46 protein-coding genes, 1 pseudogene and 1 riboswitch are annotated in these 47836 nt (G+C 56.7%); of the genes and pseudogenes, 23 read left to right on the forward strand and 24 right to left on the reverse strand.

Going from position 1 to position 47836, the window contains the following annotated elements; translation table 11 throughout:
• Positions 1-188: 188 nt before the first annotated feature.
• The 8 genes from AC1QQ2_RS10730 to AC1QQ2_RS10765 all read right to left on the reverse strand — a co-directional run bounded on the left by AC1QQ2_RS10730 (position 189) and on the right by AC1QQ2_RS10765 (position 7357).
• The gene (locus AC1QQ2_RS10730; RefSeq protein ID WP_067552149.1) at positions 189-539 is read right to left on the reverse strand and encodes a hypothetical protein; all 351 of its coding nucleotides are present in this window, start codon (positions 537-539) and stop codon (positions 189-191) included.
• Between the two features lie 100 nt (positions 540-639).
• Entirely contained in the window at positions 640-1407 is a 768-nt protein-coding gene (cobM, locus tag AC1QQ2_RS10735; RefSeq protein WP_438987444.1) for a precorrin-4 C(11)-methyltransferase, read from the reverse strand.
• Positions 1404-3209, reverse strand: a complete 1806-nt coding sequence (gene cobJ / locus AC1QQ2_RS10740) for a precorrin-3B C(17)-methyltransferase (protein ID WP_479713134.1) — start codon at positions 3207-3209, stop codon at positions 1404-1406. Before cobJ ends, cobM begins: the two co-directional genes overlap by 4 nt.
• Positions 3200-3901, reverse strand: coding sequence for a precorrin-2 C(20)-methyltransferase (gene cobI, locus AC1QQ2_RS10745; protein WP_479713135.1), 702 nt, complete (start codon positions 3899-3901; stop codon positions 3200-3202). Before cobI ends, cobJ begins: the two co-directional genes overlap by 10 nt.
• Positions 3898-5094: a precorrin-6y C5,15-methyltransferase (decarboxylating) subunit CbiE gene (gene cbiE, locus AC1QQ2_RS10750; RefSeq protein WP_479713136.1), complete on the reverse strand. Its 1197-nt coding sequence runs from the start codon at positions 5092-5094 to the stop codon at positions 3898-3900. The genes cobI and cbiE overlap by 4 nt, the downstream gene beginning before the upstream one ends.
• On the reverse strand, positions 5091-5729 hold the full coding sequence (locus tag AC1QQ2_RS10755; protein ID WP_479713137.1) for a precorrin-8X methylmutase: 639 nt from the start codon (positions 5727-5729) through the stop codon (positions 5091-5093). Before AC1QQ2_RS10755 ends, cbiE begins: the two co-directional genes overlap by 4 nt.
• 69 nt (positions 5730-5798) lie before the next feature.
• Complete coding sequence (locus AC1QQ2_RS10760) at positions 5799-7121, reverse strand: sirohydrochlorin chelatase (RefSeq protein WP_479713138.1); 1323 nt, start codon at positions 7119-7121, stop codon at positions 5799-5801.
• Positions 7118-7357 carry a DUF6732 family protein gene (locus AC1QQ2_RS10765; protein ID WP_479713139.1) on the reverse strand — a complete coding sequence of 80 codons (240 nt, stop codon included), beginning with the start codon at positions 7355-7357 and terminating at the stop codon, positions 7118-7120. Before AC1QQ2_RS10765 ends, AC1QQ2_RS10760 begins: the two co-directional genes overlap by 4 nt.
• Positions 7358-7647: 290 nt before the next feature.
• Between AC1QQ2_RS10765 and AC1QQ2_RS10770 the strand changes: the two genes are divergently transcribed.
• The 6 genes from AC1QQ2_RS10770 to AC1QQ2_RS10795 all read left to right on the forward strand — a co-directional run bounded on the left by AC1QQ2_RS10770 (position 7648) and on the right by AC1QQ2_RS10795 (position 13043).
• On the forward strand, positions 7648-8622 hold the full coding sequence (locus AC1QQ2_RS10770; protein WP_479713140.1) for a glutathione S-transferase family protein: 975 nt from the start codon (positions 7648-7650) through the stop codon (positions 8620-8622).
• A gap of 104 nt (positions 8623-8726) precedes the next feature.
• Positions 8727-9098, forward strand: a complete 372-nt coding sequence (locus tag AC1QQ2_RS10775; RefSeq protein WP_479713141.1) for a DUF1636 family protein — start codon at positions 8727-8729, stop codon at positions 9096-9098.
• The gene (locus AC1QQ2_RS10780) at positions 9098-10036 is read left to right on the forward strand and encodes a threonine-phosphate decarboxylase (protein WP_479713142.1); all 939 of its coding nucleotides are present in this window, start codon (positions 9098-9100) and stop codon (positions 10034-10036) included. Before AC1QQ2_RS10775 ends, AC1QQ2_RS10780 begins: the two co-directional genes overlap by 1 nt.
• Positions 10033-10932 (forward strand): adenosylcobinamide-phosphate synthase CbiB, encoded by a 900-nt coding sequence (gene cbiB, locus AC1QQ2_RS10785; RefSeq protein WP_479713143.1) that lies wholly within the window; start codon positions 10033-10035, stop codon positions 10930-10932. The genes AC1QQ2_RS10780 and cbiB overlap by 4 nt, the downstream gene beginning before the upstream one ends.
• Positions 10933-10985: 53 nt before the next feature.
• Positions 10986-12149, forward strand: a complete 1164-nt coding sequence (locus AC1QQ2_RS10790; protein ID WP_479713144.1) for a lytic murein transglycosylase — start codon at positions 10986-10988, stop codon at positions 12147-12149.
• Between the two features lie 3 nt (positions 12150-12152).
• Entirely contained in the window at positions 12153-13043 is an 891-nt protein-coding gene (locus tag AC1QQ2_RS10795; RefSeq protein WP_479713145.1) for a glycosyltransferase family 2 protein, read from the forward strand.
• Here the strand turns inward: AC1QQ2_RS10795 and smc are convergent.
• Complete coding sequence (smc, locus tag AC1QQ2_RS10800) at positions 13030-16485, reverse strand: chromosome segregation protein SMC (RefSeq protein WP_479713146.1); 3456 nt, start codon at positions 16483-16485, stop codon at positions 13030-13032. The two genes, AC1QQ2_RS10795 and smc, sit on opposite strands and share 14 nt — an antisense overlap.
• Before the next feature lie 201 nt (positions 16486-16686).
• A riboswitch (cobalamin riboswitch) is annotated at positions 16687-16904 on the forward strand.
• Positions 16905-16937: 33 nt separating this feature from the next.
• Between smc and AC1QQ2_RS10805 the strand changes: the two genes are divergently transcribed.
• A complete protein-coding gene (locus AC1QQ2_RS10805) occupies positions 16938-17105 on the forward strand; it encodes a CbtB domain-containing protein (RefSeq protein WP_067552109.1) in 168 nt (55 codons plus the stop codon).
• 18 nt (positions 17106-17123) lie between these two features.
• Complete coding sequence (locus AC1QQ2_RS10810; RefSeq protein ID WP_105234038.1) at positions 17124-17798, forward strand: CbtA family protein; 675 nt, start codon at positions 17124-17126, stop codon at positions 17796-17798.
• On the opposite strand, the gene AC1QQ2_RS10815 is transcribed toward AC1QQ2_RS10810, so the two are convergent.
• Complete coding sequence (locus AC1QQ2_RS10815) at positions 17795-18163, reverse strand: DUF1636 family protein (RefSeq protein ID WP_479713147.1); 369 nt, start codon at positions 18161-18163, stop codon at positions 17795-17797. The genes AC1QQ2_RS10810 and AC1QQ2_RS10815 overlap by 4 nt on opposite strands.
• A gap of 13 nt (positions 18164-18176) precedes the next feature.
• Here AC1QQ2_RS10815 and cobW point away from each other — a divergent pair, with 13 nt between their 5' ends.
• Together cobW and AC1QQ2_RS10825 are read left to right on the forward strand one after the other, a co-directional pair.
• Positions 18177-19253, forward strand: a complete 1077-nt coding sequence (cobW, locus tag AC1QQ2_RS10820) for a cobalamin biosynthesis protein CobW (protein WP_479713148.1) — start codon at positions 18177-18179, stop codon at positions 19251-19253.
• On the forward strand, positions 19250-19699 hold the full coding sequence (locus AC1QQ2_RS10825) for a GNAT family N-acetyltransferase (protein WP_479713149.1): 450 nt from the start codon (positions 19250-19252) through the stop codon (positions 19697-19699). The genes cobW and AC1QQ2_RS10825 overlap by 4 nt, the downstream gene beginning before the upstream one ends.
• A 2-nt stretch (positions 19700-19701) precedes the next feature.
• Here AC1QQ2_RS10825 and AC1QQ2_RS10830 read toward each other — a convergent pair whose 3' ends face one another.
• Positions 19702-19866, reverse strand: a complete 165-nt coding sequence (locus tag AC1QQ2_RS10830; RefSeq protein WP_479713150.1) for a hypothetical protein — start codon at positions 19864-19866, stop codon at positions 19702-19704.
• Between the two features lie 48 nt (positions 19867-19914).
• Between AC1QQ2_RS10830 and cobN the strand changes: the two genes are divergently transcribed.
• The 3 genes from cobN (at position 19915) to cobO (ending at position 25854) form a co-directional block, all read left to right on the forward strand.
• Complete coding sequence (gene cobN, locus AC1QQ2_RS10835; protein WP_479713151.1) at positions 19915-23607, forward strand: cobaltochelatase subunit CobN; 3693 nt, start codon at positions 19915-19917, stop codon at positions 23605-23607.
• A 309-nt stretch (positions 23608-23916) separates the two neighbouring features.
• Entirely contained in the window at positions 23917-25128 is a 1212-nt protein-coding gene (locus tag AC1QQ2_RS10840) for a TsoY family (seleno)protein (RefSeq protein ID WP_479713152.1), read from the forward strand.
• Between the two features lie 117 nt (positions 25129-25245).
• Entirely contained in the window at positions 25246-25854 is a 609-nt protein-coding gene (gene cobO, locus AC1QQ2_RS10845; RefSeq protein WP_479713153.1) for a cob(I)yrinic acid a,c-diamide adenosyltransferase, read from the forward strand.
• A gap of 51 nt (positions 25855-25905) precedes the next feature.
• Here cobO and AC1QQ2_RS10850 read toward each other — a convergent pair whose 3' ends face one another.
• Together AC1QQ2_RS10850 and AC1QQ2_RS10855 are read right to left on the reverse strand one after the other, a co-directional pair.
• Positions 25906-27051 carry an alpha-hydroxy acid oxidase gene (locus tag AC1QQ2_RS10850; protein WP_105234033.1) on the reverse strand — a complete coding sequence of 382 codons (1146 nt, stop codon included), beginning with the start codon at positions 27049-27051 and terminating at the stop codon, positions 25906-25908.
• Between the two features lie 108 nt (positions 27052-27159).
• Positions 27160-28200, reverse strand: coding sequence for an NAD(P)/FAD-dependent oxidoreductase (locus tag AC1QQ2_RS10855; protein WP_479713154.1), 1041 nt, complete (start codon positions 28198-28200; stop codon positions 27160-27162).
• 47 nt (positions 28201-28247) lie between these two features.
• Here AC1QQ2_RS10855 and mnmC2 point away from each other — a divergent pair, with 47 nt between their 5' ends.
• Complete coding sequence (gene mnmC2 / locus AC1QQ2_RS10860) at positions 28248-28916, forward strand: tRNA (5-methylaminomethyl-2-thiouridine)(34)-methyltransferase MnmC2 (RefSeq protein ID WP_479713155.1); 669 nt, start codon at positions 28248-28250, stop codon at positions 28914-28916.
• Positions 28913-29800, forward strand: a complete 888-nt coding sequence (locus AC1QQ2_RS10865; RefSeq protein WP_479713156.1) for a DMT family transporter — start codon at positions 28913-28915, stop codon at positions 29798-29800. Before mnmC2 ends, AC1QQ2_RS10865 begins: the two co-directional genes overlap by 4 nt.
• On the opposite strand, the gene AC1QQ2_RS10870 is transcribed toward AC1QQ2_RS10865, so the two are convergent.
• Positions 29784-31838 (reverse strand): lytic transglycosylase domain-containing protein, encoded by a 2055-nt coding sequence (locus tag AC1QQ2_RS10870; RefSeq protein WP_479713157.1) that lies wholly within the window; start codon positions 31836-31838, stop codon positions 29784-29786. The genes AC1QQ2_RS10865 and AC1QQ2_RS10870 overlap by 17 nt on opposite strands.
• A 142-nt stretch (positions 31839-31980) precedes the next feature.
• Here AC1QQ2_RS10870 and dapA point away from each other — a divergent pair, with 142 nt between their 5' ends.
• Both dapA and AC1QQ2_RS10880 read left to right on the forward strand, forming a co-directional pair.
• Positions 31981-32853 carry a 4-hydroxy-tetrahydrodipicolinate synthase gene (gene dapA, locus AC1QQ2_RS10875; protein WP_479713158.1) on the forward strand — a complete coding sequence of 291 codons (873 nt, stop codon included), beginning with the start codon at positions 31981-31983 and terminating at the stop codon, positions 32851-32853.
• Positions 32850-33728: a DMT family transporter gene (locus AC1QQ2_RS10880; RefSeq protein WP_479713159.1), complete on the forward strand. Its 879-nt coding sequence runs from the start codon at positions 32850-32852 to the stop codon at positions 33726-33728. Before dapA ends, AC1QQ2_RS10880 begins: the two co-directional genes overlap by 4 nt.
• Before the next feature lie 2 nt (positions 33729-33730).
• On the opposite strand, the gene AC1QQ2_RS10885 is transcribed toward AC1QQ2_RS10880, so the two are convergent.
• Complete coding sequence (locus tag AC1QQ2_RS10885; RefSeq protein WP_105234028.1) at positions 33731-34177, reverse strand: ion channel; 447 nt, start codon at positions 34175-34177, stop codon at positions 33731-33733.
• 108 nt (positions 34178-34285) lie between these two features.
• Here AC1QQ2_RS10885 and smpB point away from each other — a divergent pair, with 108 nt between their 5' ends.
• The 3 genes from smpB (at position 34286) to AC1QQ2_RS10900 (ending at position 36936) form a co-directional block, all read left to right on the forward strand.
• A complete protein-coding gene (gene smpB, locus AC1QQ2_RS10890) occupies positions 34286-34762 on the forward strand; it encodes an SsrA-binding protein SmpB (RefSeq protein WP_479713160.1) in 477 nt (158 codons plus the stop codon).
• Positions 34763-34885: 123 nt separating this feature from the next.
• Positions 34886-35752 carry a 3-mercaptopyruvate sulfurtransferase gene (sseA, locus tag AC1QQ2_RS10895; RefSeq protein WP_479713161.1) on the forward strand — a complete coding sequence of 289 codons (867 nt, stop codon included), beginning with the start codon at positions 34886-34888 and terminating at the stop codon, positions 35750-35752.
• Positions 35752-36936 carry an amino acid aminotransferase gene (locus AC1QQ2_RS10900; protein ID WP_479713162.1) on the forward strand — a complete coding sequence of 395 codons (1185 nt, stop codon included), beginning with the start codon at positions 35752-35754 and terminating at the stop codon, positions 36934-36936. The genes sseA and AC1QQ2_RS10900 overlap by 1 nt, the downstream gene beginning before the upstream one ends.
• Positions 36937-37063: 127 nt before the next feature.
• Here the strand turns inward: AC1QQ2_RS10900 and AC1QQ2_RS10905 are convergent, their stop codons facing one another.
• Positions 37064-38398 (reverse strand): ammonium transporter, encoded by a 1335-nt coding sequence (locus tag AC1QQ2_RS10905; protein ID WP_105234024.1) that lies wholly within the window; start codon positions 38396-38398, stop codon positions 37064-37066.
• Positions 38399-38423: 25 nt separating this feature from the next.
• Entirely contained in the window at positions 38424-38762 is a 339-nt protein-coding gene (locus tag AC1QQ2_RS10910) for a P-II family nitrogen regulator (protein ID WP_067552058.1), read from the reverse strand.
• A 260-nt stretch (positions 38763-39022) separates the two neighbouring features.
• On the opposite strand from AC1QQ2_RS10910, the gene AC1QQ2_RS10915 reads away from it, so the two are divergent.
• Entirely contained in the window at positions 39023-41158 is a 2136-nt protein-coding gene (locus tag AC1QQ2_RS10915; protein ID WP_479713163.1) for a transglycosylase domain-containing protein, read from the forward strand.
• A 3-nt stretch (positions 41159-41161) separates the two neighbouring features.
• On the opposite strand, the gene AC1QQ2_RS10920 is transcribed toward AC1QQ2_RS10915, so the two are convergent.
• The 5 genes from AC1QQ2_RS10920 to AC1QQ2_RS10940 form a co-directional block, all read right to left on the reverse strand.
• Positions 41162-41485 (reverse strand): DUF3775 domain-containing protein, encoded by a 324-nt coding sequence (locus AC1QQ2_RS10920; RefSeq protein ID WP_479713164.1) that lies wholly within the window; start codon positions 41483-41485, stop codon positions 41162-41164.
• A gap of 73 nt (positions 41486-41558) precedes the next feature.
• The gene (locus tag AC1QQ2_RS10925; protein WP_479713165.1) at positions 41559-42287 is read right to left on the reverse strand and encodes an SDR family NAD(P)-dependent oxidoreductase; all 729 of its coding nucleotides are present in this window, start codon (positions 42285-42287) and stop codon (positions 41559-41561) included.
• A 2-nt stretch (positions 42288-42289) separates the two neighbouring features.
• Complete coding sequence (locus tag AC1QQ2_RS10930; protein ID WP_479713166.1) at positions 42290-42832, reverse strand: DUF3833 family protein; 543 nt, start codon at positions 42830-42832, stop codon at positions 42290-42292.
• Between the two features lie 10 nt (positions 42833-42842).
• Positions 42843-43601: a DUF1365 domain-containing protein gene (locus AC1QQ2_RS10935; protein ID WP_479713167.1), complete on the reverse strand. Its 759-nt coding sequence runs from the start codon at positions 43599-43601 to the stop codon at positions 42843-42845.
• The gene (locus AC1QQ2_RS10940) at positions 43598-44899 is read right to left on the reverse strand and encodes an NAD(P)/FAD-dependent oxidoreductase (protein ID WP_479713168.1); all 1302 of its coding nucleotides are present in this window, start codon (positions 44897-44899) and stop codon (positions 43598-43600) included. Before AC1QQ2_RS10940 ends, AC1QQ2_RS10935 begins: the two co-directional genes overlap by 4 nt.
• Before the next feature lie 103 nt (positions 44900-45002).
• On the opposite strand from AC1QQ2_RS10940, the gene AC1QQ2_RS10945 reads away from it, so the two are divergent.
• Both AC1QQ2_RS10945 and AC1QQ2_RS10950 read left to right on the forward strand, forming a co-directional pair.
• Positions 45003-45656: a sigma-70 family RNA polymerase sigma factor gene (locus AC1QQ2_RS10945; RefSeq protein ID WP_105234017.1), complete on the forward strand. Its 654-nt coding sequence runs from the start codon at positions 45003-45005 to the stop codon at positions 45654-45656.
• A gap of 3 nt (positions 45657-45659) precedes the next feature.
• A complete protein-coding gene (locus AC1QQ2_RS10950; RefSeq protein ID WP_438987917.1) occupies positions 45660-46301 on the forward strand; it encodes a ChrR family anti-sigma-E factor in 642 nt (213 codons plus the stop codon).
• Here AC1QQ2_RS10950 and AC1QQ2_RS10955 read toward each other — a convergent pair.
• Positions 46291-47445 (reverse strand): DNA recombination protein RmuC, encoded by a 1155-nt coding sequence (locus AC1QQ2_RS10955; protein WP_479713169.1) that lies wholly within the window; start codon positions 47443-47445, stop codon positions 46291-46293. The two genes, AC1QQ2_RS10950 and AC1QQ2_RS10955, sit on opposite strands and share 11 nt — an antisense overlap.
• A gap of 80 nt (positions 47446-47525) precedes the next feature.
• A pseudogene (locus tag AC1QQ2_RS10960) lies at positions 47526-47836 on the reverse strand (acetyl-CoA C-acyltransferase); the annotation flags it as partial.

Here is a 47836-nt window from a genome sequence, read left to right on the forward strand (position 1 = left end):
CAAAATCGCACCGAACCATGGACCAAGCTTTGGCATAGGCGGTGAAAACTTCCTACGCTTCAACCTAGCGACACCGCGGTCGCGAATTCAAGACGCCGTCGAGCGGCTCAAAACAGCGTTCTCAGATCTGCAGTAACGATTCGGAAAGCTGGGGTAAGGGCACCTCGCCCCAGCTCTGCACCTCCAGTTTAGCTGCTGGTGAGATATCCAGCGGGCAGCTCACGAGCGCGTACGAAATCGGCAGCGGGGCCGTCCGCGGCAGCCTGATGCCATTTAAAGTCGAACACACGTTCGCCTTCTTCTTCACGCGACGTGACCACTAGGGCTTGGTACATATACTTGGGGCCGTCATAGATCTTGACGTGACCACGCAACTTTGGCGCGTCTTTAGCATCCATAGCAAAGCCAGTGTCCCACATGCGAAGGATACGATAGACGTCATCACCGTCATGAACACAGAGGCGCGATGACCGCAACAATGCGGCGCGGCGAGCATCTTCAAGACCTTGGCGAACGGCTTCGGGTAGAAATTCGGACATGGGCGTCTCCTCCAGACATGCATAGGATGATGAGCTTAATAAAAAGCAAATCAACCTATCCATTTGTGCCTGTTGCAAAATTTCCACAGGAAACGTCGCGTTACGCCTTCGCTTTGGGCCGTAGAACGTGCGGACGCGCCGCGTCATAAAGGGCCGAGTCAGGGAACCCATGCCCCCCACCAAGGGCAGGTCCAGCAAGGATCAGAGCCGTCCGCGTGATCTTGGCATCGCGCACTTTGGCATGGATGTCAGAGATCGTTCCACGGATGATCATCTGGTCTGGCCAACCAACGCGATACACAACCGCAACGGGACAATCGGCGCCGTAATAGGGCGCGAGCTGGCGTTCGATTTCACGAAGCGCACGAATGCCAAGGTGGATCGCAAGCGTCGCACCCGTCTTTGCAAAGTTCTCCAGCGTTTCGCCCGCAGGCATCGACGTCGACTTCATCGACATGCGCGTGAGAACGATCGACTGCGCAAGCTCAGGGATCGTCAGTTCTTGGCCAAGTGCAGCAGCAGCGGCGGCATAGGCAGGCACACCGGGCACGATCTGATAGTCGATATTGTCAGCCTTCAGACGACGGATCTGTTCAGCAATCGCCCCGTAAAGAGACGGATCACCAGAGTGGACGCGCGCGACATTCTCTCCACGCTGATGAGCGGCCAGAATCTCTGCGTGCGTTTCATCCAGCGTCATCGGCGCGGTATCCATGACACGCGCACCTTCAGGCGCACAGGCGACGACTTGCTCAGGGACCAGCGAACCCGCATAAAGACATACTGGGCATTCGCCAATCAAACGCTGCGCTTTGATCGTGAGCAGTTCTGGATCGCCCGGTCCAGCACCAATGAAAAATACGGTCATTTGGAATTCCTTTCACCGCTCAGGTCGCCATCAATTTTGCGAGCATACCCACGGGGCGTGAACATACGTGGGCCTTCGCCCAGTTGAGCCAGACGGCTATTCGACGAACCAACCAGAACAACGGTCAGCATATCGACTTCATCCACCTCAATGTCGGCAAGACGGCGATAGCGAACATATTCTTCTGGACGGCCAAGCGAGGACGCCAGCATCACAGGCGTATCCGCAGGGCGGTGCTGCAGCAGGATATCACGTGCTTCAGCCAACAATGTGCGGCGTGTTTTCGAAACGGGGTTGTAGAACGCGATGACAAAGTCGCCCTCGGCAGCTGCGTGGAGACGGCGAATAATATCATCACGCGGTGTCAGAAGGTCAGACAGCGAAATTGTGCAGAAGTCATGACCCAGCGGCGCACCAGCCCGAGCTGCCGCACCCTGAAGCGCAGAAACACCCGGCGAACAGACGACATCAACACGACGTGCAGCATCAGACACGCCGAGAGCTTCTGGCGAACGGTCCAGCAATTCGAACGTCAGCGCACCCATCGCATAGATGCCCGCATCGCCCGAACAAACCAAAGCAACGTTGCGCCCTTCGCCAGCGCGTTCTAGCGCATAACGGCAACGATCCTCTTCACCGCCGAGCGGGAAATCGCTGCGAATTTTTCCATGTGCGAGCGGGCCGAGAAGATCAATATACAATCCATAACCAACAAGTTCATCGGCCTCTGCGACTAATTTGGATACTTCTGGCGTCCGCCATGTCGCCTGACCAGGCCCAATGCCAACGACCGATAGACGACCACGGGAACGACCCTTCATTTCGGTGATCGGCGCATCTGCGCGTGCAATCGCACAAGTCGTATTTGCGGTCTTTGTTTTTTCAACAACCAGCTTACCATCAGATGCCGCCAGAGCTGCACCTTCGGACACGCCGTGGCAGCCGACTTCGGCGAATACGACATCAGACGGGTTCGCGATCTTCTGTGCTTCGAGCTCTTCCGCTGTGAACAAACGCAACGGCACTCCAAGACGTTTGGCCACTGTGTTCATCGCAGGCTCATCACCTTTGAGGTCAATGGTCGCGACGCAGGCCACCGCACCCTGTGCGATACCTGCGTTTTGCAGGGTCGTCGTCACAAGAGACCAAAGTTCTTCAGCATCGGCATTGCGCGCGCACCCGACCCCGACGACATAGGTCTGAGGATGGTAAACCAGCGTTTTCGCGTTTCCTTCCACAGGTGCCTCAGACACGACGAGATTGACCGCACCCCCATTGGCTTCGAGGTCGAAAATGTTCTCGCCAGTCAGCGAAATCCCTTCGCCTGCCAGAATAGCCGCCATCGCGTCTTTGGCGTCCAGCGGGTTGGCCAGACGATAGCCAGCGGGCGGCGCGTCAAGCGCAACACCGATCGCAACGTCACCTGCGGTGGTAACGGCAGCTTTGGCCTCCAGAACAGTCGCAATCTCTTGCGCCAGACGGTTCGCGCCACGATGACCACCCAACAACGGAATCACGACAGAACCGTCATCGCTAACTGAAAGGACGGGGGGTTCGCTGCGCTTATCCGACAGGAGCGGAGCAACAGCACGGATCAAAATACCAGAGGCACAGACACCAATGATCGGAACACCCGCAGCGAACAAATCACGTGCATGATCCAACGCATTTCCGAAATACGCATCCGCTTGGTCGACACGGCCTTCGCGACCATGGACGGCCAAACCCAAGGCAGCGGCCACTTTATGCGCCACGGCCTCACCAGAGCGCGAAAGCGCCATCACAACAGGTTTTACAGCCACGGGTCGGCTCCCTTTGTCAGAAGTATCATTGAGAAGTAAGGCGCATTTTCCGGCGCATCGCGGAGCGGAAGGACGACTTGATTTTGTAAGGTCGCGCGTTCAATGTAGGTGGCATGTTCGACCAGCCCCAAATCACTAATTACCGCACGAATTTTGGCCAAGTGACGGCCAACTTTCATAATCGCCACACTTTCTGCGCCAGCAATTCGCGAACGAAGTTCATCTTCGGGTAGCGGACCAGGCAGCACGGTTAGGCGTTCATTGCGGGCAACCAAGGGCCGACCGGCGACAGAGGCACATGCAGTGATCGACGTCACACCGGGAACGACTTCGCATTTAAATCTGTCGGACAAGCGAGCGTAGAGATACATGAAAGAGCCGTAGAAAAACGGATCGCCTTCACAGAGAACGACAACGTCCTGCCCAGCCTCCAACGCCTCCGCAATCTGCGCGGCGCCTACGTCGTAGGCCGCTTGCGCAGGGCCCCGTTCGGTCGTCATAGGGACTTCCATGACGATTTCTTTTGCATCCGCTGAAATCAAACCAGCAGCGATCGAGCGCGCGAAGCTCTCGCCACCAACAAGCGCAGGATAGGCGACAACCTTTGCCCCTTCGATCAAGCGGGAGGCGCGCAAGGTTATCAAGTCGGGCGCGCCCGGCCCGAGGCCAACACCGTAGAGAGTTCCGGTCATGATTTAACGATACTCCATTGGGTCACGGTCATTGCCGGTCGCCAGCCCGTTAGGCGGCCGACTGGCTCTGCTCGTTCAACCGAGAGGCGGATCAATTGCCCGCCAAATTTCGAATGTAGGTCGCGCAATACGGCTTCGGTTTCGAGGGTGACGGCGTTTGCAACGAAACGACCGTAGTTGGACAATGCGTCCCACGCGATCTGAAACGTCGTTTCCGTCAAGCCACCGCCGACAAAAACCGCGTCTGGTGTCGGCAATCCAGCCAAACATTCAGGCGCGCGGCCCTCAATTAGGGTCATTCGCGGTGCACCCAACGCCAATGCATTCTGGGTCGCGAGGGCGATGCGATCCGCCCGAGGTTCAACCCCAAATGCCACAGCATCCCGCGCGCCACGCATCCATTCGATCGCCACCGACCCGCTTCCGCAGCCGACGTCCCAAAGGACCGCACCGCGCATCGGCATGAGTTTGGCCAAGGTGATTGCCCGGACTTCTTGTTTCGTCATTGTTCCGTCAGAGGCGAACGCATCATCAGGCAGCCCCATCAGCGGCAACACTTGCGCGCCCTCGCCCGCAATGCACTCAACAGCCATACTGTTGAAGTCAGGCACAACATGATTCCATTCAGAGGCAATCCCGTCAAATCGCGTTTCCCGATCACCGCCCAGCGCACCGAACACCGTGATCCGAGACGGACCATAGCCACGCGCTGTCAAAATTTCCGCAACTTCCGAAGGCGTTTGCGCACCCGTCGTTAACAGCAGCAAACGTCCATTCGGGCGAATGAACGGGATCATCTGTTGAACAGGTCGCCCGTGGACGGTCAGCGTTTCGAGGTCGGCAAGGCTCCACCCCATCCGAACGGCGAGCCATTGAAATGCGGAAAGCTGAGGGTGAAAAACCACCTCTTCCGCTTCGAAAGACTTCGCAATTTTTGGCCCCACCGAATACCAAAGCGGATCACCCGTCGCCAAAACAACGACCTTCTTACCGCGATGTGTGCGAATAGTGTCGATCAACGCGTCAAACGGAGACGGCCACGCTATCCGCTCTGCCTTGAGGTTAGGGGTCAGCCCATGATGACGTTCACCGCCAATCACGACGTCAGCCTGCTCCACAGTCGCACGGGTGACAGGCGTTAGACCATCCATCCCGTCTTCACCGATCCCAACAATGTTGAGCCAAGCGGTCATGTCCGTTCCTCGGGCAAACCTGCGGCGAGGGCGTTGACCGCAGCGGATGCCATCGCAGATCCGCCTTTGCGGCCCTTAAGGGCAACAAAATCAATGCCACGAGAATTAGCAGCGAGTTCTGCTTTTGACTCAGCAGCGCCAATGAAGCCAACGGGGAAGCCTAGGATGACAGCAGGTTTTGGAAAACCCTCATCGATCAGTTCAAGAAGATGAAAAAGCGCAGTCGGCGCATTGCCGACGGCGACCACGGCGCCCTCGATATGAGGTTCCCAGAGGCGAACCGCAGCGGCACTGCGGGTGTTCCGAATCTCTTGGGCCAATTCAGGAGTCCGGGGATCGTTAAGCGTCACGATCACGTCGTTCTGTGCGGGCAGATAGCGACGGATGATCCCAGCGCCAACCATCTCGCAATCACACAGGATCGGCTTGCCCGACTGAAGCGCCGCATGACCCACGGAATACACAGACGGAGTAAACGCAAGACGATCTGCGATTTCGACCATGCCACAGGAATGGATCAACCGCGTCACCAACGGCTGCATGTCCTGCGGAAATCGGTCGAGGCGCGCCTCTTTGCGCACAGTGGCAAAGCTCTGCGCGTAAATCGCGGATGGGTCTTTTTCGTATGGGCGCATATGTCGGTTCCCTGTCAGGGCAGCGGCCGCCCCGACGCCTAGATCAGAGGGGTGGGGCGGGTGTGATAGTCAGGGCTTCTTTGATTTCAGCGCGCTCTTTGGACCCAAGGGGTGATCGGCGTGCGGATAAGGAGCATGGTGATGGTCGTGCCCGTGATCATGCCCATGATGGTGGTGATCGTGGTCATGATGGTGATGATGCCCATCATCGTGATGGTGGTGGTGCCCATGGTGATGATCGTGATCATGGTGGTGATGATGATCATGGTGATGGTGGTGATGACCGTGGTCGTGATGGGTGTGTCCTTGCAGACGGCACAGGCCTGTACAGAAGGTATCGCACAGCGAACAGTCCGCAACGTTGGAACCCAGTGCGCTCGCCCCTTGGCCCTCGACGTGGTGATGATGGCTTTCTTGCACGGCACCCACTTCGGCCTCAAAGCCGATCACTTCGGTGCGGTATTTGCACAATACGCAGGTCGGAGGAGGAACTTCGCCGTAGGCAGGATGACCGCTCGCCTCGAGTGCCGCGCGACGTTCTTCTGGGGAAATCTGGCTCGCCTCACCGTCCTCAACCGCGAGCACCTGCGCGCGGAACGGGCAGATACCACAGTTCGGAACAGGAACGCTGCCTGTCTGCTCTTTGATACGCTCCGCAAAGGTTTCGAGAACCTTTGGGTGATCATTCAGATAGCCTGCTTTGACGAACTGGATGTCGGTGTGTTCAGCCGCAACCTGATCGGTAAAGCCGTAAATGCGGTCGATCAGAATGCCCGTGAACAAGAAGTACGGGAACACGACAACGCGCTTGTAGCCTAGCTTTGCGACGTGCTGCAGGGCTGGTTCGACCAGCGGGAATGTGACGCCAGAATACCCGACCTCACACCAACCAAATCCCATACCTTCCCAAAGCATTCGTGCGATCTTGGACACGTTGCTGTTCGCATCGGGGTCAGATGCACCGCGCCCAATCACGACCAAGCAGGTTTCGTGCATCGGCACATCACCAAGGTCCGCGTTGGCAGCGTCAACGGCAGTCTGAATGCGATCTGCCGCCGCCGCGATCATCTTGGGATCGACGCCCAATTCACGACCATATTTCACGTCGATACCGTGCTTGGCCGCGTAGGTGTTCAGCACGGTGGGAATGTCGTTCTTAGAGTGCATCGCCGCAAAGAGCATACCCGGAACAGCGAGAATACGTTCGCAGCCAGCGTTCCGAAGATTATCGAGACCATCGCGGATCACAGGGTTCGCAAATTCGAGGTAGCCGTAATCAACCATCCAGTCCGACGGCAGATAGGCGGGCAATTTCTCGGCCAGCACTTTGAACTCATCAACTGCCGACTGGCTCCGCGAACCGTGGCCGCAGATCATCACACCCGTTTTCATGCTGGCACCTCATCGCCTTCGATTTCTTCTTCGGCTTCTTCGTCAGCCTCTTGAGACGCTTTTTCAGCGTCGTCTTTGCGAGCTTTCAAAGCCTCGCGAAGCCCCAAAAGGATCGCCAGACCTAGTGCAGCACCCGCCACCCAATGATCATGCCCAGCCAACTCACCCAAATGGCCAACATGGGCCGAGGCGGCATTTGCCGTCAGCAAAAGGATAAGAGTAAGCGCGCTGCGCATGGCGTGACCTCCGTTCAGATAAAGACCAGAGGACCGCGAAAGTGCGGGGATCGGACGACGTGAGCTTTGGTCCCAATTCAGGTCAACCGCCGCACCACCAACCGCTCTGGCCTAGTTTAGGCTTCGTCTCGGGACTTCCTACAGGGGTAGGGCAAAGTGGGCAAACGGTTAAACGTCGCAGGGTAGATCGAAAACGACCTGTGCAGTAACGCAAAGGACATGTTCGAACAGTTCGATTGCCTGCGTAGGCCATTTGCCTATCTCTTAGTCGAAACACGAAAGGGCATAGGATGGGTTTTCTCGACAACGGCACATGGCGCGACGAATGGTACGATACCGAATCGACGGGCGGTAAATTCGTGCGCACGACGGCTGCCTTTCGAAACTGGATTACGGCTGATGGATCGGCTGGACCAACTGGCGAAGGTGGGTTCAAAGCCGAAAGCGGTCGCTATCACCTCTACGTGTCCTTCGCCTGTCCTTGGGCGCACCGCACGCTCGTGTTCCGTGCTATTAAGGGCCTGACCGACCACATCAGCGTCTCTGTCGTGCACCCTCACATGCTGAGCGATGGCTGGACATTTGAAACCGATTTTAACGGAGCAACAGGCGATACCCTCTTTGGCTTGCCGTTTCTGCGCGACATCTACACCCGCACAGACCCGACGATCTCTGGTCGGGTAACGGTGCCAATCCTCTGGGACAAAGAACGTCAGACGATTGTTTCTAACGAAAGTTCAGAGATCATCCGGATGCTCAATTCCGCATTCAATGACATCACTGGAAACACGGACGACTACTGGCCCGAAAGCCTTCGCGACCAGATCGAGGCGTTGAACGAACGCATTTACGACACGGTGAACAACGGCGTCTACAAATCAGGCTTTGCCACCAGCCAATCCGCGTATGAAGAAGCCGTAGGCCCTTTGTTCGACAGCCTCGATTGGCTCGAAGGCATCCTATCGAACAACCGTTATTTGACAGGCGACACCCTGACCGAAGCCGATTGGCGCCTCTGGACGACGCTCGTTCGGTTCGACGTTGTCTATCATGGCCACTTCAAATGTAATCGTCGTAAACTGATCGAGTATCCGAACCTCTGGGCCTACACCCGCGAGCTCTACCAGATCGAAGGCGTGGCAGAGACGACCCATTTCGACCACATCAGCCACCACTATCACTACAGCCACGACACGATTAACCCGCACCGCATTGTCCCCGTCGGGCCCGATCTGGACTGGAACGCACCACATGGACGCGGATAGTGGCATCTTGGTCATGTCCTGACCTGTGCAGACGAAGTTGACGTCCTACTCTTGTTTCGCGACGCCCAATCGGGTTCAAAAGGCGCGAAGCAAGAGGATGATCAATGACCAGCTGGATTACCATATGTGCAGGGTGCAAGCGCGCTGATTGGGGCGAGCGCAGCACGGACAAAACAGACGGTGAAGCCTTTGCTGAACTGATCGAAGCCGCTGCGCAACCTGCTCGCATCAGCACCCGCCGCGTAACCTGCACAATGGGATGTGAACGTGCCTGCAACGTGATCGTTCAAGGCGCAGGGAAGATCAGCTACTCCCTCGGCATGTTTGACGCGACACCGGCCGATGCTCAGGCAATCGTCGACTACGCCGTCATGCATTCAGAAAGCGAAACGGGCCAAGTTCCTTTCCGCCAGTGGCCTATCGGCGTCAAAGGACACTTTGTCTCCCGCCACATTCCATTGCCGGAGCAGAACTGATGGCCCGCGATCACGGTGGTGGCGTCGATGCCGCTGTCGCAAAATGGGGCGGTCATCGCTCTGACTGGGTTGATCTGTCGACAGGGATAAACCCCATCCCCTACCCCGTACGTGATATTTCGGCGGTTGCGTGGAATACTCTTCCTGACAGCGGTGCTATGGATCGGCTCATATCTGGCGCACGTGAGTTTTGGAACGTGCCCGATGGTGCCGAGATCCTACCCGCCAATGGTGCCTCTGCGCTCATCACTCGGATGCCCAGTCTTTCTGATCACGACAACACCTACATTCCAACGCCCACTTACAACGAACATGCGGCCGCATTTGAGGCAGCAGGTAAACTTGGTCATTGCGATATGACAACCGCGGCCAGCCACGTTTATGTTCACCCGAACAATCCCGATGGCAAACTTTGGTCAAGCGACGTTTTCGGTGACCGCTCTCTGACCGTCATTGACGAAAGCTTTTGTGACGTTTGGCCCGAACAATCCCATATCGCCCGCGCCGCAGACGAGGGAATTGTCATTCTCAAGAGCTTTGGCAAATTCTGGGGCCTCGCGGGACTACGCTTGGGGTTCATGATCGCTGCCCCGTCGTTCATCGATCGAATGAAAGCGCTACAAGAACCGTGGTCCGTGAATGGCCCCGCTCTCGAGATTGGTGCGAGAGCTTTGCGAGACACCGCATGGGCCGCAGATACACGAAATAGATTGGACAAAGACGCGCAACGTCTGGACGATCTGATGCTACGCAAAGGAGCAAAGCTGGTCGGCGGAACGCCACTCTTTAGACTCTACAATGTCGATGATGCCGCACATTGGCAAAATCGTTTGGCCCAAAACCATGTCTGGTCACGCATTTTCCCCTATTCGAAAACGTGGATCCGTCTTGGTCTTCCTGCGCCCGACCAATGGGATCAACTAGAGGCCGCGCTATGAGCGTTCTGTTGGCCATGGTGTTGGACGCGATTTTCGGAGAGCCAAAGTGGCTCTGGTCGCGCTTTCCGCATCCTGCGGTTCTGATGGGGAAATGCGTCAGTTTCATCGACACGTCGTTCAACAAAGGCACGCATCGCAAAGACAAAGGCATCGCGTCCTTCGCCATTCTCGTCGTGATGTTCGCACTATTGGGCATGGGCCTTCAGGATTTACCTGGCTTCTGGGCCGAAGCGATCATCGGCGCAATGCTCCTCGCGCAAAAGTCGTTAGTGGAACACGTTGCTGACGTAGCCAAAGCACTTCGTACCTCAGTTGAGGCAGGCCGTGCCTCTGTTGCCATGATCGTGGGGCGTGACACCGCCGAACTCGACGAACCCGCAGTCGCTCGCGCAGCAATCGAAAGCGCTGCCGAAAATTTTAGCGACGGCGTGCTGGCTCCGTTGTTCTGGTTTGCGGTGGGCGGGCTGCCCGGCCTTTTGATCTACAAGATCACGAACACCGCAGACAGCATGATCGGATACCGAACCCCGCGCCATGAACAGTTCGGATGGGCTGCAGCGCGGTTCGATGACCTCCTGAACCTCATTCCAGCCCGTCTGACGGCAATCCTGTTCGTCGCACTCAAACCGAACCTATGGCAATTCTCACCGATCCGTAAGGATGCGGGATTGCACCGTAGCCCGAACGCTGGATGGCCAGAGGCAGCCCTTTCTCGTGTCCTCGGGATCGCCCTTTCAGGTCCACGCGCATACCACGGCGAAATGCGCGATTATCCGTGGGTCAATGCAGACGGACGGAAAGACGCCACCGCCGAAGACGTGGACCGTGCCGTGCGTGAACTCTGGCGGGCGTGGGGCATCGCATTTGTCGTGATTTTGGGCATCACTTTTATCTAAGGTTGCATGCGCCGATCCGACTGATACCCTCTCGCCAAACTGTCGGAGGTCCCATGCGTTTTGTTTTGCCTTTCATCGCCGCCCTTTGCGCAACTTCGGCACAGGCCACGACTTGCGGCGGTTCTTTTGCGAATTTCGTCGAGGGTCTCAAACAAGAAGCCGTTGCGAGCGGACATGATCGCGGAACGGTCGATCAGTTCTTTGCGAACGCAACCCAAGACGATGCCGTTCTTCGGGCTGACCGTCGGCAAGGTGTTTTCCAGAAGGACTTTATCGACTTCTCGCGCAGTCTCATTTCCCAAAATCGGGTCAACAACGGCGCGATCTATTCAGACCGCTTCGATTCCGTTTTCGACCGCATAGAACGCGAATATGGCATCAATCGCGGGGTTCTCTTGGCGTTTTGGGCGTTTGAAACCGATTTCGGTCAGGTCCAAGGCGATTTTAACACTCTCAATGCGCTTGTGACTCTTTCTCACGACTGTCGCCGACCAGAACTGTTCCGTCCGCAAATCTTTGCAGCTCTCACCCTTTTTGAACGCGGAGATTTTAGCCCGACGAACACCAGAGGCGCTTGGGCTGGTGAAATCGGGCAGGTGCAGATGCTACCCAAAGACATTCTTGAAAACGGTCGCGATGGCGATGGGGACGGTCACGTAGACCTCAAAGGATCTTCGCCTGATGCACTAATGTCTGGTGCTGCGATGCTGTCGTCGCTCGGCTGGCGCGCCAATGAACCATGGCTACAAGAAGTCACCGTTCCCGCGGACCTAGATTGGTCGCTCACGGGCCTGAATCACGAAATGTCAGGACGCGACTGGGCGAATTTGGGCGTTCAAGCTCGCAGCGGGTCCATCGCCAATTTGCCTGCTTCGATCCTCTTACCAATGGGCCGTAAAGGTCCAGCCTTCCTCGCCTATCCGAATTTCCATGTCTATTTCGAATGGAACAAATCGATGGTCTACGTGACCACCGCAGCTTATTTTGCAACCCGCCTAGAAGGGGCTCCAGCCTATAACGCAGGAAACCCCGACCCTGCGCTGAGCGGCGAAGAAATCATGACCCTGCAGCGTCGACTGGAAGCCCGCGGCTACGATGTAGGCGGTGTCGATGGGATCATCGGTGAAATGACCCGCGAAGCCGTTCAGACAGAGCAAGAACGGCTCGGTTTGCCAGCTGACGCTTGGCCAACGCGCGATCTGTTGAACCGCCTCTAATCGATGGCTAACTGGGGAATATGCACTACGATAAAGGCCCCACTGGGCGAGGTGGAGGCCTTTATCGCCTATCACTTGTCCATCGGGGTTGCGCATATTTGGCTCCACTTCGATGATCCAGACGACCCAGCCGCCACTGCGTTTGAGGGTCATCCACAGCTGACAATTATCCGATGCGACGAGGCGTATTGGATTAACCTCCTCGGTTCGCGCCCTGACGCGCACCAGCCCCGCCAAGCCGCGAATATGAAGCGGGTCTACGACGCCGCGCCATTGGAATGGCTCGCGCATATCGACGTGGACGAGTTTATCTATACCGACGAATTGATTGGCTCTGTGCTGGGTACAGCATCCGATTGCATGGTCCGCATGCGCCCATGGGAGGCCGTCCATTCCCCTAAAGGGCTTCCTGTTTTCGATGCGAACCTGTTCCGCGCACCGCTCAAAGGCAAAGATCTGCGCCAACGCTGGCGGCAGTCGTTTCGGCAGTTTGCCCCCGCCCTCCGCAAGGGCGCGTTGAGCCATGTCGCTGGAAAGTCATTCTTCCGAACAGGGCGCGATGATCTTGAACCGAGAATTCATGGGGCTTGGGTGAATGGCGAGCAATTGCGCGGCATCCCATTTAACGATGATATCAAACTACTACATTTCCATGCCCAAAATCGCGCTGATTGGATTGCGCGCCTCCCCTATCGGCTCGAATACGGTGGGTATCGCGGCAATCAGGAAATGAAGAGTCACCTTGACGGCGCTAGTGTCGAAGAAATCGCCGCATTCTACGATCAGGTGATGACGATAAAGCCGTGGCTCGCCCTGAAATTGGCCGAGGAAAACTTGCTCATTGAGGCAAACTTAGACCTGCCAGCCAAGGTCGCTGCCTTTAGGCAACCATAGCTTCAGCCTTTTTCAGATCGACACTGACTAACTGGCTAACCCCTTGTTCCTGCATTGTAACGCCGAACAAACGGTCCATCCGCGCCATCGTCACCGCGTGGTGCGTGATGATCAAGAAACGCGTGTTCGTCTGGCGTGTCATTTCATCCAAGAGGTCACAGAACCGCGTCACGTTGGCATCGTCCAATGGCGCGTCAACTTCGTCGAGAACACAGATCGGCGCGGGGTTCGCGAGGAACACCGCAAAGATCAGCGCCATCGCGGTCAAGGTTTGCTCACCACCCGACAACAGGGAAAGCGTCGACAGCTTTTTACCGGGTGGCTGGCACATGATCTCTAGACCAGCTTCGAGCGGGTCATCAGACTCAACTAGAACCAGCTTTGCCTCGCCACCACCAAACAGGTGGGTGAACAGCATGCCGAAGTTCTCATTCACCTGCTCGAAGGCAGTCAAAAGGCGTTCGCGACCCTCGCGGTTCAGACCAAAGATCCCCTGCCGCAGGGCTTTGATCGCTTCTTCCAAATCCACTTTGTCGCCAGTGAGTTTGTCGTATTCCGTTTGAACCTCAACCGCGTCTTCTTCGGCCCTAAGGTTAACAGCGCCCAGCGCGTCGCGCTGACGTTTATAACTATTCACCTGAACTTCGATTTCTTCGGCAGGTGGCATCTTATCTGGATCAACGTCCAGCGCATCGAGGAGCTTATCAGGCGTCGTTTCCTGCGCTTCCATGATCCGTTCGGCCGCGTAAGCTACAGTTTCGCGAGCGGCCTCGTTTCGGGCCTCAGCGCGGGCGCGGGCCTCGCGCGCCTCAGATGCCAGACGTTCACAATCCCGTTCAGCCATTTGCGCGTCACGAAGTGCGGTCTCAGCCTCTGCTAGATTGTCTGCAGCCCCTTTTCGGCGCTCCTCTGCTTCTTCGATTGCGTGGGCGAGTTCATCGCGCTTGGCAGCAATTTCCTCTGGCGCCTCATTGGCCTCATAGAGCGCCTCTTCGCTCTCCGCCTTGCGCTCTTCCAATTCGGACGTCCGTTTCGTCGCCGTATCCAAACGGTGGCGCCATCCACTGATCTCTTTGGTGATTTCCTGAGATCGCTTTAGACGCGCTTCACCTTCACGCCGCACTTCATCAAACGCCGCGCGTTTGGTCATCATCATCATGCGGGCGGCTTCGACGGTCATCTTGACGTCCTCAACCGCTGCTCTCGCATCCGCCAAATCTGGCAAAGCCCGAGCGGTCGCCTCGGCCTCTGACAGCGCCTTGCGCGAAGCCATCGCTTCTTCTTCATGGCGACGCAGAGCAAGGCCAGAACTTTCCCGTTTCCCCTCGGACAGGTTGCGCTCCGCTTCAGCACGCGACAGGGCACGAGCGGCATCCGCAACCTGTTGATCTGCGGCACGACGCGCGGTGCGCGCCATTTGGTCCGCTTGCGTCAGCTTCTCGAGCCGCATTGTCACGTCTTCGTGGGCGACACGCGCGGCATCTGCACGCTCAGTCGCAACCTCCAAATCCGCACGCAACTCATTCAATCGGTTGATCTGCTGCAGACGCAATGCCGCCGCCGAAGGGGCATCTTCGGCCCCAGCGCGGAACCCATCCCAACGCCAAAGATCGCCTTCAACGCTGACCAGTCGTTGCCCAGGCTGCAGATCGACTTGGAGCCGCGCACCATCTGCCGCATCGACCAGACCGACCTGCCCCATGCGGCGGACCAGAACGTCAGGGACATCAACGTAGGACGTCAAAGGCTCCACACCTGACGGTAAAGATTGCGGCGTCGCGTATGCAGGCAAAGCCGCCCAGCCAGATTTAGCATCAGCACCAACCGAAGGCGCGCGCAGGTCGTCCGCCAATGCTGCACCCAGCGCCTTTTCATAGCCCGACTTCACCGCTAACAGATCGAGGATCTGACCACCCTCTTTCGCGTCACGTTCGACCAATTTCGACAATGCCGCCACTTCGGCACGCAGCGCATTAGCCTCACCCTCAGCCGCCGACCGCAAGGCCCGTGCATCAACCTCATGCGATTGACCATCTGCACGGGCAGCTTCGGCCTCAATCAGCGTTTCTTCGGCATGTTCAGCCGTCGCGCGGGCAATCTCTTCGGCCTCTTGTGCCATTTCGAAATCAGCTTCGGCTTTTTCCAATGCAGCCTCAGCGTCAGCCATGGCCGTGCGGGCACGAGTTGCGTCTTCTTCTGCCTTTGCCAAAGTTTTGCGGCTGTCTTCAATCAAACGCTGCGCAGACTGGTGACGAGCCGCCAAACGGGCCACATCCTCTGTCTGCTCAGACATCATCGTTTCGCGATCCTGCAAGGTCGCCGCGGCATCACGCGCAGCGGCCTGCGCAGCCTCAAGGCGGCCTTCATGACCCTGCCCAGCTTTCGCGATTTCACGCTGCTCCCATTCGAGCCGTTCAATCGTTTCGCCCGCGTCCTTATTCAGGCCCGCCTCGCGTTCGATATCCCGCGCCAATTGATCGATGCGGTTTTTTAGCGTCTGTATTGTTTCAAGCGCCCGCGCCTCTTGATCCTTTAGCGCATCGCGCTGAACCTGAAGGCGTTGCAACACCGCTGATGCGATGGCTTCTTCTTCGCGTAGGGCTGGCAGCGCATCCTCTTTTTCTGTGCGCAATTTCCCTGCAGAACGCGCGTTCCCTTCGGCCTGAGACGCCTCAACGGTCCGCTCTCGCAAAACCTCCACCGCTTTCATGCGAGCTTCTTCGGCTTCCTTCCAGCGGCGATAGAGCAACATGCCTTCGGACTGACGTAGCTTCTCACCGATTTCACGGTAGCGCGCCGCCTGACGTGCCTGACGCGCCAATTGCTGTAACTGGTTCGACAATTGCTCAATCACATCATCAACGCGTTCGAGGTTCGCCTCTGCGGCCTTCAGCTTTAACTCGGCCTCGTGGCGACGTTGATAAAGCCCAGAAATGCCTGCCGCTTCTTCGAGGATACGACGGCGTGCCTTGGGTTTCGCGTTGATCAGTTCTGAAATCTGCCCTTGGCGAACCAAGGCAGGGGAATGAGCCCCCGTCGACGCGTCTGCAAAAAGCATCTGCACATCGCGAGCGCGAACGTCTTTGGTGCCGACCTTATAGGCAGAGCCGATATCGCGGGTAATCCGACGAACAATCTCTAGGTTATCCGCATCATTAAACGCCGCTGGCGCCAACCGCTCTGCGTTATCGATCACCAGCGACACTTCGGCAAAGTTTCGAGCGGGCCGCGTCGCAGCCCCCGCGAAAATCACGTCTTCCATCCCGCCGCCCCGCATGGCGGTCGGACGGTTTTCACCCATAACCCAACGCAAGGCCTCAAGCAGGTTAGATTTACCGCAACCGTTCGGCCCAACAACGCCTGTTAGACCGTCCGCAATGATAAGATCGGTCGGATCAACAAAGCTCTTAAAGCCATTGAGACGCAGCTTGGTAAACTTCACGCGGAAAACTCATATGATTCTGAACGTTTCGTAGTTTGGCGACCCTTGCCCTCTAGAGTCAACGAAACCACCCAGCATGTGGCGGATTTGGGCGAGTTATCCACAAAATATCGAAAGCTCACAGGCCTATACCACTTGAGATCGCGACGTTTGGACCATCCAACATGTCGCGAATCCGCCTTGACGAGGGGGCCTTCAAAATCGCACAAAGAGATGTTCGGTGCCTCACCACGTACGCAAAGCGTCAGAGGATAACCGGGAATGCGGTAAGGCCGGATCCCATCCGGAGGGCCAATTCCGCAGCCGCCCCCGCGACTGTATGCGGCGAGCGTGCCCCTAAAAACCACTGGGAAACCGGGAAGGTAGGGGAAACGCAGCGACCCGCGAGCCAGGAGACCGACCGAGCAAAGTTAGAAACCATCCGTCGGGTGTGACGGAACAGGAGAAGAAATATGACCAAAGTTTTCGCTATCGCGCGCATCAACTCTGAAGTGATGTCCATCGCTGCTGCTGCAATCCTCGGCCTCGGCCTCGTTTTCGCAGCTGGCCTGAGCCACTCGGCTACCGCGCACGATCTGACGCACGACTCGCGTCACTCGATCGGCTTCCCCTGCCACTAAGGCAGCGCTGCTGATCCAATGAGCAAAAAGATTTTAACCAGCGCGTTGTTCGCTGGTCTGGCTGCGGGGGCTCTCGCAGCCCTTCTACAATTTACCTTTGTCGTCCCTGTGATGATGGAAGGTGAACTTTATGAATTTGGTGATCGGGTTCACTTTACTGACCTCGGCCCCATGTCGCCTGCCGGCCGTCCAGATGTCTGGGCAGAGTTGCCACGGCACTTTTCGACCTTCGCAAGCAACCTTGTGACATATACGGGCCTCGCCTTTATTATGGTCGCGCTGTTCGCAATCGTATCAAAGCGGGGCGTGAAAATTTCTGCTCGCGCTGGATTGGTTTGGGGGCTTTGCGGATTTTTCGCAATGAACCTTGCGCCAGCGTTTGGCCTACCGCCTGAGCTCCCTGGCACAGCGAGCGCAGATTTGGATATTCGTCAATACTGGTGGCTTGCCACGGTTGCTGCAACGGCGACGGGTCTCGGTCTTTTCGCGTTTGGGAAGATGAATGCCCACTATGCCCTCGCAGTTATCCTGATCGCGCTGCCCCATCTCATCGGCGCGCCGCACTTGGATACCTACTATGGCTATGCGCCGCCTGAACTCGGGTCACTGTTTGTTGCCCGCAGCCTCGGGGTCGCAGCAATCGCTTGGCTATCGCTCGGCTATTTCGCGGGCGCCCTCTGGGAACGCGATTAGGCGGGAATACGTCCGATCAAACAGAACCGCAGTTGGCCGATGGACCTGACATCATTCACGATGCCATCCTCGGCCTCTGCATAAAGTCGGGCGAACTCTGCGATCTCTTCGGCCTGCGAGTCAGGATCAACGCCAGAGAACAGATACGCGGCCTTACCCGTTGAACGAAATGAAACGGTGACAGGTTTGCCACAGACGATCATGCAGTCTGTTGTTGCGACCTCGGCCTGCACCATAGACCGCAGCTGATCCGCCAACGCGGCCCCTTTGGACGCACCGCCGGATTGGCAACTTTCACAAATGGTGATGCGATCCGCCATCGCCTTTCCTTTCCCGCCCATTCGGGCCAAATATACGCGACCCATAACGGAGCCCGCCATGCCTGCCAAGATTCCCGCAACCGTCGTCACCGGCTTTCTAGGTGCTGGTAAGACCACGTTGATCCGCCACATCCTGCAAAATGCCAAGGGCAAACGTATTGCTCTCATCATCAACGAATTCGGTGATTTGGGCGTTGACGGTGACATCCTCAAAGGCTGCGGCGAAGAAACCTGCACCGAAGACGACATCATGGAGCTGTCGAACGGTTGCATTTGCTGCACCGTTGCCGATGATTTTATTCCGACCATGGAAAAACTGCTGGAACGGGACAACAAACCCGACCACATCGTGATCGAAACCTCTGGCCTCGCCCTGCCCCAGCCCTTGGTACGTGCGTTCAACTGGCCCGGCATCTCGACCAAAGTGACTGTGGACGGCGTTGTAACCGTAGTCGACGGCAAGGCCGTCACTGAAGGTCGTTTTGCGCACAGTGTCGAAGCTGTCGATGCCCAGCGCAAATTGGACGAAAACCTCGATCACGAAACACCGCTGTCTGAACTCTTCGAAGACCAGATCGCCTGCGCTGACATGATCGTTGTGAATAAGACCGATCTTTTGTCCGCAGAAGAGGTTGATGCGCTCACCGCTCAGCTCAAGTCAGAGAGCCGCGATGGTGTTCAAGTTGTCAAAGCGACTATGGGTGCACTCCCCGTCGATATTTTGCTCGGTCAGGGGATCGGCGCTGAATCCGACCTCGAAGCGCGTCATGAAATTCACCACCATCATCACCACCATGATGACGACGATCACGATGACGACCATGATGATCACGACCACGAACATGAGCACGGCCATGACGAGTTCGAATCCTTCGTTGTCACCCTGCCAGAAGTGACCGACGCAAAGGCCTTTGCGGCACAGGTCGTGGACGTGATCAAAGCGCACGACATCCTGCGTCTCAAAGGGTTCGTCGCTGTTGAAGGCAAACCGATGCGCATGACCCTTCAGGCCGTCGGCCCGCGCATCGAAACCTATTTCGATCAGCCTTTCTCGGGCGCTCGTGAAACCCGATTGGTTGTCATTGGCGAAGCAGGTCTCGACCGTACGGCGATTGAGGCAGCGCTGTCCGCATGATCATCGTCGAACGGAATAGCCCCAAAGACCCACAGGCGAGTGCGCTGCTCAAACAGTCGCACGCCCTGATGGAGGAGTTGTTCCCACCAGAGGATAACTTTTTCCTCGATATCGATGAGCTTTGTGTTCCGTCGATCCGATTTTTTACGGCGCGGATCGGCGACACAATTGTCGGCACAGGGGCGCTATCTATCAAAGAGGGATATGGTGAGGTGAAGTCGATGTTCACGTCATCAGAGGCCCGCGGCAAAGGCGTAGCCTCTGCTCTTCTTCGGCAGATCGAAGACGAAGCACGGGACGAAAAGCTAGAATGGTTGCGGCTGGAGACAGGAAACCTCCTCCACGCCGCGCACCGTGTGTATGAACGCCACGGGTTCACCCGCTGCGGTCCGTTTGGGGATTACCCCGATGCGGCCTCCTCCATCTTTATGGAAAAGCCGCTTTGACCCTACTTGGCCTTCTTTTCGGCAGCGGCTTTTTTCATCCGTTCCAAAAGTGCGGCTTTGTCGTTCTTTCCGCCAAACGGGTTCTTATCTGTTCCCTTGGCGTTATGTTCTTTGTGACGCGGTTGACCCTTCGGTCCCTTAGCGCCACCCGATTTACTGTAATCCATGATGCGGCTCCTTTGCCGCGCTGATGCCCGAAACCAAGGCTTTAGACAATGCACCTCTTGGCAGCGACCCCCGGAAATATCGATGACAAAGAGCCTGTCGATCTAGGCCAAACCCCTGCTGATGTAGTGGTCATCTCTGCCGCTGACACCGAATTGGCTGCTTTGTCAGAGGCGCGGGCGGAAATGACCGATGCACCATCGCTGCGGCTCGCATCGATGATGAACCTGATGCACCCAATGTCAGTAGACCTGCATTTGGATGATTGCGCGACGAAATCCCGAATCGTGATCGCGCGGGTGTTGGGTGGCGCGGGTTACTGGAAATACGGGTTGGAACAGTATGCGGCTCGTTTGCACGAGGCTGGCATTCCGTTCGCCGCTCTGCCCGGTGACGACAAACCAGACGCAGAACTGCGGGATATTTCGACCGTTCGCGGCGCAGATTACGACGCATTGTGGAGCTACCTTGTCGAAGGCGGCCCGCAGAACGCGGTTAACTTCCTCGCCTATGCAAAATCTCTCATCAATGGCGGCGAAAAACCTGCGGCGGCCTCCCCGCTCTTGCGTGCGGGTATTTACTGGCCTGGCCTTGGTATTTCGAATCTTACCGATCTGAAAGCATCATGGACTCTTGATGCGCCAGTCGTGCCGATCGTGTTTTACCGTGCATTGGTTCAAGGCGCAGGCCTCAACCCGATCAATCGACTGACAAAGTCGCTGATGCGCGCGGGCCTCAACCCGATGCCTATTTTCGTGGCCTCGCTCAAAGACCCCGTTTCTGTCGCGACCCTCGAACAATTGTTCACCAGTTGCCCGCCAGACGTCATCCTGAACTGCACCTCTTTTGCAGTCGGAAGCCCTCATGCTGATGAATCTGCGCCTAATCCTCTCGCCGCGCCATTTTCGAACGACGCCCCCGTGTTGCAGGTCGTTCTGTCCGGTGGTTCCGAAGAAGCCTGGGCTGACGGCCTGACTGGCCTTTCGGCACGAGACATCGCCATGAACGTCGCCTTGCCAGAGGTTGATGGCCGCATTCTATCACGTGCGATTAGCTTTAAGGGCCAAGCTTATTTCGACGAAGCCACGCAATGTCCCGTTGCGGCCTATCAAGCACGCGGTGACAGGATCGATTTCGTCACTCAACTGGCTAGCAACTGGGCCACCCTTCGCCGCACCGCGCCCAAAGACCGCAAGATCGGCATCGTCCTCGCAAACTACCCGAACAAAGACGGTCGTCTTGCGAACGGTGTTGGCCTCGATACACCCGCGGGCACAGCTCATACGCTCGCACTCCTTGCAGCCGCTGGATACCAAACGGAAACGCCGGACAGTCGCGCGCTCATGGATCGCATCACGGCGGGTCCGACCAACTGGCTCACTGATCGCGCTGAAAAGGCAGGCGGCGAAGTGCTTCCGTTGTCCGATTACCTTTCGCACTTCAACGCGCTGCCTTGGGACGTGAAACAACGCATCACCGACCGCTGGGGCACGCCCGAAAGTGATCCCTTTGTCACCGACGCTGGCTTTGCCTTGTCGATCCATAGCTACGGCAACGTCGTCGTCGGCATCCAGCCTGCACGAGGCTATAACATCGATCCGACAGAGACTTACCATTCTCCCGACCTCGTGCCGCCGCACAACTATCTCGCCTTCTATTTCTGGCTCAGACACCACATGGGCGCACATGCGATCGTGCACATGGGCAAGCACGGAAACCTAGAGTGGCTTCCAGGGAAATCACTGGCCCTGTCCGAATCCTGCCTCCCAGAAGCGATTTTCGGCGCGACGCCCCACGTTTACCCGTTCATCGTGAACGATCCCGGTGAAGGGACACAGGCCAAGCGGCGGACAAGCGCGGTAATTATCGACCACCTGACGCCGCCCCTCACCCGTGCCGAGAGTTACGGTCCGCTTCGCGACCTCGAAGCACTGGTGGATGAATACTACGAAGCGGCAGGTGTAGATCCCCGTCGGATCGACACTCTGCGTCGTGAAATTCTGTCGCTCTCAGACGTGACGGGCCTTTCGACTGATGTCGGCATGACAGGCGATCAGGATACCGACCTAGCTAAACTCGACGCATATCTTTGCGAGCTGAAGGAAGCGCAAATACGCGATGGGCTCCATATTTTCGGGCAATCCCCGACGGGGCAGCAGGCGCTCGACCTCGCTATTGCTCTGGCCCGCGTCCCGCGTGGTGATGGGGCGGGGCCAAATGCGTCCCTTCTACGGGCACTGGCAGATGACCTCGCGCTCGGCTTTGATCCGCTCAGCGCTGACCTAGGCACCGCTTGGGACGGCTCGCGTCCTGAAGTTTTGAATACGGGCGGAACATGGAGGACGACAGGCGATACCGTCGAACGCCTCGAAGAACTAAGCCAAAAGCTCCTTCGCGATGGTGGCTGGGGTGATGAGGGCCCAGAACAGATTGACCCCATCGGCCCTGCCTCCTCAGCAGTCGTAGCTGAAATCCTGAACACCATTCGTCCGATCATCAACGCCTGCGGTCCCGACGAAGGCTCGGCTTTGCTTGCTGCGCTCGACGGTCGCGCGGTCGCCCCTGGACCTTCTGGCGCCCCGACCCGCGGACGGTTGGACGTTCTGCCAACGGGTAAGAACTTTTACTCCGTCGATAGCCGCGCTGTCCCGACACCGACCGCATGGAAGCTCGGCTGGAAGTCCGCGAACCTGCTCATCGAAAAGCACCTACAGGATCACGGCGACTGGCCGCGTACGATGCTTGTGACCGCATGGGGTACGGCGAATATGCGGACTGGTGGTGACGATATCGCCCAAGCGCTGGCGCTCATGGGCGTCAAACCCACATGGGACAGCGCGAACCGCCGCGTGACTGGGTTCGAAGTCCTGCCTGAGGGCGTTCTTGGCCGTCCCCGTGTGGATGTCACCCTCCGCATTTCGGGCTTCTTCCGCGATGCGTTCCCGCAGTTGATCGCATTGGTGGATAGCGCCGCGCGCGCCGTTCAGGCCTTGGACGAAAGCGACGACCAAAACCCCGCCGCAGCCCGCGCACGCCGTGGCGAAGGTCAATCGCGCGTCTATGGCTCCAAACCGGGGGCCTATGGCGCGGGTCTGCAGGCTCTAATCGACGAACGTGTCTGGAACGACAAAGCTGACCTTGGGAACGCTTACATCGAATGGGGCGGCTACACCTACGGCGCAAAGGACGAAGGAACCGCCGACCATTCAGGGTTCCGTCAACGCCTCTCGCAGACGGAAGCAATCGTGCAGAACCAAGACAACAGAGAACACGACCTGCTCGACTCTGACGATTACTACCAATTCGAAGGCGGTGCGGCGGCGGCGATTAGCACGCTCCAGGGTCAAGACCGACCGATTTATCACAACGACCACTCACGTCCCGAACGGCCGGTCATCCGCACGCTCGAGGACGAAATCGGTCGCGTGGTCCGCAGCCGCGTCGTGAACCCGAAGTGGATCGAAGGCGTCAAACGCCACGGCTACAAAGGCGCGTTCGAGATCGCGGCCACTGTCGACTACATGTTCGCCTTTGCCGCAACGACTGGTGCGGTGCGCAACCATCATTTCGATCTGGTCGAAGCCGCATTTCTAGAGGACAACGACACCCGCGAGTTTATCGAAGACGTAAACCCTGCGGCCCTGCGCGAAATCGCAGATCGGCTTCAGGAAGCGATTGATCGTGGACTGTGGCAACCGCGCTCTAACTCTGCAAGGGCACGCATCGCAGAGCTAAGAGCGTAGGGGTTAGATCGTCGAAAGTGCTGCAACGCCGATATAAAGAACCAAAACGGCTAAAGAAAAATACTGCATACTTGCCCCTAAGCAGAACTATGGTCGCGCTATGCCGCAGGTGCGAAAGAACTTGTAGATCAAAAATCACCGTCGCGTGATCGGCTAGTGGTCTGTGTATTTCTGGTCACATGACTGTGCACCATTCAACACTGCCGCCGTCCAAACTACACATAAATCAATATATCTCAATATTGACATGCAATACGTACCCCCTGTATCAAATCACATAAAAGATTCTTGATATATATGGAGGGCACGATGTCCCAACTTATGAAACGTCCGGCAGACAATTGGTCGCCACTTTATTTTCTCGCCTCTGTTGGTGCTGGCGGATTGGCTGTCACTTTCTTCATGTATCTGATGTTCTGGGTGCCGCACCCCAACGCACCCGTTCCCGTTTTTGAGGACATCATGAACGCATGGGCCAAAGGAAATCCCTTCCAACAGTTCGCGATCGTCGCGGCGATGGCTGGGATTGCCTTCTTTGTCATTCAAAACCTGCGCTACTTGATCTGGAACTTCGGCAAACTGTCCGAATTCAAGAAAACCGAAGCCTATCAAAAACTCCGCCACTCGAACGGCGAAACCCAACTGCTCGCTATGCCACTCGCGGTGGCTATGTCGATCAACGCGATGTTCATTGTCGGCTTGGTTTTCGTTCCGCAATTGTGGAGCATCGTTGAGTATCTTTTCCCCGCCGCTCTCGTCGCGTTCTTCCTGACGGGCGTCCTCGCTCTGCGCATGATCGGTCACTTCTTGGGCCGCGTACTGTCCGAAGGCGGGTTGTTCGACGTCACGGCGCATAACTCCTTCGCACAGCTTCTCCCCGCCTTTGCTCTGGCGATGGTCGCTGTCGGCCTCTCCGCACCCGCTGCGATGTCGACCACACCGCTGACCGTCGGAACCGCGCTCGTCGTGTCCACTTTCTTTGGCCTGATCGCGACAATCTACGCAATCGTCGCAGCCGTGACCGCGTTCAACTCCATGCTGCACTACGGCACCCACAAAGAAGCTGGCCCGACCCTGATGATCATCATCCCTCTGATGACCGTCCTTGGGATCATGGTTCTGCGCCAAGATCACGGCCTGCACACCACCTTCGACGTGCACACCAATGCGGCCGAAACACTGATGACCTTGACCAAGTTCCTCACTGTTCAAGTGTTGTTCCTGCTGCTCGGCCTGACTGTACTGGGTCGTCAGGGCTACGCGTCGACCTTCCTGACTGGTGAAAAAAACTCTGCAGGGTCCTACGCTCTTGTTTGCCCGGGTGTCGCACTCTCTGTGATGACACAATTCTGGCTCCACAAAGGTCTGGTTGCCGCTGGTCTCGTCGCAAAGTTCAGCGTGACCTACTGGATGATCATCGCCATCGCTCTGGCCTTCCAGTTCGCCATGGTTGCTCTAGTTCTTCACCTCAACCGTCGCCACTTTGGCAAAACCAAATTGGCCGCTGTTCCAGCTGAATAAGTTTCCTTCCCCTCCCTTCAAAATGGTAAAGGGCGCCCTCAGTGGCGCCCTTTGCAATTTGGAGCCTTGCGCTCGCCCGACCACTTGGCCAGACTCTGAAAGCGAACGGAGGACCAGATGACCGAAGATACAGAACGCCACGCCCAAAAGATGGCCAAGAAGAAAGCCGCCCGTGATAAAATCATGGCAACAAAGACCGACCAGAAAGGTCTGATCATTGTCCACACGGGCAAGGGCAAAGGTAAATCAACCGCAGCCTTTGGCATGATTTTTCGGCACATCGCGCACGGTATGAAATCCGCCGTCGTTCAGTTCATCAAAGGCGGGATGAGCACGGGCGAACGCAATATGATCCTCGCTCGCTTCACCGACCTTTGTGAATTCCACACGATGGGCGAAGGCTTTACTTGGGAAACCCAAGACAAAACCCGCGACACTGAAATGGCCCAAGCCGCATGGGAGAAGGCCAAGGAACTGATCCGCGATCCGTCGAACAGCATGGTTCTTTTGGACGAAATCAACATCGCGATCCGCTACGACTACGTCGATATCAAGGATGTTGTCGAATTTCTGGCCAATGAAAAACCACATATGACGCATGTGGTTTTGACAGGTCGCAACGCCCATGAAGACCTGATCGAAATCGCAGATCTGGTGACAGAAATGGAGCTGATCAAACACCCGTTCCGCGCTGGCATCAAAGCACAGATTGGCGTCGAATATTGATCAATGGCACGTGCACCGTTTCATAGACGGTGCACGTTTTCCTAAGCGTTGTTACTTGAACTTCACCATATCACGGGTGAGTTGGTCGACCGATGTGCAGCCCATCAACCGCATATCGCGCACGAGCTCTTCTTTGAGCTTTCCAATCGCGCGTTCGATGCCTGCTTGTCCCGCAGCCGCCAGCGGGAAGAGGTAGTAACGACCCAAGCCAACGGCCTTCGCCCCAATCGCGAGCGCTTTCAGAACATGGGTTCCGCGCTGAATACCGCCGTCGATCATCACATCGATCCGATCCCCTACCGCCTGTACGATTTCGTCCAACTGATCAAAGGCCGTAGTGGATCCATCCAACTGACGACCGCCGTGGTTTGATAACACGATCCCCGAACAGCCAATGTCGGCGGCCCGCTTTGCATCCTCCACGCTCATGACTCCCTTGAGGCAGAACTCACCACCCCATTCAGCGACCATTTTCTCAACGTCATCCCATGTCATTGACGGGTCAAGCATCTCGGTGAAATAACGGCCGATGGTCAGGCTATCGCCCTTCATATCGATATGTGCGTCGAGCTGCGGAAGGCTGAATTTTTCGTGGGTGACATAGTTGAAACCCCACATCGGCTTGATCGCGAATTGCAATGCGCCCGCCATGGTCAAACGGAAGGGGATCGAAAATCCGGTCCGCAGGTCACGTTCACGATTGCCGCCTGTGATGCTGTCGACTGTCAGCATCATGACCTTGATCCCGCTCTCTTTCGCCTTTTGCATCATCGCACGGTTCAGGCCGCGATCTTTGTGGAAATAGAATTGATACACCTGCGGGTTTGAATGCTTCTTCGCGAGTTCTTCCATCGACACAGTGCCAAGCGACGAGACACCGAACATAGTGCCGAATTTCTCAGCGGCAGCGGCTGTCGCCCGCTCCCCTTGATGGTGGAATAGGCGCTGGAGCGCGGTCGGCGACAGGTAGACCGGAAGGTCGATCTTTTGCCCCATAACCGTGGTGGACAGGTCCACATCCTCAACCCCGCGCAATACGTTCGGGATCAAATCACAACGCTCAAAACTGGTAGTATTGGCCCGAAGCGTCACTTCATCATCTGCGCCGCCCGCAATGTAGTTATAAATCGGGCTCGGAAGACGTTTGCGCGCCAAGGTCTGAAAATCGTGAAAGTTGTGGCAGTCGTTCAAACGCATAGCAGGTCCTAAATGGTGATCGCCTCATCGGTGCAGGTAAGATGGCGCACAGCTCAATTCAATCAAGGTCGGCAAACTGTGTTGCGGCGGTCGCCACGCCGTCAATAGCTAGAGGCTATCCTCGGGCCTAAACCCATCGGGGATATGATCGATACCCTCCAAAATCAGATCGGCCATAACCGCGCCGACTTTCGGTGCCATCCCAAAGCCGATTTTAAACCCACCATTCGCGACAAAGGCACCATCAACAACGGGATGCAGACCCAACATAGGCGCACGGCTCTTTGCCCGAGGTCGAACCCCAGCCCAACGTTCGATCACCTGAGCCCCGTCAAGAACTGGGAAGGCATCAATCGCTCGCGCGATGACGTCTTCGATCTGGTGATCCACTGCGTCAGGGCTTTCGAAATCACGTTCACTCGTCGAGCCAATCGCAACGGTCCCATCAGCATGCGGCACAATGTGCAAACTATCGGCAAAGAGCTGCGGTAGGTCAGCAGCATCATAGCGTAGCAAGGCCGCCTGCCCCTTCACGCCGCCGCCAACTGATTTACCCATCTGTTCCGACAATTCCACCATGCCGCGCCAGCCCGTTGCATAGACGACTTGCCCTTCGGGTTTCGCCTCAGAAACGACCTCACCACCCATCGCAATGATCCCAGCCGCCAAAGCACGGGTCGCTCGCCGTGGATGGATGCGCGCGGTCAATGTATCGAACACCACCAGTCCCGTGTCGGATTTCGGCGCCCAAGCCCCAAACTGGTCAGCAGGTAAGACCGACCATTCTGCCTTTCCTTGCCACAGATGGGCGGCGGAAACGGCTCGGGCTTGCGCCAAAGCAACGGCCCGATCATCCGCCAAGGGTTGAACCCGCCCCGACCGCAAATATCCGCAGCTTTCACCAGAAACCCGTTCAACGTCGGCCCAGAACGTTTCTGCAATCATCAAACTATCGAATTGGAACGCCTTTTTTGTGTTCCAATTCTCCGGCACGTGCGGAGCTAATGCTCCGACAAGGCCACCGGACGAACCCGACGCAACCCCGTTCGGATCGATTACGCGGACCTTTGCGCCCCGCGAGGCACAGGCGTAACCAACAGCAAGCCCAAACGCACCTGCGCCATAGATCGTTACATCAACCGTTGCCATTTTTTCGCCTCACGTTCATCTTCGCCGCAACCCTAAGGCAGAGCACCATGAACAACCAGCCGCAAGCAGAGCTTGAATGGCGCGACGGAACGATCCCGATCTCGCGCAAGTTTGACGATCCCTATTTTTCGCTCGACAACGGACTTGCAGAAACGCGTCACGTTTTCATTGACGGCAATGATCTGCCCCAGCGCTTTGATGGCGATTTTCAGATCGGTGAATTGGGTTTCGGCACTGGCCTGAATTTTCTTACCGCTTGGAAAGTATGGGAAGAAGCTGGCTCACCTAGCACGCTAACCTTCACCACATTTGAAGCCTTTCCGATGGCAATCATGGACATGCAAAACGCTCTCACCGCTTTTCCAGAGGTCGCCCCTTGGGCCGCGAAAATGATCGATGGGCTGAACAAAGGGGACACCAGATTCGGCCCCGTCACGCTCAATATTGTCGTTGGAGATGTCCGCCAGACCCTGCCCCAATCCGACCTAATGGCAGACGCATGGTTTCTCGACGGATTTAGCCCTGCGAAAAACCCAGAAATGTGGGGCGCGGACCTGATGGCTGAGGTAGGCCGTCACACTGCGCAGAACGGTACTGTGGCAACCTACACCGCTGCAGGTCACGTCAGACGAGCGCTCGAGGATGCAGGTTTTGTAGTGACCCGAACCGCTGGCTATGGCCGCAAACGGCACATGACACGGGCGATAAAACCTTGATCGAACAAAACAACAAAAAGGGCATCTGGCTCATGGTCTTGGTGACGCTGATTTTTGCAGCCCAAGACGGTGTCTCGCGTCATCTGGCACAAAGCTACGACGTCCGAATGATCGTTATGATCAGGTTTTGGTTCTTTGCCGCCTTCGCATTAACCATAGGGTATCGCCAAACGGGCTCACTTTTGGGCGCACTGCGCACGTCCCAACCCCTTGCCCAAGCCTTTCGCAGCATCCTGATTGTCGCAGAAATTTGCATCATGCTGGTCGCCTTCGTTCGGCTAGGTCTGGTTGAAAGTCACGCCATTTTCGCCAGCTACCCGCTTTTGATCGCCGCGCTATCTGGACCGATTTTGGGCGAGAAGGTCGGTTGGCGCCGCTGGTCCGCAATCGGGATCGGGTTTCTCGGCGTTTTAATCATCCTCAACCCGTCTGGCGGGGTGTTTTCGCTCAACTCGTTCTGGGCTGTCACGGCATCGCTCATGTTTGCGATGTATGGCCTGATGACCCGCTACGTGTCGCGCAAGGATGCGTCGATCACGTCTTTCGTCTGGATGGGCGTCACGGGGTGCATCGCGATGACTGCCGTTGGCATTTGGCATTTAGAACCGATGACAGTGGCCGACAGTGGATGGATGGCAACGCTCTGCGTGGTGGGCCTCTTGGGGCACTACCTGTTGATCCGTGCATACGAAGTGGCCGAAGCCAGCGCGATCCAGCCCTTCGCTTACCTCCAGCTCCCCTTTGCCTCAGCGATTGGCATCTTTGTTTTCGGCGATCTTCTACGCACCAATGTGACCATTGGCGCGTCGATCGTCGTTTGCGCAGGTGTCTTTACCTTGCTTCGGGAACGGATGAAGGCGCGCCGACCTAAGGTCGCGTCATAGGCCGCGGAGCCGTTATTGGTGCCAAGTCCGACGCTTGCTCAATGGGGGCCGAAGGTTCATCCCCCGTCCACGGCCGCGCGACAGGACGCAGCAAGGGTTTTTCTCCGACCAGCAGTTCAGTGAAACGGATCGGCCCCGTTTGACCTGACAAACGCGCACGATAAATCGGTAAGGATTCCGTGACGCGCTGCACATAGTTGCGCGTTTCGCGGAAGGGGATCATTTCGATCCAGTCGATAACATCAACCTCGCCAAGTCGCGGATCACCTCGCTCTTCCATCCATTCACGAGGGCGACGCGGACCAGCGTTATAGCCCGCCGCAATCATCACTGGGGTCGGGCCGAATTGTTCCTCAAGCCCCGCCAAATACTGCGAACCGAGTGTGGCGTTATACTGCCAGTCAGCCGTCAAACGACCACGGCTGTAGGGCAGGCCCAGCTCATTCGCCACGTCCTCTGCCGTGCCAGGCATAAGCTGCATCAGACCGAGCGCGCCAACTGCGCTGCCCACCACAGGGTTAAACTCGCTCTCACGTCGCGCAATGGACAAGGCCAGTTCAGGCTCGACTGGCAGCTTCATATTTCGCAGGTCATGCATCGGGAACAATAACGCAGGCAGGATGATCCCGCGTGCCGTTGCAGATTTGCCGATCAATAAAGCAAAGAACGGTTCATTTCGGCGAAGCAACTCTTCACCCAGTGTTCCCAACGAAGTTCGGTCCAAGGTGCGTCCAAGTTGGGCAAAGAACAGCACCGCCGACCCACGTTCATCCGCATCCAATAGGTAAAAGGCAGCGCGTACGGATTCGTCCTGAGACAAAGCCGACCCAGTAAAGTCAGGAAAATCTTCTTTGCCCAAAATCGAAGGGTCGAGCGATTGGCCGAGCTTCTCGCCAGCTAACAGACCATAGAACGCCGTCTGATGTTCTGCCGCCTCGCTGTAAGCCGCCTCTGCATTCATACTGTCACCGAGCGTTTCATAGGTGCGACCCAGCCAATACCCCGCGCGACCATCCGAAATAGGGCTTTCGACGGCGGCCTGCAGAGCGAGGAAGTGACGCAACGCGACCTCTGGGCGGTTCAGAAACCGTAGTGCGACGTAGCCAGCGAGCCACTCTAGATCAGCATAGGATTCCCCGTCAGATGGCGTCAGATGATGCTGCGCAGCCAGCCGATAAGCACTTTCATATCGTCCTTCGCGCATCTCCCAACGGGCATGAGAACGGCGCCAGCTGGACCAACGATAGGGTTGGCTCAATAGGCTAACATCTGCGCTTCGTTCACGCAGGATGGTGATCGCATCAGTGCGGTCGCCACGGTCAGACAGGAAATTGAACCGATCGTAGGCCAGACCAACATCGTTCAAGAGCGCAACAGGCACGGCCTGTAACTTTGCCCCCCAGTCGGGCGATTTTCGGATTAGCGCAGCTCGTGCTTCCATAAGCGCCCGCTGATCGGAAGGCAGGAACGAGAATAGACGTTCTGCGTCGTCCGTTTTCCATCGCCACAACATCGCATCGGCGCGCTGGACGTGAATATCCGCGAGATCAGGACCAAAGGCGGCCAAGATCAAATCGTTCTCTTCCTCGGTCAGCCCATACCGCAGCCAAATCCGACGAATGGTTTCCCGCGCGGCCTCTGTCTGGCCGACAGCCCGTTGTGCAAGCGCGAGCCGATACCCGCCCATACCCGTTTCGGGGTCATGCCCCTCCATCCAACTCAGAATCAGGTTCGGGTCCGTGTCATCGTCGATGGCTGCTTCGCCACGTGCACGCACACGGTCCATTCCTGGCCAGCCGTCGTGGTCAGCTTGAAAGGCAACGTAGTCAGCAAACGGTTGATCTTCACCACGTAGACGAGTCCAAGTGATCAGGTCATGCGCCAGCAGATCCAAGCCCACCAAACGGTAGGCCGCGTCCCAATTTTCGTCCTCTCCTGCCGCAAAGGCATTAGACAAAAGCGTTTCTTCAGCCAAACCGCTTATTGGCGATAGGACCGACAGACCGATCGCAATCAGACTGGCACGCAATTGGTTCATAGATTCCTGCCCTTTTTAGCACAGGGTAGCTGTCGTATCACAAAGCACAACTCACAAACTTGGCAATCGGCCGAAAGGCGTCTAGGTTCCGCCCGTTTTCACACGGGGCGACTCAAGCCCCTCAACGACAAGGAAGCGTGTCATGCTCAAAGGATCGATGCCAGCATTGGTAACGCCGTTCAAAAACGGCCAAGTGGATCTCGACACGCTCAAGAAGCTTGTCGATTGGCATATTGAGCAGGGTAGCCACGGCCTCGTTCCTGTTGGCACCACAGGCGAAAGCCCGACGCTCAGCCACGAAGAACACGATCTGGTCGTTGCAACTGTTGTACAGCAGGCCGCTGGTCGCGTTCCTGTTGTCGCGGGTGCTGGTTCGAATAACACGATCGAATCCGTCCGTTTGGTGCAAGCCGCCAAAGACGCGGGTGCTGATGCTGCTCTTGTTGTAACCCCGTATTACAACAAACCGACCCAGCGCGGCCTGATTGCTCACTTTGAAGCAACCACCAAAATCGGCCTGCCGATCGTGATCTACAACATCCCAGGTCGTTCGGTCGTCGATATGACCCCCGCAACCATGGGCCAACTGGCGAAATTGCCTGAAATCATCGCCGTAAAAGACGCGACGGGCGATCTGTCCCGCGTACCGAAATGCCGTATCACCTGTGGCCACGACTTCATCCAACTTTCGGGCGAAGACTCGACTGCGCTTGGCTTTAACGCGCACGGTGGTCTGGGTTGCATCTCGGTCACCGCAAACATCGCGCCGAAGCTCTGCGCTGATTTCCAGAACGCGACGCTCGCTGGCGATTACAAAACCGCACTTGAGATCCAAGACAAACTGATGCCGCTGCATGAAGCCGTCTTTATCGAGCCGGGCGTTGCAGGTGCGAAATACGGCATGTCGCTCTTGGGCCTGTGCTCGCCAGAAGTGCGCTCTCCGCTGACCGAACTCGAAGACAGCACCAAAGAGCGCATTCGCGCTGCAATGGTCCACGCTGGCCTTCTGAATTGAGCGCAAAGGCAAACGCTGGTCGAGAAGCCCTGATCGGCAGCCTTTTCATGATCACTTCGATGGCGTTCTTCGCCGTCGAAGACACATTTCTAAAACTCGCCACTGCCGAACTCCCCAAAGGTCAGGCCGTCACGATGACGGGCTTCATTGGGATGCTGATTTTCGCGATACTTGCTTTCCTCAACAAACAGCCGCTTTGGACCCGTGCCTATGTCAGCCCGACAATGCGCGTGCGGGCCGTGTTCGAAATCAGTGGACGACTGTCTTATACCTTGGCGTTCATGCTTGCGCCGCTTCTGACGGCGACGGCAATTCTCCAAGCCACGCCATTGGTGGTCGTCGCTGGAGCGGCCCTGTTTCTGGGCGAACCCGTTGGCATTCGGCGCTGGATCGCAGTGATCATTGGCTTCGTCGGGGTTATGTTGATCCTCCGCCCGTGGGGAGCAGAGTTTGACATGCTCACACTACTCGCCGTCCTTGGTATGTTGGGTTTTGCTGGGCGCGATTTGACAACCCGTGCCTCTCCCCCGTCGCTCAGCAACTTTCAATTAGGCATTTCAGGCTACCTGATGCTGACAATAGCAGGCCTTTTGATTTGGACCGCGGACCCACGACTGGTTGCACTGAACCTACATCAGGCATTGCTACTCACTATCGCGATTAGCGGCGGCGTTTTTGCATACTACGCCCTCACGACCGCCATGCGTCGAGGCGACGTGGCCAGCGTAACACCATGGCGCTACAGCCGTCTCATTTTCGGCGCAGCTATGGGCGCGTTCATGTTCGGCGAATCTTTTGACACGATGACACTCGTCGGCAGCGTAATTGTCGTCGGAAGCGGTCTTTTCACCCTGTTCAGGGCACGTCGAAAATAACGTCAGCCAATTGGCGGACGCATCGCTTCAATCTGACTTTTACGAATGTAGCGCATGGTTTCCACCATTACTGCTGTCGTAAACCCGATGTTGAGCAGACCGTTCGTCGCGGCCAATCCGCCCAACAGTTCCCAATCATGGGGGAGCAACACATCCCCGAAACCAAGCGTCGTAAAACAGGTCAACGAGAAATAGACCGCCATTTCGATGGTTTCGAACAGGTCGAGCACCCACATCACCGCCGCCCAAAGCCAAACGCTCAGCGTGACTTGGGCCAGAATCGCGCATGATGCCGCTGACAAGAGGAACAGCAATTTGGGGCTGTGCGGCTCTCGGCGCAGCCAGCCCGACAGTCTTTGAATCGACACCTCCAAGACGAGGAACGTCACGCCTGCCATGAAAATGGAGACGAGCATCAATACAGTGCCGATGGAAAGCTGAAGAAACATAAAAGAGCGCCTGATTTTGGTTGGAGTCAGTTTACCCAACCTTTGCAGCGATGCCAGCACCCTATCCGACTTGCAGCACATGGCCCAAAGGCATATCTGAAGATCACCATGGCAAAGAAACCCGAAAATAAGAACTACAAGGTCATCGCCGAGAACCGGCGTGCCCGCCACGACTACGCGATCGAAGAAGATCTCGAAGTCGGGATCATTCTCATGGGCTCCGAAGTGAAATCGCTTCGCGTGGGCCAGTCGAACATCGCCGAAAGCTATGCGTCGGTTGAGGATGGCGAACTGTGGCTGATCAACGGGTATATCGCGCCATATGAACAAGCCAAAACGTGGGGCCATGAAGAGCGCCGCAAGCGCAAGCTGCTATGCTCGCGCCGTGAATTGGCGCGCCTCTGGAATGCGACCAAGCGCGAAGGCATGACCATCGTTCCGCTGGTGATGTATTTCAACGACCGTGGCTTGGTGAAACTGAAGATCGGAATCGCCAAAGGTAAAAAGTTGCACGACAAACGCGCGACCGATGCGAAACGCGATTGGGACCGTCAAAAGCAGCGTTTGCTGCGGCATAACGGATAATCGCCGCCTTTCTGGGCAGTTCACGCCGATTTTTTCGGAAAGCGTCCGCTTTCCCTTGCCTCATAAAATTACCCGCGATAGGGGATGCCGGACCTTTTCCCGCGCAGGCAAGGGGCGCATGGCATGACTGAGACATTCAAAGACGATCCTAAAACACTCGTTTCGACGGAGTGGCTGGCCGCACACCTCAAGGATGCGGACCTGCGGATTTTCGACGCATCGTGGTTTCTTCCGACGGTAGATCGCGACCCGAAGGCTGAGTTCGACAAAGAGCACATTCCGGGTGCGCGTTTCTTTGACATCGACGAAATCGCGGACCTGCGGTCTGACTTGCCGCATATGGTGCCGCCAGTAGAGAAATTCATGAGCCGCGTCCGCGCGATGGGTGTTGGCGACGGCCACCAGATCGTTGTCTACGACAGCAGCGGATTGTTCTCGGCTGCCCGCGTTTGGTGGATGTTCCGCCTGTTTGGTCAGTTCAACATCGCGGTTCTAGACGGCGGCCTTCCGAAATGGAAAGCAGAGGGCCGCCCTCTGACTGATGCCCCTGCCACGATCCGCGATCGTCATATGATGGTCGACGTTCAGCACCACATGATCAAAGACGTGACCCAAGTGGCCCGCGCATCGAAACTCCGCGATCACGAAATCATCGATGCCCGCGCCGCGCCGCGCTTCCGTGGTGAAGCCGTCGAGCCGCGCGCTGGACTTCGTTCGGGCCATATCCCCGGTGCAAAGAACGTCCCGTTCAACACGCTATTAAACGCTGACGGCACAATGAAACCCGTCGCTGAACTGCGCCACGTGTTCGAAGCCGCTGGCGTCGATCTAACCAAACCCGCCATTACGTCGTGTGGTTCGGGCGTCACGGCCGCTGTGCTGTGCCTCGCTCTCGAACGCACAGGTAAAACCGATCATTCTCTTTACGATGGCTCATGGTCCGAATGGGGCATGTACGCCGACCTTCCTCTCGCAACCGGAGACGCATGATGCTGGAGCATCTCACCGAACAACCCGCCGACAAAATTCTGATGCTGATGCAGGCATTCCGCGAAGATCCGCGCGACACCAAGATCGACCTTGGCGTTGGCGTGTATAAAAACGCAGAAGGCGTCACTCCGGTGATGAAGGCCGTGAAGGCCGCAGAAAAGAAAATCTGGGAAGAGCAGGAATCGAAATCCTACACCTCTCTGGCGGGTGAACCGCTCTACATCGAGGGCATGATCAAACTCGTCCTCGACGGCGCTGTCGATCGTTCCCGCATTGGCGCTGTCACCACACCGGGCGGCACTGGGGCGATCCGTCAGGCGATGGAACTGATCAAAAAGACCTCGCCGCAAGCCACCGTTTGGGTGTCGAACCCAACATGGCCGAACCACGTGTCGATCCTGAACTACCTCGGCATGCGCCACACGGCTTACACCTACTTCAACACCGAAACCCGTGACGTTGATTTCGACGCCATGATGGCCGACTTGGCTGGTGTGAAGTCGGGCGACCTCGTGCTGCTGCACGGCTGCTGCCACAACCCGACGGGCGCAAACCTGACACTGGACCAGTGGAAAGAGGTTGTTGCCTTGATCAACGAAAAAGGCGCTGTCCCGTTCATCGACCTCGCATACCAAGGTTTCGGTGACGGCCTCGAAGCTGACGCTCTTGCAACGCGTCTCGTTGCTGCGAACGTCGGCGAATGCCTGATCGCCTCGTCCTGCTCCAAGAACTTCGGTATCTACCGCGAACGTACAGGCATCCTGATGGCAATCGCTAAGGACGCCGCCACCGCGAAACTGTCGCAAGGCATGCTTCAATTCCTGAACCGTCAGAACTATTCGTTCCCGCCGGATCACGGTGCACGCGTTGTTGCAACGATCCTCGGTGATGACGCTCTGCGTCAGATGTGGATCGACGAACTCGAAGAAACCCGCCTGTCGATGCTGACCCTGCGCCAGCAACTGGCTGATGAACTGAAACGTCTGACCAACTCGGACCGTTTCGACTTTATCGCAAAGCACCGCGGCATGTTCTCTCAGATCGGCACGACACCTGAGAAGGTCGAAGTCATGCGCGCTGAATCGGGCATCTACATGGTGTCGGACAGCCGCCTGAACATCGCAGGCCTGAACGCGACAACTGTTCCGCTCTTGGCCAAAGCGATTGTAGACGCTGGCGTCTAATAGGCTCGCTTAAACAGAACAAACGCCCGTCGCATCTGCGGCGGGCGTTTTCGTTTGCACCCTTAGGCAAAAGAAAACCCGGGCGCGAACGCCCGGGCCTTTGTCGTCAAACTGATCGGAAGGGAGATCAGCCTTTCGAGAACTCAGGGTAAGCTTCCATACCCAGTTCAGCCATGTCGAGGCCGTTGATCTCGTCTTCTTCGCTGACGCGGATACCGGTGACAGCTTTGAGGATGAACCAAACGATACCGGACACAACGAAGGTGAAGATACCGACAACCAAGATACCGTAGAGCTGAGTGCCGAAGGATGCATCAGGGTTGGTGAACGCTACAGCGATGGTGCCGTAGATACCGCAGACGAGGTGAACAGGGATCGCACCAACCACGTCGTCGAGCTTGAACTTGTCGAGCAGCGGAACAACGAACACTACCAGAAGACCACCGAATGCACCGATCAGAGTTGCGGCACCAAGGGTCGGGGTCAGCGGTTCAGCGGTGATCGAAACCAGACCAGCCAGTGCGCCGTTGAGAACCATGGTCAGGTCGACCTTTTTGTAGAGAAGCTGGGTCAGGATCATTGCTGCTACCGAACCGCCAGCTGCTGCTGCGTTGGTGTTAGCAAAGATACGGGAGATGTCAGCCACGTCGCCCACAGTGCCCATAGCGAGCTGCGAAGCGCCGTTGAAGCCGAACCAACCGAGCCACAGGATGAACGTACCCAGAGTTGCCAGCGACAGGTTGGAACCTGGCATCGGAACAGTGCGGCCGTCTTTGTATTTACCAATACGCGGACCGAGGATCAGCAGACCAGCAAGAGCAGCCCAACCACCTACAGAGTGAACAACGGTCGAACCTGCGAAGTCCATGAAGCCCATTGCGTCAAGGAAGCCACCGCCCCATTTCCACGAAGCCTGCAGCGGGTAGATGATCGCAGTCAGGACAACAGTGAAGGCGAGGAACGGCCACAGTTTGATACGCTCGGCAAGGGTACCCGAAACGATAGACGCAGTGGTTGCACAGAACATCAGCTGGAAGAAGAAGTCCGAACCAGTGGATGCATAGCCATAGTCATCAGCACCATCACGAGCAACGCCAACAGCTTCGAGTGCTGCAGTCGACCATACGCCCGACAGAACGCCGTCGATGGACCATGTGCCCAGCGGGTACATCAGGTTGTAGCCGATCAGGTAGTAGAAGATCGCTGCCAGAGAGAAGAGCGCGACGTTCTTGGTCAGCTGCATTGCGACGTTCTTAGTGCGCACAAGGCCAGCTTCGAGCATCGCAAAGCCAGCAGCCATCCAGAACACCAGAAAACCACCAACGAGGAACAGAAGCGAGTTAAGGATGAAGATGGTATCGGAAGCGGCATCAACACCTGCTACCGGACCTTCTTCCTGGGCAAAGCCCATGGCTGGAAGCGCGATCAGCGCAGCAGCCGGGAGGAGTTTAGTCAGTTTCATTTTAATTTCCCCTGATCCGATCGCGTCAAAGAGCGTCGTCGTTGGTTTCGCCGGTGCGCACGCGCAGCGCGCTCTCGACGTCGAGAACAAAGATTTTGCCGTCGCCGATTTTGTCGGTCTTCGCAGTCGATGCGATGGTCGAAACGATCTGGTCAGCCATGTTGTCAGGCACGACGATCTCTAGTTTGACCTTCGGAACAAAGTTCACTGCGTATTCAGCACCACGGTAGATTTCAGTGTGACCGGACTGGGAGCCAAAGCCCTTAATTTCGGTCACCATCATTCCGCGAACGCCAGCGGCGGTCACAGCTTCGCGGACCTCCTCCAGCTTGAACGGCTTGATAGTTGCGATAATGAGTTTCACGTTCTTCCCCTTACGAGTTATCTCGAACGACCCCAATCCGGATCGCGCAGTCACACTCAGCGGGTTAGATGCCCTTTTCTCAAGCAATCTGGGACTAAACGGGATGCCACATTAATGAGTTTGTGCCCAAAAATTATACAAATTGTGCGACTTGATTAAAAAATAGGCTTAAAGAAAACGCAACATTGGCGATTCTTGTCCCTCAACATTTCCCCTCAAGGCGGTTAGAATTGGCCTGAGGCATAACGAAAGAACAGAAAATGAGCGGATCGGGACGCAAACGCCCAACGCTGGTTGCCGAGAATCGCTATTCGAACGCAACTGCACCCCAAAAGGCTGCGGCGCCTAAACCTGCGCCGAAGAAAAAGCCTGCCAAGCAGCCTCGCAAGAAGAAGGGGCCGCTGGGGTTCATTGGTGCATTCTTTGGGTTCGTGTTTCGCCTGATCTGGAGCATTTTCTGGCGCGGCACTGCGATCGTTAGCCTGATCATCGCAATCGCTGTCCTTTATACCTCTTCCAAATTGCCTAGCGCCGAGTCCTTAATCGATGGCCGCGCGCGGGGCTCCGTCACCATGCTCGACGTGAACGGCCAACAGTTCGCATGGCGCGGCGATCAATTCGCAGGCGCGATCACCGCTGACTCGGTTTCCCCGAATTTGCGCAACGCCGTCGTCGCAACTGAGGACAAACGGTTCTACAGCCACTTTGGCATCTCTCCGCGCGGGATCGCAGGTGCAATCCGCTCCAACCTTCAGGACGGCAATGGCGCACTCTCTGGTTCGGGTGGCTCTACGATCACCCAACAGACCGCAAAACTCTTGTGCCAAGGCCAGCCGTTCGATTCCGCGAAATGGGCGAATGAAGCTGCATATGAAGCCGACTGCCGTCGCTCCACCCTTTGGCGCAAAGTCACCGAAGCGATCTACGCGATGGCCATGGAAGTCCGCTATACAAAGGACGAGATCCTCACCATCTACCTTAACCGAGCATATCTGGGCGCGGGCACTCGTGGCTTTGAGGCCGCGAGCCAGCGCTATTTCAGCATTTCATCGGCGCAAGTGAACCCTGCCCAAGCAGCTCTTCTCGCTGGCCTGCTCAAAGCCCCGTCGTCCTATGCGCCGACCTCTAACCTCCAACGGAGCTGGGATCGTGCAAGCGTCGTTGTGCGCCTCATGGCCGATCAGGGCTACATCACCGAGGCGCAAGCCCAAGACGCACTCGCCAATCCGGCGCAGCTGGCTGAGAACGCCCATGCGCGGCAAGGTGGCTATTATGCGGACTGGGTGATGGACACGGGTCCATCCTATTTCACCGATGACACCACCGAAGACGTCATCATTAAAACGACCTTTGATCCGCGCATCCAGCGGGCCGCCGAAGGCGCGCTAGATTGGGTATTCGAAAACAAAGTGCGCGAAGGCTCTGAGGCCCAAGCCGCAATCGTCGTGATGTCATCTGACGGTGCGGTCCGCGCAATGGTCGGCGGTCGCCAAACAACATCGGGCGGTGCGTTCAACCGTGCGACACAGGCCCTGCGTCAAACGGGGTCTCTGTTCAAACCCTTCGTCTATGCGGCCGCCCTCGAACTCGGCCACAGCCCGATGGAAATCATTAACGACGATCCGCTCTGCATGAGTATCGTGGGGTCTGGCGAATGGTGTCCGCAGAACTATGACCGTGAGTTCAAAGGTCCGATCACGTTGACCCAAGCGCTTTATGAAAGCCGAAACATCCCTGCGATCCTTCTTTCAGAAAGTGTTGGCCGTGATTCCGTGCAAAGCGTGGCTACTGGGTTCGGCATTGGCTCTGACCTTGCCGACGGTCCGGCCCTCGCACTCGGCGTGTCCGAATCAACGCTTGTCGAAATGACTGGGGCCTACGCGGGCATCTTGAACGGCGGCTCTTCGGTCGCACCCTATGGCCTCGTTGAGTTGAGCCTACGCCGCAATCCCTCTGTGCCCCTCATGGGCGCCGGCGGTGGCATTGGCGAACGCGTCATTCGCGACGAAAGCGCCGCGCAACTGACGTGGATGATGCATCAGGTTATCGAACAAGGCACCGGCCAACGGGCGAAAATCGATGGTTGGCAGATTGCTGGTAAATCCGGCACGACCCAAGGCGCACGCGATGCGTGGTTCATTGGCTTTACAGCTGACTACGTGACTGGTGTGTGGATGGGGTATGACAACAATACACCACTGTCTGGCGTAACGGGTGGCGGTCTACCCGCAGAGGTTTGGCACGAAACCATGACCCGCGTGTTGGATGGGATGATCCCGCTCCCGTTGCCAATGACCGCGCCCAGCGGTGAACCCGCTGGTCCCGTGATGTCGGACGAACAAGCAAAGTCGCTCATCGACCTGATTCTGCGCGATTTACAAAACGCTGGAAATTAACGGTCAGCCACGGCGATAGAGATCGTCTTCGGCGTCCGAACTATCGATCCCCAATGCCTCTAACCCGCTCTCTAAGTGGTCAGCGAGGTGTGGCGACCCTTTAAGGTAATCTTCGGTTGGTGCGCTGGCCTCGGAAATGGCGGTCTTATAGGCTTCGGCATATTCTTCGGGTTCAAAGCTGCCGCGGCCGATCCAGAAGATCGCCACAAGCGCCGCTTGTTCTTCTTCGTTCAGACGACCGACAAAGCCGTCAAACTCGGCCTCGCCTCTATCAAGTTCACGCGCAAGGATGATCACCTCGGCGACTTTGTCAGATGTAATGTGCATCGCTGCCTCCCGTTCGCATGGATAGCAGTAACTTTGTGCCGATTAGCCGACCGTGGCTTTGATCTGTCGCAAATCAAAATATTCGGAAATAAAGCCAATCAGGCATCAGCTGTGACGCTCGGAAAAACCACGAAAACAATGTCGGAAAGCTGCGTTTGAACTTCCGGCTATTCATATGGTCGAACATCACGCGCGCCGCGTCTTCGGGCGACATGATGAACGGCATGTTGAACGTGTTTTTGTCGGTCAGTCGGGTACGAATAAAGCCTGGGTTCACCACCTGAACTTCTATCCCAGTTCGCTTAAGGTCGGACTTCATAGTTTCGGCCAATGACATAATTCCAGCCTTTGATGCCGAATAACCAAGCGCGCCTGGCAAGCCACGAAACCCAGATAGAGATCCAGTGAGAACGATGTGGCCCTCATTACGCTGCACCATGTCGGGAACGGTCGCGCCCAAAACGCGCATCGCCCCCATGAGGTTCACGTCAACCATGGTTTCCGCATCATCCGCGTTCCATTCGGTCGCGGCCATCGGCCAGTAGACGCCCGCGAGGAACACCACGCCGTCAACTGGACCGATTGAGGCTGCAGCGGCGCGAACATTTTCGGTGTCAGACACATCGACTGGCACTATCCGCGCAGGCCGTGACAGACTTCCAGCTACCTCCCGCAGACGCTCTTCCGAACGCGCCGACAGGATCAATTCCGCACCCGCATCGGACATTATTTCCGCGAGTGCCCGCCCCAGTCCTTCGCTTGCGCCGATCAGCCAATAGGTTTTGCCAGCCCAGTCCCGCATCTTTACACCCGACGCATCGTCGCGATGAGTTCTCCGACCTTGATACCGAACTTTCGAAATTGCGACCTGTTCACCAGCTCACCTGAGGGCGATGTATACATCCAATCTGTCACAGACAGGACATGCCCCCCCGCATCCTCGGTCAGTTTGATCTTGTAGTTCAGCACGATAGCAGAGCCCCCCTGACGACCCGTCGCTGTGCCAATCACATCGGGGGCAGTCGCGGTGATGGTGCCATCTTCCGCAACCTTCAGGTCCCAATGGCGAAGCTGCGTAGCACCGCTATCATACTGGAATTCCTCTGTCATTTCGCCGGAATTTCCGTCCCATGATGCGTTGAACTGACCAAAAAACCGCGATGCAACGCGTCCAAACGGACCATAAATCACACCACTGCACAGCATCTTTCCGTTCAAATCTGTACGTATGTCGATCGGACGGCCCGAGGGATAATCCTCAACCTTCTGCGCTGCAAACCCGAACCGCGCACTGATCAGTAGAACAAGGGCAAAGGCGACGCAGATGCCAAGAAAAAACTGAACCATAACCTACCTCCTAACGGCTGACGTCTTGAACGGGTGGAACGGGGCGATCACGATATTTGGCACCTTTGCTTCGGAGCTTCATCGCCTGCCAAAGGATGAGCCCCATCACACGCAACGACCCCAATGGACGACGAAGATAAGCCTTCGCGATGTCCCGATTTCGCAGCGAACGGCGAGGGCCGCTCAGGGTCGCAACAACTCCACCGCCGGCACCGTCTCCAAATTCAATGACGATATCGATTGCGGTCCGCGTGATATCGAACCGAAACCTGTAGCCGCCCGAAATCGTCTGGAACGGTGACACATGGAAAATCTTCTGCGCTGTGACCCAACCATTTCGATTTAGCGGCCCGAGGTCATCGTGGTGACACAGATACGAATGCCGATCACCGAAGGTGTTGTTCACCTCGGCGATCACGACACGCAGAACACCATCACGATCATGGCAGAGCCAAAAACTGACAGGATTAAAGACGTAGCCCAACGCGCGCGGTTGGGTCAGAAGCTGGATACGGCCCATCTGTCCGATCCCGTGCGCATCCAGAACGCTGCGTACCCATGCAACACCCTGCCCCTGTTTGGGTGCTCCTCCATGGTCTACATCACGTACGGACCAAGGCCGCGCTGAATTTCGAGCAAAGCCCCACGGCGCACTCACCTCGACCTCCATGTCCAGCAGCACATAGTCGATGGAGTAGCGAAATGCGTTTCGGATCGCGCCACGCCGCCCATGAAAGGTCTGCCCTTCGATGTAGTCTACAGGGATCATTCCGCCGCCACTCGAACGTTGGTTGCTGTATTGATACCCGCGACGACGTCCAAAGCGCTGGAGAGACCATCCTCGTGGAAACCGTTTTTCATCCAAGCGCCACAGAACCATGTGTTATCGGTGCCGTTAAATGCTGCGACCTCTTTCTGGGCTTCCAGCGCGCCAAGGTCATAAACAGGGTGGCGCAGTGTCACCTCGTCCCAGATAAAATCTTCGCGGATCGTTCGGTTCGAATTGAGCGTCACAAAATAGTCGTCGCCCGTTAACCACGATTGCAGCGAGTTCATCCAATAGGTCAAATCAATCGGCTCATCTGTGCGGCCAGTAACTTCGGTGTAGTTCCACGACGACCAAACCGATTTATGGCGCGGCATGATAGATGCGTCGGAGTGCAGAACAACGCGGTTCGGCTGATACGCCATTTTCGAAAGCGCTGCCGTTTCGTGGGCACGCGGGTCGGCCAACATGCGCAGGCTATCGTCGGAGTGGGTCGCAAAGACAACGTCGTCGAAGGCCTCCCAATCTGCGCCAACCAGCTTAACCTCGACACCACCCAACGTTCGACGCACCGCATCGACATAGGCCCCAGTACGGATCTCAACACCACGCGCACGCATTTGCGCCTCGAGCCGAGTAACATACGACCGCGACCCGCCCTCAACCGTGTACCATTGATGCTGACCTGTATGGCTAAGCAACGCGTGATTTTCGAAGAACTGCATCATGGCGTAGGCAGGGAATTCCATGATTTTCTCGACGGGTGTCGACCAAATGGCGCCCGACAGCGGCAGGATATACCGTTCCGCAAACCACGACCCTACACCGAGTTTGTCGAGCATTTCGCCGACAGTCATTGTCTGGTCAGACTTTGCGATGCTCAGGGCACGGCTGTTGAACTTAAAAATGTCACTGATCATGCGAAGGTAACGCGGGTTCAGCGCGTTCTTCTTCTGCGCAAAAATCGCCGACAGGTTCTTTAGCCCGTATTCAAAACGTCCGCCGTCAATTGACGCACCAAAACTCATGTCGGACTTCACTACTGGCACGTCCAGTTCATCGAACAATGCCGTCAGATGCGGATAGTTCGCGTAGTTGAACACGATAAAACCCGTATCCACGAGATCGGCACCGTCGCGGCCGGCTGGACGAGTGCGTGCGTGCCCGCCGATTGATGCCTCTGCCTCGAGCAATACGACGCGATGATGTTGAGCGAGGTTATAGGCTGCACCCATGCCGGAAATACCCCCGCCGATGACTGCGATAGTTCTTGGGGCGGGGGTTAGGCTTTCAAATGGCATCGATATCTCCGAACTTGGTTATTGGTGTTACGGTCCAAACAGGTTTTTGGATGAAACTCTTTCGCGAGGTGATCCAGAACGCGCTTTGCGGCGTAACATCTTTATGTTCACGCAGACCCAAACACTCGATTCAGATAGACCTGTCCAGCCGTACAGCTATGGTTGGTCCAAGACAGTTGGATCGAAACCAAAGGAAACGTCGCGCGTGACCGAACAGAAGACCCCCGCTCGGGCCGAATGGCTCGACGAGATTTACGCGGTCCGCGATACGCAGGATCAGGCAGCGTTTGCGCGCCTGTTCGCGCATTTCGCGCCGCGGGTTAAAGGGTTTCTGATGCGGTCAGGCGCGTCAGCGGACGTCGCAGAGGAATGCGCCCAAGAGGTCATGGCGACCATCTGGCGCAAAGCCGCATTGTTCGACCCAGCACGGGCGAGTGTTGCGACATGGATTTTTACCATCGCGCGGAACCGCCAGATCGACATGATCCGGCGCGCCCGACGCCCCGAACCAGAAGATCTCGCTTGGGGACCAGACGCCGAACCCGATCAGGAAGAGGTGCTCGTCCTTCAGGAAGAAACCAACAAACTAGGTGAGGCGATAGCAGCCCTGCCTGAGAAGCAACGAGAGTTGATCCAAAAGGCCTATTTCGGCGATCTCAGCCATTCTGAGATTGCGGAACAGACCGGACTGCCGCTTGGCACGATCAAATCCCGTATCCGATTGGCGCTGGACCGCTTGCGCCACACGATGAGGTAAGACATGGCTGAAATTAAGCATCACCTAACCGACCAGCTTTTGATGGGCTACGCCGCTGGCACCCTTCCCGAAGCCTTCAGCCTCGTGGTCGCAACCCATGTGTCGCTCTGTGATGAGTGCCGTTCTCGCCTCGGTGAATTCGAAGCCGTGGGTGGCGAAGTCATGATGTCCGCAGGGTCAGTTTCCATGTCAAACGACGCCTTCGCCGCGACGATGGCGCTGATTGCGAACACGCCCGAAGCCCCGCAGAAACGCTACGCCAAGGGTATCTTCCCTGCCCCGCTCCAAGACTACGTTGGCGGTGACAAAGATGACGTGCGCTGGCGGCCCGTTGGCGGCGGCGTCCGTCAAATGATCCTAGCGTCTGACGGTGGTGCGACTGTGCGCCTGCTGCACATTCCAGGCGGTGTCGCCGTGCCCGATCATGGGCATCGCGGCCTAGAACTGACGCTGGTCCTGCAGGGCGCGTTTAAAGACGAATCCGATCGTTTTGGCGTAGGTGATGTTGAAGTCGCCAACGAGGACTTGAACCACACGCCGATCGCAGAAGAAGGCGAAGCGTGCATTTGCCTTGCCGCGACCGATGCACCACTAAAATTCAATTCGTTTTTGCCGCGCATCGCGCAGCGGTTCGTTAAGATTTAGGCACGGACAGCGGCACCACGGCGGGATCAGCGTCGGGTGCCAATTCTTCGAAATCAAAGTTATCGAGACGTTGCGCACGGCGCCCCGCCTTATCCGCACTGATTTTGATCTCTGCGATATCCTTAGCCGCCATCCCGAAATGACGGTCGAGGTTTTCAACTCGCGTGCCCAGACGATCAACGTCCGTATACAGCAGGGCCAGTTCCTTGCGAATGGCCCCAGCCTGTTCGCGCATCCTCGCGTCTTTCAAAATCGCGCGCATCGTGTTGAGGGTCGCCATGCAGGTCGTCGGGGAGACGATCCAAACCCGCGCATTGAACCCCTCGCGCACCAACTCACTAAAGTTGGCGTGCAGTTCGGCATAGACTGCCTCGGACGGCAGGAACATCAACGCGCCATCCGCTGTTTCACCCTCGATGATGTACTTCTCATTGATCGCCTTAATGTGGGTCCGCACCGCCGTCCGCATCAAACGCGCAGCGTCGTTCAGCTCATAATCCGACTTCGCACGACGAAGAGCCTCATAGGCCTCCAATGGGAACTTACTGTCGATCACAATCGGTCCCGGAGGGTTCGGGAGGTGAATCAAACAGTCGGCCCGTTTGCCGTTCGATAGAGTGTGCTGGAGGCTGTAGCTGTCCGAGGGCAAAGCCTTGGACACGATGTCATGCAACTGAATTTCTCCGAATGCGCCACGCGTCTGTTTGTTCGACAGAATGTCCTGAAGGCTCAGCACATCGCCGGACAGTTTGGTGATGTTCTCTTGGGCCTTGTCGATGGTCTTTAACCGCTGCTGTAGTTCGCCAAGTGACGCCGCTGTGGTTTTGGCACTGGTCGTCAAATTGCGGTTCATCATCTCGGTCACGTTCTGCAACCGCTGTTCCATCAGCTTGAGCATATTGGCCTGCGACTGCGCCTGCGCCTCGGTCACCGATGTCAGGCCGCCAAACAACTGCTGCTGACCGTCCGACAACATTTGTACTCGCTGGGTCACGCCGCCCATCTGGCTCGCCACGATCTGCGCCATCTGCGTCGATTGCCCTGCACGCTTCACAACCATGATCAGCAGGATGACAAGAACCAGCGCAAACGCAGCCCCCACAATCGCGATCAAAGTCAGAGGATCATTCAGGTCAATCGTCATTAGGTCCGTCCAAACAAACGTTCGCGAACCTGTTGTTTTTGAAGCTCTCGCTTTCCTAAACTAAGACTTTCTATAGTCACTTAATCGAATCGTTCAAAAATACCGGCAATACCCTGACCTCCACCAACACAAGCAGTAACCATTCCATACTGTTGCTTTCGCAGTTTCATTTCTTCCAAAAGCTGAATACTTAATTTCGCACCCGTACATCCTAAAGGATGCCCAAGGGCTATGGCTCCTCCATTTACGTTGACTGTTTCAGGATTTAGCCCTGCTTCTTGAATCACGGCTAACGCTTGAGCAGCAAACGCTTCATTGAGCTCTGTCTGTTCAATATCTTTCAATTGTAAACCGGCTATTTTTAGTGCTTTTGGAATGGCTACACAAGGAC

Source organism: Aestuarium sp. (assembly GCF_023253315.1).
GTDB classification, from domain to species: Bacteria; Pseudomonadota; Alphaproteobacteria; order Rhodobacterales; family Rhodobacteraceae; genus Marivivens; species Marivivens donghaensis.

Coding starts and splice junctions, on each gene's coding strand:
- AC1QQ2_RS10945 (WP_105234017.1), top strand. CDS start 45,003: ATGTTCACGCAGACCCAAACACTCGATTCAGATAGACCTGTCCAGCCG.
- AC1QQ2_RS10805 (WP_067552109.1), top strand. CDS start 16,938: ATGACCAAAGTTTTCGCTATCGCGCGCATCAACTCTGAAGTGATGTCC.
- AC1QQ2_RS10920 (WP_479713164.1), bottom strand. CDS start 41,485: ATGCACATTACATCTGACAAAGTCGCCGAGGTGATCATCCTTGCGCGT.
- dapA (WP_479713158.1), top strand. CDS start 31,981: ATGCTCAAAGGATCGATGCCAGCATTGGTAACGCCGTTCAAAAACGGC.
- AC1QQ2_RS10765 (WP_479713139.1), bottom strand. CDS start 7,357: ATGCGCAGCGCGCTTACTCTTATCCTTTTGCTGACGGCAAATGCCGCC.
- AC1QQ2_RS10780 (WP_479713142.1), top strand. CDS start 9,098: ATGGCCCGCGATCACGGTGGTGGCGTCGATGCCGCTGTCGCAAAATGG.
- AC1QQ2_RS10900 (WP_479713162.1), top strand. CDS start 35,752: ATGCTGGAGCATCTCACCGAACAACCCGCCGACAAAATTCTGATGCTG.
- AC1QQ2_RS10755 (WP_479713137.1), bottom strand. CDS start 5,729: ATGCGCCCATACGAAAAAGACCCATCCGCGATTTACGCGCAGAGCTTT.
- AC1QQ2_RS10760 (WP_479713138.1), bottom strand. CDS start 7,121: ATGAAAACGGGTGTGATGATCTGCGGCCACGGTTCGCGGAGCCAGTCG.
- AC1QQ2_RS10840 (WP_479713152.1), top strand. CDS start 23,917: ATGTCCCAACTTATGAAACGTCCGGCAGACAATTGGTCGCCACTTTAT.
- AC1QQ2_RS10955 (WP_479713169.1), bottom strand. CDS start 47,445: ATGACGATTGACCTGAATGATCCTCTGACTTTGATCGCGATTGTGGGG.
- AC1QQ2_RS10795 (WP_479713145.1), top strand. CDS start 12,153: ATGGCTAACTGGGGAATATGCACTACGATAAAGGCCCCACTGGGCGAG.
- AC1QQ2_RS10905 (WP_105234024.1), bottom strand. CDS start 38,398: ATGAAACTGACTAAACTCCTCCCGGCTGCTGCGCTGATCGCGCTTCCA.
- AC1QQ2_RS10810 (WP_105234038.1), top strand. CDS start 17,124: ATGAGCAAAAAGATTTTAACCAGCGCGTTGTTCGCTGGTCTGGCTGCG.
- cobI (WP_479713135.1), bottom strand. CDS start 3,901: ATGACCGGAACTCTCTACGGTGTTGGCCTCGGGCCGGGCGCGCCCGAC.
- cobW (WP_479713148.1), top strand. CDS start 18,177: ATGCCTGCCAAGATTCCCGCAACCGTCGTCACCGGCTTTCTAGGTGCT.
- AC1QQ2_RS10925 (WP_479713165.1), bottom strand. CDS start 42,287: ATGCGGGACTGGGCTGGCAAAACCTATTGGCTGATCGGCGCAAGCGAA.
- AC1QQ2_RS10790 (WP_479713144.1), top strand. CDS start 10,986: ATGCGTTTTGTTTTGCCTTTCATCGCCGCCCTTTGCGCAACTTCGGCA.
- cobO (WP_479713153.1), top strand. CDS start 25,246: ATGACCGAAGATACAGAACGCCACGCCCAAAAGATGGCCAAGAAGAAA.
- AC1QQ2_RS10950 (WP_438987917.1), top strand. CDS start 45,660: ATGGCTGAAATTAAGCATCACCTAACCGACCAGCTTTTGATGGGCTAC.
- cbiB (WP_479713143.1), top strand. CDS start 10,033: ATGAGCGTTCTGTTGGCCATGGTGTTGGACGCGATTTTCGGAGAGCCA.
- AC1QQ2_RS10825 (WP_479713149.1), top strand. CDS start 19,250: ATGATCATCGTCGAACGGAATAGCCCCAAAGACCCACAGGCGAGTGCG.
- AC1QQ2_RS10940 (WP_479713168.1), bottom strand. CDS start 44,899: ATGCCATTTGAAAGCCTAACCCCCGCCCCAAGAACTATCGCAGTCATC.
- AC1QQ2_RS10830 (WP_479713150.1), bottom strand. CDS start 19,866: ATGGATTACAGTAAATCGGGTGGCGCTAAGGGACCGAAGGGTCAACCG.
- AC1QQ2_RS10935 (WP_479713167.1), bottom strand. CDS start 43,601: ATGATCCCTGTAGACTACATCGAAGGGCAGACCTTTCATGGGCGGCGT.
- AC1QQ2_RS10930 (WP_479713166.1), bottom strand. CDS start 42,832: ATGGTTCAGTTTTTTCTTGGCATCTGCGTCGCCTTTGCCCTTGTTCTA.
- AC1QQ2_RS10730 (WP_067552149.1), bottom strand. CDS start 539: ATGTCCGAATTTCTACCCGAAGCCGTTCGCCAAGGTCTTGAAGATGCT.
- cobM (WP_438987444.1), bottom strand. CDS start 1,407: ATGACCGTATTTTTCATTGGTGCTGGACCGGGCGATCCAGAACTGCTC.
- smpB (WP_479713160.1), top strand. CDS start 34,286: ATGGCAAAGAAACCCGAAAATAAGAACTACAAGGTCATCGCCGAGAAC.
- cbiE (WP_479713136.1), bottom strand. CDS start 5,094: ATGACCGCTTGGCTCAACATTGTTGGGATCGGTGAAGACGGGATGGAT.
- AC1QQ2_RS10850 (WP_105234033.1), bottom strand. CDS start 27,051: ATGCGTTTGAACGACTGCCACAACTTTCACGATTTTCAGACCTTGGCG.
- AC1QQ2_RS10855 (WP_479713154.1), bottom strand. CDS start 28,200: ATGGCAACGGTTGATGTAACGATCTATGGCGCAGGTGCGTTTGGGCTT.
- sseA (WP_479713161.1), top strand. CDS start 34,886: ATGACTGAGACATTCAAAGACGATCCTAAAACACTCGTTTCGACGGAG.
- AC1QQ2_RS10775 (WP_479713141.1), top strand. CDS start 8,727: ATGACCAGCTGGATTACCATATGTGCAGGGTGCAAGCGCGCTGATTGG.
- AC1QQ2_RS10870 (WP_479713157.1), bottom strand. CDS start 31,838: ATGAACCAATTGCGTGCCAGTCTGATTGCGATCGGTCTGTCGGTCCTA.
- AC1QQ2_RS10885 (WP_105234028.1), bottom strand. CDS start 34,177: ATGTTTCTTCAGCTTTCCATCGGCACTGTATTGATGCTCGTCTCCATT.
- cobN (WP_479713151.1), top strand. CDS start 19,915: ATGCACCTCTTGGCAGCGACCCCCGGAAATATCGATGACAAAGAGCCT.
- AC1QQ2_RS10815 (WP_479713147.1), bottom strand. CDS start 18,163: ATGGGTCGCGTATATTTGGCCCGAATGGGCGGGAAAGGAAAGGCGATG.
- AC1QQ2_RS10915 (WP_479713163.1), top strand. CDS start 39,023: ATGAGCGGATCGGGACGCAAACGCCCAACGCTGGTTGCCGAGAATCGC.
- AC1QQ2_RS10770 (WP_479713140.1), top strand. CDS start 7,648: ATGGGTTTTCTCGACAACGGCACATGGCGCGACGAATGGTACGATACC.
- mnmC2 (WP_479713155.1), top strand. CDS start 28,248: ATGAACAACCAGCCGCAAGCAGAGCTTGAATGGCGCGACGGAACGATC.